General features: G+C 73.7%; 51 protein-coding genes and 2 pseudogenes (1 of these 53 running past the window's edge). 38 read left to right on the forward strand and 15 right to left on the reverse strand.

Annotated features, from left to right (window positions below; genetic code table 11):
• Positions 1–578: 578 nt before the first annotated feature.
• Positions 579–1,454 (forward strand): annotated as a pseudogene (locus ACEZDE_RS33785) (hypothetical protein); the annotation flags it as partial.
• Positions 1,455–1,637: 183 nt separating this feature from the next.
• Complete coding sequence (locus tag ACEZDE_RS29110) at positions 1,638–2,438, forward strand: hypothetical protein (protein WP_380542621.1); 801 nt, start codon at positions 1,638–1,640, stop codon at positions 2,436–2,438.
• 84 nt (positions 2,439–2,522) lie between these two features.
• Here ACEZDE_RS29110 and ACEZDE_RS29115 read toward each other — a convergent pair whose 3' ends face one another.
• Positions 2,523–3,782, reverse strand: coding sequence for a DUF1015 family protein (locus tag ACEZDE_RS29115; RefSeq protein ID WP_380542625.1), 1,260 nt, complete (start codon positions 3,780–3,782; stop codon positions 2,523–2,525).
• A gap of 175 nt (positions 3,783–3,957) precedes the next feature.
• Here ACEZDE_RS29115 and ACEZDE_RS29120 point away from each other — a divergent pair, with 175 nt between their 5' ends.
• Both ACEZDE_RS29120 and ACEZDE_RS29125 read left to right on the forward strand, forming a co-directional pair.
• A complete protein-coding gene (locus ACEZDE_RS29120) occupies positions 3,958–4,413 on the forward strand; it encodes a tetratricopeptide repeat protein (protein ID WP_380542366.1) in 456 nt (151 codons plus the stop codon).
• A gap of 26 nt (positions 4,414–4,439) precedes the next feature.
• Positions 4,440–5,444, forward strand: a complete 1,005-nt coding sequence (locus ACEZDE_RS29125; RefSeq protein WP_380542369.1) for an HAD-IIA family hydrolase — start codon at positions 4,440–4,442, stop codon at positions 5,442–5,444.
• Between the two features lie 19 nt (positions 5,445–5,463).
• Here ACEZDE_RS29125 and ACEZDE_RS29130 read toward each other — a convergent pair whose 3' ends face one another.
• Positions 5,464–5,811, reverse strand: a complete 348-nt coding sequence (locus tag ACEZDE_RS29130) for a sterol-binding protein (RefSeq protein WP_380542372.1) — start codon at positions 5,809–5,811, stop codon at positions 5,464–5,466.
• A 179-nt stretch (positions 5,812–5,990) separates the two neighbouring features.
• Between ACEZDE_RS29130 and ACEZDE_RS29135 the strand changes: the two genes are divergently transcribed.
• From ACEZDE_RS29135 to ACEZDE_RS29160, 6 genes are all read left to right on the forward strand, one after another.
• Positions 5,991–6,971 (forward strand): hypothetical protein, encoded by a 981-nt coding sequence (locus ACEZDE_RS29135; protein ID WP_380542375.1) that lies wholly within the window; start codon positions 5,991–5,993, stop codon positions 6,969–6,971.
• A gap of 91 nt (positions 6,972–7,062) precedes the next feature.
• Positions 7,063–7,314 (forward strand): hypothetical protein, encoded by a 252-nt coding sequence (locus tag ACEZDE_RS29140; RefSeq protein ID WP_380542378.1) that lies wholly within the window; start codon positions 7,063–7,065, stop codon positions 7,312–7,314.
• Between the two features lie 53 nt (positions 7,315–7,367).
• The gene (locus ACEZDE_RS29145) at positions 7,368–8,180 is read left to right on the forward strand and encodes a TlyA family RNA methyltransferase (protein WP_380542381.1); all 813 of its coding nucleotides are present in this window, start codon (positions 7,368–7,370) and stop codon (positions 8,178–8,180) included.
• 115 nt (positions 8,181–8,295) lie between these two features.
• Positions 8,296–9,186 carry an NAD kinase gene (locus ACEZDE_RS29150; protein WP_380542384.1) on the forward strand — a complete coding sequence of 297 codons (891 nt, stop codon included), beginning with the start codon at positions 8,296–8,298 and terminating at the stop codon, positions 9,184–9,186.
• A gap of 134 nt (positions 9,187–9,320) precedes the next feature.
• Positions 9,321–11,024 carry a DNA repair protein RecN gene (recN, locus tag ACEZDE_RS29155; RefSeq protein WP_380542628.1) on the forward strand — a complete coding sequence of 568 codons (1,704 nt, stop codon included), beginning with the start codon at positions 9,321–9,323 and terminating at the stop codon, positions 11,022–11,024.
• A 137-nt stretch (positions 11,025–11,161) separates the two neighbouring features.
• On the forward strand, positions 11,162–12,301 hold the full coding sequence (locus tag ACEZDE_RS29160; RefSeq protein WP_380542387.1) for a glycosyltransferase family 4 protein: 1,140 nt from the start codon (positions 11,162–11,164) through the stop codon (positions 12,299–12,301).
• An 81-nt stretch (positions 12,302–12,382) separates the two neighbouring features.
• Here the strand turns inward: ACEZDE_RS29160 and ACEZDE_RS29165 are convergent, their stop codons facing one another.
• On the reverse strand, positions 12,383–13,072 hold the full coding sequence (locus tag ACEZDE_RS29165) for an HAD-IA family hydrolase (protein WP_380542390.1): 690 nt from the start codon (positions 13,070–13,072) through the stop codon (positions 12,383–12,385).
• A 62-nt stretch (positions 13,073–13,134) separates the two neighbouring features.
• Entirely contained in the window at positions 13,135–15,060 is a 1,926-nt protein-coding gene (locus ACEZDE_RS29170; RefSeq protein WP_380542393.1) for a glycoside hydrolase family 15 protein, read from the reverse strand.
• 381 nt (positions 15,061–15,441) lie between these two features.
• Between ACEZDE_RS29170 and ACEZDE_RS29175 the strand changes: the two genes are divergently transcribed.
• The 11 genes from ACEZDE_RS29175 to ACEZDE_RS29225 all read left to right on the forward strand — a co-directional run bounded on the left by ACEZDE_RS29175 (position 15,442) and on the right by ACEZDE_RS29225 (position 29,606).
• The gene (locus ACEZDE_RS29175; RefSeq protein ID WP_380542396.1) at positions 15,442–17,109 is read left to right on the forward strand and encodes a CTP synthase; all 1,668 of its coding nucleotides are present in this window, start codon (positions 15,442–15,444) and stop codon (positions 17,107–17,109) included.
• Between the two features lie 115 nt (positions 17,110–17,224).
• Complete coding sequence (locus ACEZDE_RS29180) at positions 17,225–17,869, forward strand: NUDIX domain-containing protein (RefSeq protein ID WP_380542399.1); 645 nt, start codon at positions 17,225–17,227, stop codon at positions 17,867–17,869.
• A gap of 61 nt (positions 17,870–17,930) precedes the next feature.
• A complete protein-coding gene (locus ACEZDE_RS29185) occupies positions 17,931–20,729 on the forward strand; it encodes a hypothetical protein (protein ID WP_380542402.1) in 2,799 nt (932 codons plus the stop codon).
• A gap of 221 nt (positions 20,730–20,950) precedes the next feature.
• Positions 20,951–22,066: an alanine dehydrogenase gene (gene ald, locus ACEZDE_RS29190; RefSeq protein WP_380542405.1), complete on the forward strand. Its 1,116-nt coding sequence runs from the start codon at positions 20,951–20,953 to the stop codon at positions 22,064–22,066.
• 463 nt (positions 22,067–22,529) lie between these two features.
• Positions 22,530–23,666 carry a ParA family protein gene (locus ACEZDE_RS29195; RefSeq protein ID WP_380542408.1) on the forward strand — a complete coding sequence of 379 codons (1,137 nt, stop codon included), beginning with the start codon at positions 22,530–22,532 and terminating at the stop codon, positions 23,664–23,666.
• Positions 23,651–24,223 (forward strand): hypothetical protein, encoded by a 573-nt coding sequence (locus ACEZDE_RS29200; RefSeq protein ID WP_380542411.1) that lies wholly within the window; start codon positions 23,651–23,653, stop codon positions 24,221–24,223. The genes ACEZDE_RS29195 and ACEZDE_RS29200 overlap by 16 nt, the downstream gene beginning before the upstream one ends.
• A gap of 90 nt (positions 24,224–24,313) precedes the next feature.
• Positions 24,314–25,180, forward strand: coding sequence for a segregation and condensation protein A (locus ACEZDE_RS29205; protein ID WP_380542414.1), 867 nt, complete (start codon positions 24,314–24,316; stop codon positions 25,178–25,180).
• Between the two features lie 431 nt (positions 25,181–25,611).
• Complete coding sequence (gene scpB / locus ACEZDE_RS29210) at positions 25,612–26,223, forward strand: SMC-Scp complex subunit ScpB (protein ID WP_380542631.1); 612 nt, start codon at positions 25,612–25,614, stop codon at positions 26,221–26,223.
• Positions 26,224–26,285: 62 nt separating this feature from the next.
• Positions 26,286–27,422 carry a pseudouridine synthase gene (locus ACEZDE_RS29215; protein WP_380542417.1) on the forward strand — a complete coding sequence of 379 codons (1,137 nt, stop codon included), beginning with the start codon at positions 26,286–26,288 and terminating at the stop codon, positions 27,420–27,422.
• 16 nt (positions 27,423–27,438) lie between these two features.
• Complete coding sequence (locus ACEZDE_RS29220) at positions 27,439–28,026, forward strand: TetR/AcrR family transcriptional regulator (protein WP_380542420.1); 588 nt, start codon at positions 27,439–27,441, stop codon at positions 28,024–28,026.
• Between the two features lie 86 nt (positions 28,027–28,112).
• Positions 28,113–29,606 (forward strand): MFS transporter, encoded by a 1,494-nt coding sequence (locus tag ACEZDE_RS29225; protein ID WP_380542423.1) that lies wholly within the window; start codon positions 28,113–28,115, stop codon positions 29,604–29,606.
• Between the two features lie 78 nt (positions 29,607–29,684).
• Here the strand turns inward: ACEZDE_RS29225 and ACEZDE_RS29230 are convergent, their stop codons facing one another.
• On the reverse strand, positions 29,685–30,047 hold the full coding sequence (locus ACEZDE_RS29230; protein WP_380542426.1) for a DUF952 domain-containing protein: 363 nt from the start codon (positions 30,045–30,047) through the stop codon (positions 29,685–29,687).
• A 166-nt stretch (positions 30,048–30,213) separates the two neighbouring features.
• Here ACEZDE_RS29230 and ACEZDE_RS29235 point away from each other — a divergent pair, with 166 nt between their 5' ends.
• Complete coding sequence (locus ACEZDE_RS29235) at positions 30,214–30,729, forward strand: AAA family ATPase (protein ID WP_380542429.1); 516 nt, start codon at positions 30,214–30,216, stop codon at positions 30,727–30,729.
• A 75-nt stretch (positions 30,730–30,804) separates the two neighbouring features.
• Entirely contained in the window at positions 30,805–31,926 is a 1,122-nt protein-coding gene (locus tag ACEZDE_RS29240) for a M24 family metallopeptidase (protein WP_380542431.1), read from the forward strand.
• Here ACEZDE_RS29240 and ACEZDE_RS29245 read toward each other — a convergent pair.
• Entirely contained in the window at positions 31,892–33,346 is a 1,455-nt protein-coding gene (locus ACEZDE_RS29245) for an aminotransferase-like domain-containing protein (protein WP_380542434.1), read from the reverse strand. The genes ACEZDE_RS29240 and ACEZDE_RS29245 overlap by 35 nt on opposite strands.
• Here ACEZDE_RS29245 and ACEZDE_RS29250 point away from each other — a divergent pair.
• From ACEZDE_RS29250 to der, 4 genes are all read left to right on the forward strand, one after another.
• Positions 33,345–34,331: a DMT family transporter gene (locus tag ACEZDE_RS29250; protein ID WP_380542437.1), complete on the forward strand. Its 987-nt coding sequence runs from the start codon at positions 33,345–33,347 to the stop codon at positions 34,329–34,331. The genes ACEZDE_RS29245 and ACEZDE_RS29250 overlap by 2 nt on opposite strands.
• Before the next feature lie 305 nt (positions 34,332–34,636).
• Positions 34,637–35,728, forward strand: coding sequence for a prephenate dehydrogenase (locus ACEZDE_RS29255; RefSeq protein ID WP_380542440.1), 1,092 nt, complete (start codon positions 34,637–34,639; stop codon positions 35,726–35,728).
• Between the two features lie 124 nt (positions 35,729–35,852).
• Positions 35,853–36,521 carry a (d)CMP kinase gene (gene cmk, locus ACEZDE_RS29260; RefSeq protein ID WP_380542443.1) on the forward strand — a complete coding sequence of 223 codons (669 nt, stop codon included), beginning with the start codon at positions 35,853–35,855 and terminating at the stop codon, positions 36,519–36,521.
• 112 nt (positions 36,522–36,633) lie between these two features.
• Positions 36,634–38,094 carry a ribosome biogenesis GTPase Der gene (der, locus tag ACEZDE_RS29265; protein WP_380542446.1) on the forward strand — a complete coding sequence of 487 codons (1,461 nt, stop codon included), beginning with the start codon at positions 36,634–36,636 and terminating at the stop codon, positions 38,092–38,094.
• A 52-nt stretch (positions 38,095–38,146) separates the two neighbouring features.
• Here the strand turns inward: der and ACEZDE_RS29270 are convergent, their stop codons facing one another.
• From ACEZDE_RS29270 to ACEZDE_RS29280, 3 genes are all read right to left on the reverse strand, one after another.
• Complete coding sequence (locus ACEZDE_RS29270) at positions 38,147–39,130, reverse strand: acetylxylan esterase (protein WP_380542449.1); 984 nt, start codon at positions 39,128–39,130, stop codon at positions 38,147–38,149.
• A gap of 132 nt (positions 39,131–39,262) precedes the next feature.
• Entirely contained in the window at positions 39,263–39,574 is a 312-nt protein-coding gene (locus tag ACEZDE_RS29275; protein WP_380542452.1) for a hypothetical protein, read from the reverse strand.
• A 121-nt stretch (positions 39,575–39,695) separates the two neighbouring features.
• Positions 39,696–40,625, reverse strand: a complete 930-nt coding sequence (locus tag ACEZDE_RS29280) for a hypothetical protein (RefSeq protein WP_380542455.1) — start codon at positions 40,623–40,625, stop codon at positions 39,696–39,698.
• Between the two features lie 590 nt (positions 40,626–41,215).
• Here ACEZDE_RS29280 and ACEZDE_RS29285 point away from each other — a divergent pair.
• The gene (locus tag ACEZDE_RS29285; RefSeq protein ID WP_380542458.1) at positions 41,216–41,920 is read left to right on the forward strand and encodes a LysM peptidoglycan-binding domain-containing protein; all 705 of its coding nucleotides are present in this window, start codon (positions 41,216–41,218) and stop codon (positions 41,918–41,920) included.
• Positions 41,921–42,070: 150 nt separating this feature from the next.
• Positions 42,071–42,310 (forward strand): annotated as a pseudogene (locus ACEZDE_RS29290) (transglycosylase family protein); the annotation flags it as partial.
• 29 nt (positions 42,311–42,339) lie between these two features.
• Here ACEZDE_RS29290 and ACEZDE_RS29295 read toward each other — a convergent pair.
• From ACEZDE_RS29295 to ACEZDE_RS29320, 5 genes are all read right to left on the reverse strand, one after another.
• Complete coding sequence (locus tag ACEZDE_RS29295; RefSeq protein ID WP_380542651.1) at positions 42,340–42,699, reverse strand: hypothetical protein; 360 nt, start codon at positions 42,697–42,699, stop codon at positions 42,340–42,342.
• A 161-nt stretch (positions 42,700–42,860) separates the two neighbouring features.
• Positions 42,861–43,685 carry an ATP-binding cassette domain-containing protein gene (locus tag ACEZDE_RS29305; protein ID WP_380542461.1) on the reverse strand — a complete coding sequence of 275 codons (825 nt, stop codon included), beginning with the start codon at positions 43,683–43,685 and terminating at the stop codon, positions 42,861–42,863.
• Complete coding sequence (locus tag ACEZDE_RS29310; RefSeq protein ID WP_380542464.1) at positions 43,675–44,430, reverse strand: ATP-binding cassette domain-containing protein; 756 nt, start codon at positions 44,428–44,430, stop codon at positions 43,675–43,677. The genes ACEZDE_RS29305 and ACEZDE_RS29310 overlap by 11 nt, the downstream gene beginning before the upstream one ends.
• Positions 44,427–46,442, reverse strand: coding sequence for an ABC transporter permease subunit (locus tag ACEZDE_RS29315; protein WP_380542466.1), 2,016 nt, complete (start codon positions 46,440–46,442; stop codon positions 44,427–44,429). The genes ACEZDE_RS29310 and ACEZDE_RS29315 overlap by 4 nt, the downstream gene beginning before the upstream one ends.
• Entirely contained in the window at positions 46,439–46,993 is a 555-nt protein-coding gene (locus ACEZDE_RS29320) for a hypothetical protein (protein ID WP_380542469.1), read from the reverse strand. The genes ACEZDE_RS29315 and ACEZDE_RS29320 overlap by 4 nt, the downstream gene beginning before the upstream one ends.
• Positions 46,994–47,158: 165 nt before the next feature.
• Here ACEZDE_RS29320 and ACEZDE_RS29325 point away from each other — a divergent pair, with 165 nt between their 5' ends.
• The 8 genes from ACEZDE_RS29325 to ACEZDE_RS29360 all read left to right on the forward strand — a co-directional run bounded on the left by ACEZDE_RS29325 (position 47,159) and on the right by ACEZDE_RS29360 (position 55,049).
• A complete protein-coding gene (locus ACEZDE_RS29325; RefSeq protein ID WP_380542472.1) occupies positions 47,159–47,755 on the forward strand; it encodes a hypothetical protein in 597 nt (198 codons plus the stop codon).
• 29 nt (positions 47,756–47,784) lie between these two features.
• The gene (locus tag ACEZDE_RS29330) at positions 47,785–49,095 is read left to right on the forward strand and encodes an ABC transporter substrate-binding protein (RefSeq protein WP_380542637.1); all 1,311 of its coding nucleotides are present in this window, start codon (positions 47,785–47,787) and stop codon (positions 49,093–49,095) included.
• A gap of 45 nt (positions 49,096–49,140) precedes the next feature.
• Positions 49,141–49,764, forward strand: a complete 624-nt coding sequence (locus ACEZDE_RS29335) for an RraA family protein (protein ID WP_380542475.1) — start codon at positions 49,141–49,143, stop codon at positions 49,762–49,764.
• 129 nt (positions 49,765–49,893) lie between these two features.
• On the forward strand, positions 49,894–50,811 hold the full coding sequence (locus tag ACEZDE_RS29340; protein WP_380542477.1) for a N,N-dimethylformamidase beta subunit family domain-containing protein: 918 nt from the start codon (positions 49,894–49,896) through the stop codon (positions 50,809–50,811).
• 61 nt (positions 50,812–50,872) lie between these two features.
• Positions 50,873–51,754 (forward strand): acyl-CoA thioesterase, encoded by an 882-nt coding sequence (locus tag ACEZDE_RS29345; protein WP_380542480.1) that lies wholly within the window; start codon positions 50,873–50,875, stop codon positions 51,752–51,754.
• Between the two features lie 24 nt (positions 51,755–51,778).
• Positions 51,779–52,798: an MBL fold metallo-hydrolase gene (locus tag ACEZDE_RS29350; protein ID WP_380542483.1), complete on the forward strand. Its 1,020-nt coding sequence runs from the start codon at positions 51,779–51,781 to the stop codon at positions 52,796–52,798.
• Between the two features lie 285 nt (positions 52,799–53,083).
• A complete protein-coding gene (locus ACEZDE_RS29355) occupies positions 53,084–54,334 on the forward strand; it encodes an MFS transporter (protein WP_380542640.1) in 1,251 nt (416 codons plus the stop codon).
• A 229-nt stretch (positions 54,335–54,563) separates the two neighbouring features.
• Positions 54,564–55,049 (forward strand): hypothetical protein, encoded by a 486-nt coding sequence (locus tag ACEZDE_RS29360; protein WP_380542486.1) that lies wholly within the window; start codon positions 54,564–54,566, stop codon positions 55,047–55,049.
• On the opposite strand, the gene ACEZDE_RS29365 is transcribed toward ACEZDE_RS29360, so the two are convergent.
• Positions 55,035–55,643, reverse strand: a complete 609-nt coding sequence (locus ACEZDE_RS29365; RefSeq protein WP_380542489.1) for a phosphonate degradation HD-domain oxygenase — start codon at positions 55,641–55,643, stop codon at positions 55,035–55,037. The genes ACEZDE_RS29360 and ACEZDE_RS29365 overlap by 15 nt on opposite strands.
• A 227-nt stretch (positions 55,644–55,870) precedes the next feature.
• Here ACEZDE_RS29365 and ACEZDE_RS29370 point away from each other — a divergent pair, with 227 nt between their 5' ends.
• Positions 55,871–55,910: the 5' end (the start) of a hypothetical protein gene (locus ACEZDE_RS29370; protein ID WP_380542492.1), read on the forward strand. The gene runs 152 nt beyond the window's last position; only the first 40 of its 192 coding nucleotides appear in the window; it begins with the start codon at positions 55,871–55,873; its stop codon lies beyond the right edge, outside the window.

Consider the following 55,910-nt stretch of genomic DNA (forward strand, 5'->3'; position numbering starts at 1 on the left):
AGGACGCCGCCGAACAATCATTCAGAGCCGCGGCCCCAGCGATTTGCTGGTGCCGCGGCTTTTTGTGTTTTGCAGGACCGTACGGAGCCGGCTCGCAGCACGTGAGCGGGCACCCGCCGAGTGCGGGACAATGAGTGTGGTGATGTGGCCGAGAGCGCCGTCACCAAGATGTCGCAGGTACACCAGAAGGAGTCACGTCAATGTCTAACCCCCCTCAGGGACGCCCGGAGCGCCGCTCGGGCGACGGATCGCAGGGTGCGGGGGGCGGCGCGGGCCGGCGTGACTCCCGTGGTGGCGGCTACAACCGTGACGACCGCGCCCCGCGCCGCGACGACCGCCCCTCTGGCGGTGGGTACAACCGCGGTGGCAGCTACAACCGCGATGACCGTGGCGGCCCCCGCCGCGACGACCGCCCGTCGTCGGGCGGCGGCGGTAGTTACCGCCGTGACGAGCGTCCGTCGTCCGGCGGCGGGTACAACCGCGACGACCGGCCCCGTGGTGGCGGTGGTGGCTTCAACCGTGACGACCGTGGCCCGCGTCGGGACGACCGTCCGTCCTCGGGCGGTGGCGGCTTCCGTCGCGACGAGCGGCCCTCCTTTAACCGTGACCGGGACCGGGACGACCGTGGCCCGCGTCGCGATGACCGGCCCTCGTCCGGTGGTGGTGGTTTCCGTCGTGACGAGCGTCCGTCCTTCGACGGCGGGTACAACCGTGACGACCGCCCGCGTGGTGGCGGTGGCTTCAACCGTGACGACCGTGGTCCGCGTCGGGACGACCGGCCCTCCGGGGGCGGTAACTTCCGTCGTGATGAGCGGCCTTCGTTCAACCGTGACCGTGATGACCGTGGCCCCCGTCGTGATGACCGTCCGTCCTTCGGCGGCGGGTACAACCGCGACGACCGGCCCCGTGGTGGCGGTGGTGGCTTCAACCGCGACGACCGTGGTCCGCGCCGCGATGACCGGCCGTCGTCCGGGGGCGGTAACTTCCGTCGCGATGAGCGGCCCTCGTTCAACCGGGACCGCGATGACCGTGGACCCCGTCGTGACGACCGGCCCTCCGGCGGTGGCGGCTTCCGTCGGGACGAGCGGCCCTCGTTCAACCGGGACCGTGACCGCGATGACCGTGGCCCCCGTCGTGACGACCGTCCGTCCTTCGGCGGCGGGTACAACCGCGACGACCGCCCGCGTGGTGGCGGTGGCTTCAACCGTGACGACCGCGGCCCGCGTCGCGATGACCGGCCTTCGTTCAACCGGGATCGTGACGACCGTGGTCCGCGTCGGGACGACCGGCCCTCCGGCGGTGGCGGCTTCCGTCGGGACGAGCGGCCCTCGTTCAACCGGGACCGTGACCGCGATGACCGTGGCCCCCGTCGTGACGACCGTCCGTCCAGCGGTGGTGGGTTCCGCCGTGACGAGCGGCCGTCGTTCAACCGGGACCGGGACGACCGTGGCCCGCGCCGTGACGACCGGCCCCGCGGGGGCGGTGGGTTCGGCCGGGACCGTGACGACCGCGGTCCCCGTCGTGACGACCGGGCGTCGTCCGGTGGCGGGGGTTACCAGCGGGACGAGCAGCGTAGTGAGCCGGTGCGTCGGCTGCCGATCGACGAGGACATCACCGGGCAGGAGATCGACGGTGATGTGCGCCAGGAGCTGATGAGCCTGCCGAAGACGCTGGCCGAGGACGTCGCCAAGAACCTGGTGATGGTCGCGCGCCTGCTGGACGCCGAGCCGGAGGAGGCCTACGCCTACTCCCGGGTCGCGCTGCGGCTGGCCTCCCGGGTCGCGGCGGTGCGTGAGGCTGCCGGGTTCGCCTCCTATGTGACGGAGCGTTACTCGGAGGCGCTGACCGAGTTCCGCGCGTCGCGTCGGATGACCGGTTCGGCCGAGCTGTGGCCGGTGATGGCGGACTGCGAGCGCGGTCTCGGCCGTCCGGAGCGGGCGCTGGAGATGGCGGGCGCGCCCGAGGTGAAGCAGCTGGACAAGGCCGGGCAGATCGAGATGCGCCTGGTCGCGGCCGGTGCGCGCAGCGACATGGAGCAGTTCGAGGCCGCCGTGGTGACGCTGGAGTGCGCCGAGCTGGGCTCGAACGCGGTGCAGCCGTGGACCGCCCGGCTCCGCTACGCCTACGCGGACGCGCTGATCGGCGCGGGTCGCGCGGACGAGGCGCGCGAGTGGTTCGCGAAGGCGGCCGAGGCCGACCAGAACGGCTCGACCAACGCGGCGGAGCGGCTGGCCGAGATCGACGGCATCGAGTTCGTGGACGCGCTCGACCCGGACGTCGAGGTGGAGGACGGAGTCAAGGCCACGGCTGAGGTCGTGGACGAGGCCGGGGACGACGAGGACGACTCCGAGTTCGCCGAGGGTGAGGGCGAGGACTACTACGACGATGACGACGAAGAGGACGAGGAGGAGGGGTTCGCTAGCCCCGCCGCCGAGTAATCGTGACCGTCCGGACATCGCGCTGGACTGAGTAGAGCGGCTGTGGCCCGCACCGGGTGTTCCCCGGTGCGGGCCACAGCCGTGTCAGCGCAGCAGCAGGCTGCGCAGGACCAGGCCGGTGGCCGGCTTGGGGCCGAAGGACGTGGACTTGCGCGGCATGGTGACGCCCTGCTCGGCCAGGCGGCGGACCACGCCCTCCTCGACCGGGTGCAGCAGCACGGCGGTGCCGCCGTCCCTGGCGGCCTCGCGGACCGCCGCCGTGGTGTCGTGGAGGTAGCCGATGTGCTCGGGGGAGTCCGGCACCCGCCAGACCCGGTCCAGCAGGACCGAGTGCAGCACGGTGGCGTCCAGCCTGCGGTACTCCTCGGGGCGGTCGGCCGGGACGGCGGCGTCGAGGGTGGCCCGGTCGGGTCCCGTGAGCAGGCGGAAGGCGCCGTCCCCGGCCAGCACGAAGGCGTTGGCGCCGGTCGCCTTGGCGGCGGCGAGGGCGTCCAGGGCGTCGTCCTGCGACGGGCCGAGGTCCTTGACCTCCCAGGCGGCGCCGAGGGCGGCCAGCGCCCGGTCCGGCGGGAGCCGGTGCAGCACCCGGTGGATGGCCCGGACCCGGAGCGGGTAGCGGGCGGTGTCGACCAGCAGCACCATGCCCCGGTCCCAGGGGCTGTGCGCCAGGTGCCGGTGTTCCCGTTGCAGCCGCAGGTACATGGCCCAGCGGTGGTGCCCGTCCGCGATCAGGGCGCGGCAGGTGGCCAGGTCGGTGCCGACGGCGGCGAGGTCGGCCGGGTCGGTGACGGACCAGAGCCGGTGCCGGGTGCCGTCGGCGGTGGTGCTGGTGAGCAGCGGCTCCCCGGCGGCGGTGCGCTCGACCACCTCGGCTGCGCCACCGTCGCCGCGGTAGGTGAGCAGCAGCGGTTCCAGATTGGCCTTGGTGGTGCGCATCAGGCCGACCCGGTCGGCGACCGGTCGCGGCATCACGTCCTCGTGCGGGAGCACCACGCCCGCGCCCGGGTCGCTCACGGCGAGGGCGCCGATCAGGCCGCGTTGCAGGCCGCCGCCGTCCTCGGGCGGGGACTGCTGCTCGTAGACGTAGAGGGCGGCGTCGGCGTCGGCGGCGAGCACGCCGGTGCGCTGCCAGTCGGAGAGCAGCCGGGCGGCGTGCCGGTAGCCGCTCTCGGGGGTGGGCTGGGGGCGGGGCAGGATCAGCCGGACGATGTTGTGCGGGTCCCCGGTCTCCAGCCGCAGCCGTCCGTCGGGGTCGACCACGTCGTAGGGCGGGGAGGTGACGGCAGCCAGTGAGCTGACCCGGTCCGGGTTGTAGCGCAGGCCCCGGAACGGGGCCAGCGACAGCCCGGCCGCCGCCACCCGACCGGCATCGCCCCAGCCCGGGTCGGCGTCGGCGCCGGGACCGGCGTGCGGGTCGGCTCCGGCGGGGCGGAATTCTGCTTGATCGTCTGCACTGACTGCTCTCACTCTGGGCATGTTAATCGGGTATGCCCGGACGGGTGATCGGAGAGGAGCCGCGATGCGGGAGCGGGCGCGGAGTGACGAGGGCGTTCCGGCGGGTGAGGTGTACGACTGGTTCCGGCGCGGGAGCGAGCTGCTGGACACCGGGCACCCCGCGGCGGCCGAGCAGCTGCTGAGGCGGGCGGCGGAAGCCGAGCCGGGGTCGACGGCGATCAGGGAGACGCTGGCCCGAGCGCAGTTCGACGCCGGTGCGTACGCCGCGGCGCTGGAGAACTTCCGGGAGGTCGCGGAGGCGGATCCGGCGAACGACTACGCGCAGTTCGGCTGGGGTCTGGCGGCGGCGCGGACCGGGGACTTCGAGGTGTCGGCGGTGCACCTGGCACTGGCGGTCGCGATGCGTCCGGACATCGCCCACTACGGCGCGGCGCTGAAGCAGACCCGGGCGACCCTGAAGGCCCGTGCCGGGGGTTTCCGCGACGTCGGGCAGGATGGGCGGGACCAGCAGGACGAGTGAAGCCCGGACGACGAGGAAGACACCAGATGCCTGAGCAGCCGCTGCACCTGAGCTACGACACCGCCCTGCTCGACCTGGACGGCGTGGTGTACGCGGGTCCGCGAGCGATCGAGCACGCGGTGGAGTCCCTGGCCGAGGCGCGCGAGGCGGGGATGAAGCTCGCCTACGTCACCAACAACGCCTCCCGCACCCCGCAGGCCGTGGCCGCGCACCTGAGCGAGCTGGGCGTGGCCGCGGAGCCGGGCGACGTGATCACCTCGGCGCAGGCGGCGGCACGGGTGGTGGCCGGGAAGGTGCCCGAGGGCGCGGCGGTGCTGGTGATCGGCGGCGAGGGCCTGGTCGAGGCGGTACGGGAGCGCGGGCTGCGCCCGGTCCGTTCGCTGGACGAGGGACCGGCGGCGGTGGTGCAGGGCTACGACCCGACCGTGGGCTGGCAGGAGCTGGCCGAGGCCTCCTACGCGGTGGCGTCCGGGCTGCCCTGGGTGGCGTCCAACACCGACCTGACCATTCCGACCGCGCGCGGCACCGCGCCGGGCAACGGGACGCTGGTCGCGGCGGTCCGCACGGCCACCGGGGTGGACCCGGAGGTGGCCGGGAAGCCGCTGCCGCCGATGCACAGGGAGACGGTGATCCGGACCGGCGCGAAGCGGCCGTTGGTGGTCGGCGACCGGCTGGACACCGACATCGAGGGCGCGTTCAACGGCGGGGTGGACAGCCTGCTGGTGTTCACCGGGGTCAGCCGGCCCGAGGAGCTGCCGGAGGCCCCGGCGAAGTACCGGCCCACCTACCTGGCCGCCGACCTGCGCGGACTGCTGCGGGTGCAGCCGGAGCTGGTCGCCGGGGCGGACGGCTCGTACCGCTGCGGCGGGTGGACCGCGACGGTCGCCGACGGCGCGATCAGCCTGGGCGGGGAGCGCGGGGAGGACCCCTGCGACGGGCTGCGGGCGCTGTGCGCGGTGGCCTGGGCGGCGGCGGACGCGGGCGGCGGCACGCCGAAGTGGCGCGAGGCGCTGGCCGAGCTGGGCCTCTGAGCCGTCGGGCTCCCGGAGCCTAGAGCAGCTTGCGGAGCTGGAGCAGGTCGCGGATGCCGGCGTCGAGCTTGACCCGTCCGGTCGCCCAGGCCGAGGCGAAGTTGAGCTTGCCCGCGACCAGGTCCACCAGGTCGTCGCCGGACATCGACAACCCGATCTGCGCCTTCTCGGCGGGGCGGCCGGGGGCCTCGGTCAGGCCGGTGATGCTGCCGCCCTGGAGGCGTCCGGTGAAGGTGATGTCCAGGTCGGTGATCCAGCAGCTGAGCGAGCGGTCCAGGGAGGCCGCGGTGCGGACGTCGCCCTCGGCCTTGCCGAGGTTCCGGCTGAGCTGCTCCAGTGCCGCGCGGCATTCGGCGGGGTTGGCCATGGTGCGGTGTGCTCCTGATGTTCTGTCGGGTACCTGCCTGGCCGACGCTACCGCAGCGGCGCGCGGGGCGACGCGGACGGGCTGGTGAGGCGGTAGCGTCGGGGGCGGGCGGGAAGCCGGATGGTGAAAGTCCGATGTTCCGACGTGACGTCGGATGTGGCGGAGAGAGGGTGAGACGGATGCGCGACGTTGTGCGTGACTGCCTCAAGGTCGCGGCGGATGCCGCGACCGGGGTCGTCGTGGTGGTCGACGGAGCGCGGAGGCGCGCCGAGGACGAGCTGCGCGAGCGGGTTCCGGAGCCGGTGCAGGAGGTTGTGGCCGGGGTCGTCGGCGTGGTCCGCGGCGAGGCCGACCGGGTGTGGAGCCGGCTGGGGGACGGGGTCGTGCAGGTCGGCGTGGTGCTGGAGTTCCTGGAGCAGCAGGTTCGGCAGTTGCAGGGCGGCGGGGAGGCGGGTGCGACCGCGGCGGAGCAGCGGGGGCCTGCGGCGGCGCGGGCGGACACGGCGCGGGCGGAGCAGGCGTTCCCCGCGCCCCGGCAGCGGACCGGCACTGCGCCTCGGCCGGTGCGGGTGGTCGTGGACGAGGACCCGGAGGTGGCCGCGGCGGCGGAGCGGCGGAGGGCGGCCGTGCCGGGGATGAAGAAGGCGGCAGAGCGGAGGGCCGCGGGGGCGGCGAGGCCTGCGGAGGCTGGGGCGAAGTCGACCGCCGCACGGAAGACGCCTGCGGCGAAGCGGGCCCCGGCGGCGAAGAAGGCCACTGCGGCGAAGCAGGAGCCGCTGGCGGCGGAGGTGGCTGCGACGAAGCGGGAACCTGCGGCGAGGAAGGTTGCTGCGGCTAGGAAGGCTGCTGCGCAGAAGGCTCCGGCGAAGAAGGTTGTGGCAAGGAAGCCTGCTGCGGAGCCTCCTGCGGCGAAGGCCGTCCCCACGGCGTCCCCTCCAGGGAAGGCTGCCTCCACGGGGTCTCCCGCCGGGAAGGCGAGCCCGAGGAAGGTCGCTGCGCAGAAGGCTCCGGCCAAGAAGGTCGTGGCCGTGAAGCCCGCTGCGGAGCAGGCCGCGCCGCCTGCCAAGGGCACCGCCGGGGGTGTCGCGAAGACCGCTGCAGCGAAGCGGTCCGCCGCCAAGAAGGCGCAGCCGAAGCAGGCAGGCACCGCCGATGACTGAGTCCCACCCGGCACCCGGGGCCCAGCCGTCGCCCGGACCTCACCCGGCACCTGGGTCCCAGCCGTCGCCCGGACCCCGCCCGGGGCCGCCCGTGCGGGCGGTCCCCGCGCCCGCACCGGCCGCTCCTCGGCTGCTGCCGCCGCCTCCCGCCGCGTCCGAGCTGCCGCCGCAGGCGTCCCTCGGGCCGGTGGAGACCGGGCACGGGCCGGTCGATGCCGCGCTGGCTCGGCTCGGGGAGTTGGACGGGGTGCCGGTGGAGGCGCATGCCGAGGTGTACGAGGGCGTGCACCAGGTGCTGCGTGACACCCTGAAGGGACTGGACGAGCCCCGCCCCAACCAGTGACGGACCCCGATCCCATCCCAACCAACCCCAACCCCGCAGGAGCTGAACCGCACGTGGCAGTCGCACGACGCCGTCTGGACGCAGAGCTGGTCCGCCGGAAGCTCGCCCGCTCCCGGGAGCACGCCAGTGAGCTGATCGCCGCCGGGCGGGTCACCGTGGGCGGCACGACCGCGACCAAGCCGGCCACGCAGGTGGAGACCGCGGCGGCGGTCGTGGTCGCCAAGGACGACAACGACCCCGACTACGTCTCCCGCGGCGGCCACAAGCTGGCCGGCGCGCTGGCCGCGTTCGTGCCGGAGGGGCTGGCCCTCGCGGGCCGCCGCTGCCTGGACGCGGGCGCGTCCACCGGCGGGTTCACCGACGTGCTGCTGCGGGCCGGGGTGGACCGGGTGCTCGCGGTGGACGTCGGCTACGGGCAGCTGGCCTGGTCGTTGCAGAGCGACGACCGGGTGACCGTGCTGGACCGGACCAACGTCCGCGAGTTGACGGTCGATCAGATCGACGGGACGCCGGTGGACCTGGTGGTCAGTGACCTGTCGTTCATCCCGCTCGGCCTGGTGCTGCCCGCGCTGGCGCGCTGCACCGCGCCGGACGGCGACCTGGTGCTGATGGTGAAGCCGCAGTTCGAGGTTGGCAAGGAGCGGCTCGGCAGCGGCGGGGTGGTCCGCAGTGCCGCGCTGCGCCAGGAGATGATCGAGAAGGTGGCCGGTCAGGGCGCCGCACTGGGGCTCGGGGTGCGCGGGGTGGTCGCCAGCCCGCTGCCGGGGCCGTCCGGGAACGTGGAGTACTTCCTCTGGTTCCGGCGCGACGCCGGGCCGCTGGACGTGGCCGACGCACAGCGGGCGGTCGCCGAGGGACCGCAGTAGTCGGGGCTTCCAGCCGGTAAGGTCGAAGGACTGCACCAGTTCATGACCAGTCCCATCTCATGAGGGGGAGGCGCGGGCCGGGCCGAGGGCGTTCGGGCACGCGCTGGAGGAACAGATGAGCGACCGTACGGTCTTCCTGCTCGCGCACACCGGTCGCGCGGAGGCACTGCAGAGCGTCGAGAGCCTGGTGGAGGGGTTGCTCGAAGCTGGGATCCGGCTCCGGGTGCTGGCCGCGGAGGCACCCGACATGGGTTTTCCGGCCGGGGTGGAGTCGGTGCCGACCGGCCCCGGCGCGGTCGAGGGCTGTGAGCTGATCCTGGTGCTCGGCGGCGACGGCACGCTGCTGCGCGGGGCGGAGCTGTCCCGGGAGTCCGGGGTGCCGATGCTCGGCGTCAACCTGGGCCGGGTGGGCTTCCTGGCCGAGGCCGAGCGCGAGGACCTGGCCAAGGTCGTCGAGCGGGTGGTGGACCAGGACTACGAGGTCGAGCAGCGGATGACCCTCGACGTGCTGGTCCGAACGGACGGCCGGATCGTGCACCGCGACTGGGCGCTGAACGAGGCGTCGGTGGAAAAGGCATCACGCGAACGCATGATCGAGGTGGTGACCGAGGTCGACGGCCGTCCGGTGTCGACCTTCGGCTGCGACGGGGTGGTCTGCGCCACCCCGACCGGCTCCACCGCCTACGCCTTCTCGGCCGGGGGGCCGGTGGTCTGGCCGGAGGTGGAGGCGCTGCTGATGGTGCCGATCAGCGCGCACGCGCTGTTCGCCAAGCCGCTGGTGACCTCCCCGCACTCGGTGCTCGCGGTCGAGGTGCAGGCCAGGACGCCGCACGGGGTGCTCTGGTGCGACGGGCGGCGGACCGTGGACCTGCCGCCGGGGGCCCGGGTGGAGGTCCGCAGGGGCAGCATCCCGGTGCTGCTGGCCCGGCTGCACCGGGCGCCGTTCACCGACCGTCTCGTCGCCAAGTTCGAACTGCCGGTGACGGGTTGGCGCGGCGCCGAGTGAACGCCCGGGATCAGGTGCACGGTGCGGTCCGCGGGCCACTACGCTCGCACCGGAACGAGAGCACACACATGGGAGCCGAGGAAACGGTGCAGGTCGACGGCAGTAGCGGCAACGGGCGTCCCCGTCTGGAAGAGATGCGGATACGGTCACTCGGCGTGATCGAGGACGCCGTGGTCGAGCTCTCGCCCGGCTTCACCGTGGTCACCGGCGAGACCGGGGCCGGAAAGACGATGGTGGTCACCAGCCTCGGCCTGCTGCTGGGCGGCCGGGCCGATCCGGGCCTGGTCCGCAACGGCGCCGAACGGGCCGTGGTCGAGGGCCGGGTGGCCTTCGCCGACGGGACCCAGGCCGCGCAGCGCGCGGTGGACGCCGGGGCCGAGCTGGACGAGGACGCCCTGCTGATCAGCCGTACGGTCTCGGCCGAGGGTCGGTCCCGGGCGCATGTCGGGGGCCGCTCGGTGCCGGTGAGCCTGCTGGCCACCCTGGGCGAGGACCTGATCGCGGTGCACGGGCAGACCGACCAGCAGCGGCTGCTGCAGCCCGCGCGGCAGCGCGGCGCGCTGGACCGCTACGCGGGCGGGACCGTGGCCGGGCTGCTGACGGAGTACCAGCTGGCGTTCCGTCGGCTGCGCGAGGTCGGCGCCCGGCTGGACGAGCTGACCACCCGGGCCAGGGAGCGGGCCCAGGAGGCCGACCTGCTGCGGTTCGGCCTGGACGAGGTCGCTGCGGCCGAGCCGGTCGCGCACGAGGACCTGGAGCTGGCCGCCGAGTCCGAGCGGCTGGGGCACGCCGACGCGCTGTCCTCGGCCGCCAGCCTGGCGCACGGCGCGCTGGCCGGGGACCCGTCCGACCAGGACGCGGTGGACGCGGGGACGCTGCTGGCGCAGGCCCGGCGGGCGCTGGAGTCGGTGCGCGGGCACGACCAGCGGCTGGCGGCGCTGGCAGACCGGCTGGGCGAGGTCGGCTACCTGCTCTCCGACATCGGCGGGGACCTGGCCGGCTACGCCGACGACCTGGACGCCGACCCGGCCCGGCTGGCCGCGGTGGAGGAGCGCCGGGCGGTGCTGGCGCACCTGGTCCGCAAGTACGGCAGCCCGGACGGCGGCCTGGACCAGGTCCTGGCCTGGGCCGAGAGCGCCGCGCTCCGGCTGACCGAGCTGGACGGCGACGACGACACGATCAGTGCTCTCGAAACGGAGCAGCAGTCCCTGCACGGAGCGGTGTCCGCGCTCGCCGGGCAGCTCACCGAGGCCAGGAGGGCCGCCGCCGAGGACTTCGCCAAGGCGGTCACCGCCGAGCTGACCGAGCTGGCCATGCCGCACGCCAGGGTCAGCTTCGGCATCACCGCCGCCGCCGACTTCGGCCCGTACGGGGTGGACGAGGTCGAGGTGCTGCTCGCCCCGCACCCGGGCGCGCCGCCGCGTCCGATCGCCAAGGGCGCGTCCGGTGGTGAGCTGTCCCGGGTGATGCTGGCGGTCGAGGTGGTCTTCGCCGGGGCGGACCCGGTGCCGACCTATCTGTTCGACGAGGTGGACGCCGGGGTCGGCGGCAAGGCCGCGGTCGAGGTCGGCCGCCGGCTGGCGCGGCTCGCCCGGACCTCGCAGGTGATCGTGGTCACCCACTTGCCTCAGGTCGCCGCGTTCGCGGACCGGCACCTGGTGGTGGAGAAGACCGTGGACGGTTCGGTCACCCGCAGCGGCGTGACCACGCTCAGTGACGCCGAGCGGGTCAGGGAGCTGTCCCGGATGCTGGCCGGTCTGGAGGACTCGGAACTGGGCCGCGCCCACGCCGAGGAACTGCTCGCCGCCGCACGGACGGTAGCGCCGCCGAACGGGTGAGCGGACCCGGTCCGTGCGGTCCGCGGCACCGCCGCCGACTGTCCAAGACCGGGCCCGAGCTGGCATTGTTGTGCCGCGCCGGCCGCCTCGGCCGGGTCGGCCCACCCACCACCACTGCAGGGGAGACGAACCGGACCGTGGAGCACACCTCGGCAGCCCCCACCGGTGAACTGCACGCCGTCCTCGTCCTGGCCGGCAGTTCCGGCGGCATCGGCGCCCATGTCCGGTCGCTGGCCCAGGGGTTGAGCGCGCACGGGCTGGAGGTCACGGTCTGCGGTCCGGCCGAGACCGACGAGATGTTCGGCTTCTCCGCCTCCGGGGCCCGGTTCCACCCGGTCGAGATCACCCCCACTCCCGGCCCGCGCACCGACGCGGCGGCGGTCGGCGAGCTGCGCCGGGCCTTCGCCCGCGCCTCGCTGGTGCACGCGCACGGGCTGCGCGCGGCACTGCTGTCCGACCTGGCGCTGCGCACCGCGCGGGTGGGGACGCCGCTGGTGGTCACCTTCCACCACGCCAACCTGGCGACCGGGGTCGAGCGCAGGCTGCTGCGGCTGATGGAGCGTCGGGTGGCCAAGTCCGCCGACCTGATCCTCGGCGCCTCCTCCGACCTGGTCAGCCGGGCCCGCGACCTCGGCGCGGCCGACGCCAGGCTCGGCCCGGTGGCCGCGCCGCCGCAGGCGGTGCCCGCGGTCGAGCGCAGTCGGGAGGAGATCCGCAGGTCGCTGCTGGGCAGTCGGGAGCGGGCGGACCGGCCGCTGGTGCTGGCGGTGGGGCGGCTGGTGCCGCAGAAGAACTTCCATCTGCTGCTTGACGCGGCGTCAGGCTGGCGCGGCGGCGAGGAGCCGCTGCTGCTGATCGCCGGGGAGGGGCCGGAGCACGGCGTGCTGAAGGCCAGGATCAAGTCCGAGAAGCTGCGGGTGAAGCTGCTGGGGCAGCGCTCCGACGTGCGGGAACTGCTGGTCGCGGCCGACCTGGTGGCGATTCCCTCGCGCTGGGAGGCGCGTTCGCTGGTCGCCCAGGAGGCGCTGCGGGCGGGGGTGCCGGTGGTAGCCACGGCCGTCGGCGGGCTTCCCGAGCTGGTCGGGGACGCGGCGGTGCTGGTCCCGCCGGGGGACCCGACGGCGCTGGCCGCGGCGGTGTCCGGGCTGCTCGCCGACGCGGACCGGCGCAGTTGCCTGGCGGCGGCGGGGCCGTTGCAGGCGGCGACCTGGCCGGACGAGGCGGCGACGGTGGCCCAGGTGTTGAGCGTGTACGACGAGCTGACGGGGGAGCGGTGACCTGGGGAGCGGGGGCGGGGTCCTGGGTGCGGGTTCGTTTCGCGCAGTTCCCCGCGCCCCTGAGGGTGCTGCCGCTGAGGGCTAGGGGGTGACGGTGAGGGTGAGGGTGCCGGAAGCGGTGGCTGTGACGGTGACCTGGTCCAGGGTGTCCACTGACACCGTCGCGCCGTAGCCGGTGGTGGCGGCGCCCACGCCGATGACCCGCATGCCCGCCGCGAGGCCTGCGGCGACGCCCGCCTCGGAGTCCTCGAACACCAGGCAGTCGGCCGGGGCGACGCCCAGCAGCGACGCGCCGAGCAGGAAGCCCTCCGGGTCCGGCTTGCTCCGGGTGACGTGCTCGGCGGTGACCGCCACCGGCGGCAGGGCCAACCCGGCCGCGCCCATCCGGGCCCGCGCCAGCGCGTCGTCGGCCGAGGTGACCAGGGCGTGCGGCAGGCCGCCGAGGGACAGCGCGGCGAGGAAGTCGGCGGCGCCGCCGATGGCGGTCACCCCCTCGGTGTCCACCGTCTCCAGGACCAGCATCCGGGCGTTCTCCTCGATGTTCTGCTCCATCGGGCGGTCCGGCAGCAGGATCGCCATGCTGGCGAAGCCCTGGCGGCCGTGCACCACCTGGAGCACCTGGTCCCCGTCCAGGCCGTGTTCGAGGGCCCAGGCCCGCCAGACCCGTTCCACCGCCGGTCCGGAGTCGACCAGGGTCCCGTCCATGTCGAGCAGCAGTGCGCGTGCGGTCAGCGTGGTGGCGGCGGTCGTGGAAGCGGCCGTGACGGGCATGTGGCTCCTTGGTAGGACCGAGTTTGTATCTCAATGATACAAAGGTCGCGGTCCTCTCGGTGCTACATGTCCGGCAGCCCGCCGCAGGCGTTCAGCCGCAGCGCGGTGTCGATCAGCGGGACGTGGCTGAAGGCCTGCGGGAAGTTGCCGACCTGCCGCTGCAGCCGCGGGTCCCACTCCTCCGCGAGCAGCCCCACGTCGTTGCGGATCGACAGCAGCTTCTCGAACAGCTGCCGCGCCTCGGCCACCCGGCCGATCATCGCCAGGTCGTCGGCCAGCCAGAACGAGCAGGCCAGGAACGCGCCCTCGTCGCCGGAGAGCCCGTCCAGGCCCTCCTCGCCGCCGCTGGTCGGGTAGCGCAGGACGAAGCCGTCGCTGGTGAGCAGCTCGCGCTGGATCGCCTCGATGGTGCCGATCACCCGCTTGTCGTCCGGCGGCAGAAAGCCCACCTGCGGGATCAGCAGCAGCGAGGCGTCCAGCTCCTGGGAGCCGTAGGACTGGGTGAAGGTGTTGCGGTCCTTGTCGAAGCCGTTCTCGCAGACGTCCTCGTGGATGTCGTCGCGCAGCTGCCGCCAGCGCTCCAGCGGCCCCTCCTGCGGGGTCTCCTCGATCATGCGGATGGTGCGGTCCACCGCGACCCAGGCCATCACCTTGGAGTGGACGAAGTGCCGGCGCGGGCCGCGGACCTCCCAGATGCCCTCGTCCGGCTCGCGCCAGTGCTGCTCCAGGTAGCCGATCAGGCGCAGTTGCAGCAGGTGGGCGTGGTCGTTGCGGGCCAGGCCGGTCATGTGGGCCAGGTGCAGCGCCTCGACCACCTCGCCGTAGACGTCCAGCTGGAGCTGGTCGGCGGCGCCGTTGCCGATCCGGACCGGGGCGGAGCCCTCGTAGCCGGGCAGCCAGTCGAGAGTGGCCTCCTGCAGTTCGCGCTCGCCCGCGATCCCGTACATGATCTGCAGGTTCTCCGGGTCGCCGGCCACCGCGCGGAGCAGCCACTCGCGCCAGGCGCGGGCCTCGTCCCGGTAGCCGGTGCGCAGCAGCGAGGACAGCGTGATGGTGGCGTCGCGGAGCCAGGTGTAGCGGTAGTCCCAGTTGCGCTCGCCGCCGATGTCCTCGGGCAGCGAGGTGGTCGGCGCGGCGACGATGCCGCCGGTGGGGGCGTAGGTGAGGGCCTTGAGGGTGATCAGCGAGCGGACCACGGCCTCCCGGTAGGGGCCGCGGTAGGTGCACTGGGAGGCCCAGTCGAGCCAGAACTCCTCGGTGGTGGCCAGCGCCTCCTCGGCGTCCGGCTGGTCCGGCGGGCCGAGGTGGGAGGGCTGCCAGGTCAGCGCGAAGGCGATCCGCTGCCCTGCCTCGACGCTGAAGTCGGCGTAGGTGGTGAGGTTGCGGCCGTAGGTCTCGGCCTCGCCGTCCAGCCAGACCGAGTCCGGCCCGGCGACGGCGACGGTGCGGGCGTTGGCGTCGTCGGCCGGGTCCTCCAGCTTGTGCACCCAGGGGACGATCCGGCCGTAGGAGAAGCGCATCCGCAGCGCGGAGCGCATCCGCACCCGGCCGCTGACGCCCTCGACGATGCGGATCATCTGCGGCACCGCGCCGCGCTCCGGCAGCCCGCGCGGCGGCATGAAGTCGATCACCCGGACCGTCCCGCCGGGCAGGTCCCACTCCTGCTCCAGGATCAGCGAGTCGCCGCGGTAGCGGCGCCGGGTGGCCGGCGGGGCCGGGGCGGCGGCGGTCGGCGGCAGCGCCCGGAACTCGCCGGAGGCGTCGAAGTCCACCGGTCCCGGCGCCGGCGGCGCGGGCGGCGCGTCCGGGACCGGCTCGGCCGGGCCGATCCGCCAGAAGCCGTGCTCGTCGGTGCCGAGCAGCCCCGCGAAGACCGCGGGGGAGTCGAACCGCGGCAGGCAGAGCCAGTCGACCGAACCGTCCCTGCTGACCAGGGCGGCGGTCTGCATGTCACCGATGAGGGCGTAGTCCTCGATGCGGGTGGCCATGTGGTCTCCAGTTCACGCGATGAAATACACGGCGTCGCCGGTGCGGGGCAGTGTGGGGGAGGAACCTCGCGAAGGAGTCGTGTCCTCGGGGGTCTTCCGTCGATCCGTCAGGTGAAGTGGTGCGCCGGGGATCTGTGGGGTTCCTGATGTGAGGGAACGCGTCCGTGCAGGATACGACGCCGGAAGGGGTGCTCGGGAACACCCGGTTCACGGCGCGCCGCCGCCGGACCGGGCGAGGGCGATCACGCCGCGTCACTGATAGGCTGGTACCCCGTGGACTGGTGCGAGGCACCGCCGCCAACCCGCCCTCCGGCATCCCCCGCGGAGGTACCCGGGGTCCGGCCGCCACCGACGTGAAGACGCAACCACGGGAGCCCCCCTTTGGCACAGCCCCATTCCGGCAGTTCGAGCCGGAGCAACACGACGACCAAGCACCTCTTCGTCACCGGGGGCGTCGCCTCCTCGCTCGGCAAGGGGCTCACCGCCTCCAGCCTCGGGGCCCTGCTGAAGGCGCGCGGACTGCGGGTCACCATGCAGAAGCTGGACCCGTACCTCAACGTCGACCCCGGCACCATGAACCCGTTCCAGCACGGCGAGGTCTTCGTGACCGACGACGGCGCCGAGACGGACCTCGACATCGGCCACTACGAGCGCTTCCTCGACACCAACCTGCACGGCTCGGCCAACGTCACCACCGGGCAGGTGTACTCCACCGTCATCGCCAAGGAGCGGCGCGGCGAGTACCTGGGCGACACCGTGCAGGTCATCCCGCACATCACCAACGAGATCAAGTCCCGGATCCGCCGGATGGCGACCGACGACGTGGACGTGGTGATCACCGAGGTCGGCGGCACCGTCGGCGACATCGAGTCGCTGCCCTTCCTGGAGGCGGTGCGCCAGGTCCGGCACGAGGTCGGCCGGGACAACGTCTTCTTCGTGCACGTCTCGCTGCTGCCCTACATCGGCCCCTCGGGCGAGCTGAAGACCAAGCCCACCCAGCACTCGGTGGCCGCGCTGCGCAGCATCGGCATCCAGCCGGACGCGGTGGTGCTGCGCGCCGACCGCGAGGTCCCGCAGGCCATCAAGCGCAAGATCTCGCTGATGTGCGACGTGGACGAGGAGGCCGTGGTCGCCGCGATCGACGCGCCGTCGATCTACGACATCCCCAAGGTGCTGCATACCGAGGGCCTGGACGCGTACGTGGTCCGCCGGCTCGGGCTGGCCTTCCGCGACGTGGACTGGACCGTCTGGGACGACCTGCTGCGCCGGGTGCACGAGCCCGAGCACACGGTCAAGGTCGCGCTGGTCGGCAAGTACATCGACCTGCCGGACGCCTACCTCTCGGTGACCGAGGCGCTGCGGGCCGGCGGCTTCGCCAACCGGGCCAAGGTCGAGATCAAGTGGGTCGCCTCGGACGACTGCCGGACCCCGGAGGGCGCGGAGCAGCAGCTCGGCGACGTGGACGCGATCTGCATCCCCGGCGGCTTCGGCGACCGGGGCGTGGACGGCAAGGTCGCCGCGATCACCTACGGCCGGGAGAAGCAGATCCCGCTGCTGGGGCTGTGCCTGGGCCTGCAGTGCGTGGTCATCGAGGCGGCGCGGAACCTGGCCGGGCTGCCGGAGGCCAACTCCACCGAGTTCGACCCGGCGGCGCAGCACCCGGTCATCTCGACCATGGCGGAGCAGTTGGAGATCGTCGACGGCAAGGGCGACCTGGGCGGCACGATGCGGCTCGGGCTCTACCCGGCGAAGCTCGCCGAGGGCTCGATCGTCCGCGAGGTCTACGGCGGCGAGCAGTACGTCGAGGAGCGGCACCGGCACCGCTACGAGGTCAACAACTCGTACCGGGGCGAGCTGGAGAAGACCGGCCTGGTGTTCTCCGGGCTGTCGCCCAAGGGCGACCTGGTCGAGTACGTGGAGTACCCGCGGGACGTGCACCCGTACCTGGTCGCCACGCAGGCCCACCCGGAGCTGAAGTCGCGTCCGACCCGGCCGCACCCGCTGTTCGCGGGGCTGGTCGCGGCGGCGGTGGCGCGGCAGGCGGAGTAGTCGTAGGGGGCGGGCCGCCCGGTCGGCGGTGCGGGCAGCTGCCCGGCCGATCGGGCGGTTCCCCGCGCCCCGAGGTGGTTGCATGGTTCCTGTTGGCCCAGACGTTGGAGGTTCGGTGCGCGAGGCGATTGCGGACAGTCCGGAGGAGTGGCCGGTCACGGCCGCGCGGACGTCGTTCCGGGGGAAGGTCTGGGACATCCTCACCGAGGACGTGGTGATGCCGGACGGGGTGGCCGCGGCGCGGGACTTCCAGCGGCACCCGGGTGCGGTCGGCGTCCTCGCGCTGGACCAGCAGCGCCGGGTGCTGCTGGTGCGTCAGTACCGGCACCCGGTGCGGCAGCGGCTGTGGGAGCTCCCGGCCGGGCTGCTGGACGTCCCCGGTGAGAACCCGCTGCACGCGGCGCAGCGCGAGCTGTACGAGGAGGCGCACGCCAAGGCCGGGGACTGGAGGGTGCTGATCGACTTCTACAGCTCGCCCGGCGGCTCCTCGGAGGCGCTGCGGGTGTTCCTGGCCCAGGACCTGGCCGAGGCCGACGGCGAGCGCTTCCAGGCCGAGCACGAGGAGCTCGACCTCCAGGTCGACCGGGTCGACCTGGACGAGCTGGTCCGGCTGGTGTTCGCCGGGGAACTGCACAACGGAGCGCTGGTGTCCTCGGTGATGGCGGCGAAGGTCGCCCTGGACGGGGGAGTGTTCGGCGGGGCCGGGCTCGGCGGCCTGCGGCCGTCCGACGCACCGTGGCCCGCGCGTCCGTTCGAGTGAGCGCGGAAGGGACCGGGCACAGCTGCTGAGCCGTGCCCGGTCGGTGAACTACGCTGCGAGCGTGGCTGCAGCACAGACGGCACGTCAGACCCGCCCGCTCGACACCGCCGGGAGTTCCCGGGCCGAACTGCCCCTGGATTCCCCTTACTTCGCCGGTCGGCGGGTGGAGCTCGCCCAACTCCTCGACGAGGTGGGACGGCCCGCGCTGGGGAGCCTCGCAGGGGCGGGGCCGGACGGGGCGGACGGCGTTGTGCCGTCGCCGTCCGTGCCGTCGTCACCGCCTCCGCCGCTTCCGTCGCTTCCGCTGCCGTACAGCAGGGTGCTGGTGGTGGCCGGGCGTCCGGGGTCGGGGCGGACGGCGCTGGCCGTGCGCTTCGCCAGGACTGTCGCTGAGGACTACCCGGACGGGTGCTTCTTCGTCCGGATGAGCGACCCGGAGGGCGATCCGGTTCCGGCCGGGGACGCGGCGCGGCTGCTGCTCGGCGCACTGGGCGAGCCACGGGGCGGGCTGAGCCCGGACGCCGGCGCGGGGCGCTCCGCTGGGGTGGCAGGGGACGCGGCGGCGGGCGGCGGGGACGGTTCCGGCGGTGCGGTGGGGGACGCTGCAACCGGTGGTGCCGGGGACGGTGCGAGTGGTTCCGTCGGCGGGGCGGCGGACGTTGCTGACTGTGCGGCGTTGCGGGAGGTGCTGGCGCAGCGTCAGGTGCTGTTGGTGCTGGACGACGTGCAGCAGGCGGAGCAGGTGCGGGCGCTGCTGCCGCGCGGGCCCGGCTGCCTGGTGGTGGCGGTCACCGCGGGGCCGCTGACCGGGCTCGCCGACGCCCGGCCGTGCGTGATCGGCGGCCTGGACGTCGCCGCGGCGACCTCGCTGCTGGTCGGCCTGGCCGGGGACACCAGGATCGTCTGCGACCCGGTCGCGGCACGGTTCCTGGTCGAGGCGCTGGCCTGCCACCCGATGGCGTTGAGCCTGGCCGGCGGGTGGCTCAGGAGCAGGCCGATGGCATCGGTCTCGGACGTCCTCCGGATGCTGGCGGCACCCGCCGCGACCGTCCCCACACCCGTCGTACCCGCCGCTGCGGTGCCCGCCTCCGCCGCGCCTGTTTCCGCTGCGCCCGGTTCCGCGTCGCCTGCTTCCGCCGCGACTGCCCCCACGTCGCCTGCCTCTGCCGCGACCGTCCCCGGCTCCCGCCCGCCGACGGCCCCGCCGGGTTCACCCGGTTCACCCCCGGTGTCGGCCGCGCCCGGCGAAGTGCCGTCTGCGGCCTCTGCGCTGTCGCGCTCTGCACGGTCTGCACCGTCTACAGGATCTACGGCGTCCGCGCCTTCCACGCGGTCCTCGGCCTCCGCGCAGGCCTCGCCGTCCGCGACGCCTGCCCAGCCCGCCTCCCCGCCTTCGCCGCAGGCACCCCCTCCGGAGGCGCCCGCACCCGCGCCGCAGGCACCTGCTTCGCGGGCCGGTTCGCGCGGGGTGGAGTTTCTGCCCGGACCGCAGCTGCTGCCCGCGCCGCCGAAGGGCGGGGGCGGGGCCGGGTCAGAGACGCCGCCCCGGCCCCGGGTGGAGTTGGCGAAGCGTCCGGGCGCGGCCGAGCCCGGGGTGGAGCCGTTGCGGCGGGCCTTCGAGCTGGTGCACGGCGGGCTGCCGGCTCCGGCGGCCCGCCTGCTGCGGCTGCTGACCCTCGCCCCGGACGGGGTGACCGACCCGCGGACCGCCTCCGCGCTGCTCGGCTGCCCGGTCGACGCCGCCACCGTGCACCTGGTCACCCTCGCCGAGCAGCAACTCCTGCTCCCCGCGCCCGGCGCGGACCCGCACCGCTACCGGCTGCCCGGCTGCCTCCGCCCGGCCCTGCGGACGCTGCTCGCGGCGGACCGGGCGTCCGAGACAGAACTCGCGCTGGCCCGGCTGCTGGAGCGGTTGAACCGGCTGCTCACCGCCTGCTGCCGACTGCTCGCCCCCGACGCAGGACCGGCCTCCGGTCCCGGCCCCGCGCCGGAACCCCTCCCCGGGCCGCTGCGCTTCAGCGGCGCGGCCGAGGCCTGGGGCTGGCTGGACTCGGAGCTGACGGTGCTGCGCGCCGCCGTCCGCACCGCGCAGGCGGACGGCGCGCTGGACGGACTGGCCATGCGGCTGGCCACCTCGCTGGTGCGCGCGCTGCCGCTGTGGGCCGGCGCGCCCGAGCCGGTCGCGGCGGAGCTCTACGCCCTGCACAGCACCGTGCTGCAGCTGGCCGAGCGCGGCGGCCTGGCCCGTCGGCAGGCCGCCGCGCTGGTCAACCTGGGCGACCTGCACGCCGCTGCCGGGCAGCACGTCCGGGCGCTGGAGCGGTACCGGGCCGCGCTCGGCCCGGCCAGGTCCGCCGACGACCAGACCGCGGTGGGCCGGATCCTGGAGGCCGCGGCCGGCGCCTACCGGGCGGCCGGGGACCCGGTCCGGGCCGGGGACTGGTACGGCAGGGCGCTGGCGCTGCGCCGGGCCCGCGGTGAGCAGGCGGACGAGCTGCGGCTGCTGGGACGGCTCGCGGCGACCCACACCGCCCAGGGCAAGCTGCCCGACGCCCTGCGCGAGTACCGCGCCGCCGCGGCTCTGCACCGCAAGCTGGGCGACGAGGCGGCGGCGGTCGGCGCGACGCTGGGCGCGGCCCGGGTGCAGGAGCTGTCCGGGAGCGCCGAACAGGCGCTGCGCACCCGGCGCGAGGCGCTGGAGGCGGCCCGCCGGATCGCCGATCCGGCGACGGCCCGGCGGCTGCAGGCGCAGGTGCTGCTGCGGACGGCCGAGGCGCTGGAGCGGGCCGGGGACGCGGGTGGCGCGCGGGTGCAGCGGGAGCAGGCGGCGGCCCTGGGGGATGTGTCGGGTATGTCCTGATCTCGAACGGGTAGGTGTTCTGTGTCATAGCAACCGAATACCTCCAGCGATAGCCGCGCAAGCCTACGAAACTGCCAACCGATCGCTTTCATTTGGTCACATTGGAAGGCTGGCGGAACGCTCCGGCTTCATTACACTCGGAGAAGCCGCAACCAGTGCGCGGCCACCCCTCGGCGTTCCCGCCGTCGGGGACCCCCCATGTGCAAGGGACGTGTTTAGCCGTGAAGGTCGGCATCCCCCGCGAGGTCAAGAACCACGAGTACCGCGTGGCGATCACGCCCGCAGGCGTTCACGAGCTGGTCCGCAACGGCCACCAGGTCGTCGTGGAGCAGAACGCCGGCGTCGGTTCGTCCATCCCCGACGCCGAGTACGTCGCCGCGGGCGCCGAGATCCTCGGCACCGCCGACGAGGTCTGGGCCGCCGCCGACCTGCTGCTGAAGGTCAAGGAGCCGATCGCGGAGGAGTACCACCGCCTCCGCAAGGGTCAGACCCTGTTCACCTACCTGCACCTCGCGGCGTCCCGCGCCTGCACCGACGCGCTGCTGTCGTCCGGCACCACCGCCATCGCCCTGGAGACCGTGCAGCTCGCCAACGGCGCGCTGCCGCTGCTCGCCCCGATGTCCGAGGTCGCGGGCCGACTGGCCCCGCAGGTCGGCTCGTACCACCTGATGCGCCCGACCGGCGGCCGGGGCACCCTGCCCGGCGGCGTCCCCGGCACCCACGCGGCCAAGTGCGTGGTCATCGGCGGCGGCGTCTCCGGCTGGCACGCGGCGACCATCGCCATCGGCATGGGCTACGACGTGACCCTGCTGGACCGCGACATCAACAAGCTGCGCGAGGCCGACAAGATCTTCGGCAACCGGATCAAGGCGATCTCCTCCAACACCTTCGAGCTGGAGAAGGCCGTGCTGGAGGCCGACCTGGTGATCGGCGCGGTGCTGATCCCCGGCGCCAAGGCCCCCAAGCTGGTCACCAACGAGCTGGTCGCGCGGATGAAGCCGGGCTCGGTGCTGGTCGACATCGCCATCGACCAGGGCGGCTGCTTCGAGGACTCCAAGCCCACCACGCACGCCGAGCCGACCTTCCCGGTGCACGACTCGGTCTTCTACTGCGTGGCCAACATGCCGGGCGCGGTCCCCAACACCTCCACCTACGCGCTGACCAACGCGACCCTGCCGTACGTGGTCGCGCTGGCCAACCACGGCTGGAAGGACGCCTGCGCCCGGGACGAGGCGCTGGCCAAGGGCCTCAACGCGCACGAGGGCCAGCTGACCTACGGCCCGGTCGCCGAGGCGCACGGCCTGCACGCCGCGGACCTGGCGAGCGTCCTGGCCTGACTGGCCTGATTCGGACCCTGTCCCGCGCAGCGGCGCGGGCACCCCTGGAGGGGGCGTGATTATCGCGGACGACCGCGATAGCGCGCCCCCTCCAGTATGTTGTTGAGCGCTAATGTCGACACATCGTCAACTTGCTGCTCGTCCGCGTCACTCTTGCGCGACTGCCCCGCAGGGCCCCGTAAGGGCTGTTCTGCCGCCTGTTCCCGGGGTTTGTGAGGGCGGGCACGAGCGTTCTTCGGCCAATTGGCAGCGATCTAGTCATATCGACATGTTGGTTCGTGCATCGCTGGTGTGGTGGTTGACGCTACTGTGTCGTTGCTAGGCTGCGGCACGGCACATGCCGCCCAGTGGAGGGGGCACAGCCCCAGAGCCCCAGTTTCCGGTGTCAACGGCGGTCGCCAAGGAGGTAAGACGACTTGTGAATGAGTCGACATTTGCTCCCGGGGGTGGTCAGCCAGGACTGGTGCAGGACGGCACCGGTCTCTCCGGGCAGGACTCGGCGGACGTGCGCACCTTTGACGCCCGTCGGCCGGGAACCGAGTACGACACCCACACCTACCCGGGCGCCACCGCCTCCTACGAGACGGGCGCCCGCAACGCCGAGGCGGTCTACGACACCTCGGCCTTCGAGGCGGTCGAACCCGGCCTGGTCTACGCCGAACTGCCGGACGGTCAGTTCTACGACCCCGACGCCGAGTACGAGCCCGACCCCGAGTACGCCGCCACGCTGGCGCCCGACGCGGCCCGCCAGCGGCGCGAGCGGGTCGGTCCCACCGGCCGTCCGCTGCCCTACTTCCCGATCCCCTCGCCGCTGACCGAGCACGGCCCGGCGAAGATCGTGGCGATGTGCAACCAGAAGGGCGGGGTCGGCAAGACCACCTCGACCATCAACCTGGGCGCCGCGCTGGCCGAGTACGGCCGCCGGGTGCTGCTGGTCGACTTCGACCCGCAGGGCGCCCTCTCGGTCGGCCTCGGCGTCAACCCGATGGAGCTGGACCTCACCGTCTACAACCTGCTGATGGAGCGGGGCCTGACGGCCGATGAGGTGCTGCTGAAGACCGCCGTGCCCGGCATGGACCTGCTGCCCTCCAACATCGACCTGTCGGCCGCCGAGGTGCAGCTGGTCAGCGAGGTGGCCCGGGAGTCCGCGCTGGCGCGGGCGCTGAAGCCGCTGCTGCCGGACTACGACTACGTCATCATCGACTGCCAGCCGTCGCTCGGCCTGCTCACGGTGAACGCGCTGACCGCCGCCGACAGCGTCATCGTCCCGCTGGAGTGCGAGTTCTTCGCGCTGCGCGGGGTGGCGCTGCTCACCGAGACCATCGAGAAGGTCTGCGAGCGGCTCAACCCCGAACTGCGCCTGGACGGCATCCTGGCCACCATGTACGACTCACGCACGGTGCACAGCCGCGAGGTGCTGGCCCGGGTCACCGAGGCGTTCGGCGAGCACGTCTTCCACACCGTCATCGGCCGCACCGTGCGCTTCCCGGAGACCACGGTGGCCGGCGAGCCGATCACCACCTACGCCTCCAACTCGGTCGGCGCCGCCGCGTACCGCCAGCTCGCCAGGGAGGTGCTCGCCCGGTGCCCCGTCGAGTGAGCCTCCCGGGAGCGGACGAACTGTTCCGGACCACCGGGGGGATGTCGCTCACCCCCGCGCCCCGCTCGCCGGAGTCCGGCCAGCCGCGGGACGGTCGCGAGCCGCGCGAGGCCAGAGGACGCGAAGGAGCGGAGGGACGCGAGGCCAGGGAAGGGCACCAGGGCCAGCCCTCCGACACGTCGGGGGAGCACGGCGCGGCCCAGGCCGAGCCGACCGCCCCGGCGCAGCGGCAGCCGGTCGGCCAGCCGTCCGCCCAGCCCTCCCCGCAGCACAACGGGGTGCCCGCGCCCGCGGGGGACGCCGCGGCCCGGCGCAAGCCGCGCGGCGGCAGCCGCTCCCGCCCCACCGGGCGCGAGCGGCACGAGGAGAAGATCACGGTCTATGTCTCCGCCGAGGAGCTGATCGACCTGGAGCACGCCCGGCTGGTGCTGCGCGGCGAGCACGCGCTCGCGGTGGACCGGGGCCGGATAGTGCGGGAGGCCGTCGCCGTGGTGCTGGCGGACCTGGAACAGCGGGGCGAGGCCAGCATCCTGGTCCGGCGGCTGCGCGGGCGCTGAGCGCCGCGGAGGCCGTGGCCGCGGGCGCCGCCGCCGGCGGGCCCGAGGGCGTCCCACGACGCGGGCCGTGCACGCCCTAAGGTGGTCCGGGTGAGCGCCCCCGCAGCAGTCGTCGACACCGGCGAGGAACCCGGGCCGGAGTCCGGGACGGAGTCCCCCGGCGGCTTCCGGGTGCACCTGGACAACTTCGAGGGCCCCTTCGACCTGCTGCTCGGTCTGATCGCCAAGCACAAGCTGGACGTCACCGAGGTCTCGCTGTCCAAGGTCACCGACGAGTTCATCGCCCACATCAGGGCCATGGGCGCGGACTGGGACCTGGACCTGGCCAGCGAGTTCCTGGTGGTCGCGGCGACCCTGCTGGACCTCAAGGCGGCCCGGCTGCTTCCGGTCGCCGAGCTGGAGGACGAGGAGGACCTCGCCCTCCTGGAGGCCCGCGACCTGCTGTTCGCCCGGCTGCTGCAGTACCGGGCCTACAAGCAGATCGCCACCCTGTTCGCGGAGCGTTGGGCCGCGGAGCAGCTGCGCCGCCCGCGCACGGCGGGCCTGGAGCCGCAGCACGCCGAGCTGCTGCCCGAGGTGGTGATCAGCATCAGCCCGGAGGGCTTCGCCCGGCTGGCCGCCAAGGCGTTCGAGCCCAGGCCGGCGCCGGTGGTCTACGTGGAGCACATCCACTCCTCCCCGGTCAGCGTCCGCGAGCAGGCGGCACTGGTGCTGGAGCGGCTGCGGGAGCTGGGCGAGGCCTCGTTCCGGACGCTGACCGCGGACGCGCCGGACGTGCTGACCGTGGTGGCCCGGTTCCTGGCGCTGCTGGAGCTGTACCGGGAGCGGGTGCTGCTGTTCGACCAGCCGGAGGCGCTGGGCGAGCTGCTGGTGCAGTGGATCGGCGAGGACGGGGCAGGGATCGTGGTGGGCGAGGAGTTCGACACACCACCGGCACCGGAGGGTGAGGACGGATGAGCAGCGACGACACGACGCAGGCGGGTGGCCGCCGCAGGCTGGGGATGCCCGGACGTCCCCGTCCGGGCGAGTACCTGGAGAACGAGTACCTGGAGCAGGGCCGGGTGGAGCAGAACGTCTGGCTGGAACCGGGCCTGGGGCCGGATCCGGGTCCGGACCTTGCGCCGGGCCTGGAGGCGCCGGACCCGGTGCAGCCGGATCCGGTGCCCGCGCCGACCCCCGAGCCGTCGCCGCGGCCCGCGCCCGAGCCGTTCCCGCGGCCCGCGCCGGAGCCGGACCCGATCCCCGCGCCGGTCCCGCAGCCGCCGCCGGAGCCCGCGCCGGGCCCGAGCCCGGAGCCCGACCCGGTGCCGTCGCCGCCGGTCCCGCCGCTGCACCCGCATCCGCCGCTGCCGGACCCGGCACCGCTGCCGCTGCCCGACCCGGGGCCGCTGCCGGAGCCCGGCCCGCTGACGGCGCTGGCCGTGGTGGAGCTGAAGCCCGCGCTGGAGGCGATCCTGATGGTCGTCACCGAGCCCACCACCAGCACCCACCTGGCCCAGGTGCTGGAGCGGCCCAAGCGCGCGGTGGACCGGGCGTTGCGCGAGCTGGCCGCCGAGTACACCGAGCAGGGCCGGGGCTTCGAGCTGCGCTTTGTCGCCGGGGGCTGGCGCTACTACAGTCGGGTCTCCTGCGCCCCGGCGGTGGAGCGGTTCGTCCTGGACGGCCAGCACGCGCGGCTGACCCAGGCCGCGCTGGAGACGCTGGCGGTCATCGCCTACCGGCAGCCGGTGTCCCGTTCCCGGGTTTCCGCTGTCCGTGGTGTGAACTGTGACGGCGTCATGCGTACCCTGGTACAGCGGGGTCTGGTCGAGGAGACCGGGTCCGAACCGGAGACGGGAGCCATCCTGTACCGGACGACGAACACATTTTTGGAACGGATGGGGCTGCGCGGCCTGGACGAGCTGCCGGAGCTGGCCCCCTTCCTGCCCGAGGCCGACGACGTGGAAGCGGACTCGCAGGAGGGCTCCGCGATCGCCGAGGCGGTCGCAATGAGCAGGTGAACAGGCAGTGGCACCCGCCCTGGGACGCGGCCCCGACGACGGATTCGACAACGGACTTCTTGATGCCTAGCAGTAGCGGTAACGGTAGGAACAGCAGCGGCGGCGGCAGCGCGGGCGGTCGCGGCGGCGCCGGCGGTCGCGGTGGCGCTCCCCGCGGCAGCATCGGGGGCGGCGGTCGCGGCGGCCAGCGCGGCGGCTCCACCAACAGCAACCGGCGGCGCAGCGGCAGCGGTTGGGAGCGGGAGACGCCGCGTCCCGAGCAGCGCTCGTACGACCGTCCCGAGTACGGGGCGAAGGAGCCGGGCCAGGGGCGCTCGATCGGCCAGATCCGTCCCGGCGGCCTCGGCGGCGGCGCGGGCGCCAGGCGCGGCCCGGCCAAGCCGGTGCGCTCGCGCGAGCTGCAGGCCAAGGTGGAGGACGCGGTCCGGGCCCGCCACGACAAGCCGCAGACCAAGCTGCCGAAGACGCACGGCGAGCCCGAGGGCGAGCGGCTGCAGAAGGTGCTGGCGCGGGCCGGCATGGGCAGCCGCCGCGCCTGCGAGGAGCTGATCGAGCAGGGCCGGGTCGAGGTCAACGGCGAGCGGGTGCGCGAGCAGGGGAAGCGGGTCGACCCGCAGCACGACGAGATCAAGGTGGACGGCCTGACCGTGGCCACCCAGTCGTACCTGTTCTTCGCGCTGAACAAGCCGGTCGGCGTGGTCGCCACGATGGAGGACCCGGACGGGCGGCAGTGCCTCGGCGACTACGTGAACAACCGGGAGACCCGGCTGTTCCACGTCGGCCGCCTGGACACCGAGACCGAGGGCATCATCCTGCTCACCAACCACGGCGAGCTGGCGCACCGGCTGACCCACCCCAAGTACGGCATCCAGAAGACCTACCTGGCCGCGATCCAGGGCCCGATCCCGCGCGACCTGGGCAAGCAGCTGGCCAAGGGCGTCGAGCTGGAGGACGGCTGGGCCCGCGCGGACAGCTTCAAGGTGGTCCAGAACGTCGGCAAGAACTACCTGGTCGAGATCAGCCTGCACGAGGGCCGCAAGCACATCGTGCGGCGGCTGCTGGCGGAGGTGGGCTTCCCGGTGGAGAAGCTGGTCCGGGTGCAGTTCGGGCCGATCCCGCTGGGCGACCAGAAGTCCGGCTGGCTGCGCCGCCTCACCAACCCCGAGGTCGGCCAGCTGATGAAGTCCGTCGGCCTGTAGGGCGCGGGAGCGTGAGATGACCGCGACGGTGCGCCGTACCCGCCTCAGCGACGAGCGGGAGGCCGAGCTGTACCAGGCCGTGATCGACCTGGTCCGCGAGGTCGGCTACGAGGCGATGACCATGGACGCCGTCGCGGCTCGCAGCAGGTCCAGCAAGGCGACCCTGTACCGGCAGTGGGAGGGGAAGCCCAAGCTGGTCGCCGCCGCGATGCGGCACAGCAGGCCGCCGGTGGCCGACGACATCGACACCGGCAGCCTGCGCGGCGACCTGCACGAGCTGGCCCGGACCATCGGCGAGGGCGCCGAGCAGGACACGGTGTTCATGAGCGCGGTGGGCCATGCCGCGCACAGCAACGCCGACCTGGCGGCGGCGCTGCGGGAGATGCTGATCGACCCGGAACTGGCCCGGCTCGCCGTGCTGCTGGGGCGCGCGGTGGAGCGCGGCGAGGTGCGCGAGGACGCGCCGGCGATCGAGTTCTTCGCGCACACCATGGTCGGGGCGCTGATGGCGCGGAAGGTCCTGGAGGACAGCTTCGCCGACGCCGACTACCTGACCCGCTACATCGACGCGGTGGTGCTGCCCGCGTTCGGCGTCAGGGTCTGACCCGCGGATCTATCGAAACGGTTGCGTTTCGATAGATCGCGACATAAGCTGCCTCCGTACGAAACCGTTTCGTTCGGAGAGAAGCCATGACCCAGACCTCCGTCGACGCCCACGTCGACACCCCGCCCGGCGTGGAGCCAGCTCCCGCACACCGCTGGTGGGTGCTGGCCGTCATCGGCCTCGCCCAGCTGATGGTGGTCCTCGACGCGACCGTGGTGAACATCGCCCTGCCCTCGGCGCAGCACGCGCTGGGCTTCTCGGACGCCGACCGGCAGTGGGTGGTGACCGCGTACTCACTCGCCTTCGGCAGCCTGCTGCTGATCGGCGGACGGCTGGCCGACCTGATCGGCCGCAAGATCGTCTTCCTGGTCGGCGTGGGCGGCTTCGCCGCCGCCTCCGCGCTGGCCGGCGCCGCCGGGAACTTCGAGGTGCTGGTCACCGGGCGCGCGCTGCAGGGCCTCTTCGGCGCGATGCTCGCCCCGGCCGCGCTGTCGCTGCTCAACACCACCTTCACCGACGCCAAGGAGCGGGCCAAGGCCTTCGGCATCTTCGGCGCCATCGCGGGCGCGGGCGGCGGCATCGGCCTGCTGCTCGGCGGTGTGCTCACCGAGCACCTCAGCTGGCGCTGGACCCTCTACGTGAACCTCTTCTTCGCGGTGTTCGCGCTGGCCGGCGGCGTGATGTTCCTGCGGCGCGGCGCCCCCGCCAACCGTCCCAAGCTGGACCTGCCCGGCACCCTGCTGGTCTCGGCCGGACTGTTCGGCCTGGTCTACGGCTTCTCCAACGCCGAGTCGCACCACTGGTCCTCGCCGCAGACCTGGGGCTTCCTGGCCGCGGGCGGCGTGCTGCTGGCGCTGTTCGCCTGGTGGCAGACCCGCACCGCGCACCCGCTGCTGCCGCTGCGGGTCCTGCTCGACCGCAACCGCGGCGCGTCCTTCCTGGTGGTGGCGATCTCCGGGGCCGGGATGTTCGGGGTCTTCCTGTTCCTGACCTACTACCTCCAGGTGTCGCTGCACTACACCCCGGTCAACACCGGCCTCGCCTTCCTGCCGATGATCGGCGCGCTGGTGGTCACCGCGCAGCTCTCCACCATCTCGCTGATCCCGCGGTTCGGGCCCAAGCCGGTGGTCCCGCTCGGGATGGCGATGGCGGCCGGCGGCATGGCCATGCTCACCGGCCTCGGCCTGCACAGCACCTACGCGGCCAATGTGCTGCCCGCGCTGCTGCTCACCGGCCTCGGCCTCGGCCTGGTGCTGCCTCCGGCGATGAGCCTGGCCACGGACCGGATCGGCGCGGAGGACGCCGGGGTCGCCTCGGCGGCGGTCAACACCATGCAGCAGATCGGCGGCTCGATCGGCACCGCGCTGCTGAACACCCTGGCAGCCAGCGCCGCCACCGCCTACGCGGCCTCCCGTCCGCACACCCCGGAGGTGCTGGCCCAGGCGCAGCTGCACAGCTACGCCACCGCGTACTGGTGGTCCGCCGGGCTGTTCGCGGCGGGGATGCTGGTCGCCGCGGTGCTCTACCGCCGCGGCAAGGTCACCGTGGACCCGGACGCCCCGGCGGCCGTGCACATGTGACGCGGCGTCGGTCCGGGGGCGGGGCGGGGGCCGGGGTCAGGGCCGGCCCCCGCCCGCTGTCCTCGGCTTGACGGGTGGTCAGCTCCAGGCGGCGAGGGTGGCCCAGCGGCCCGCGGCGTCCCGTCCGACCTCCAGCATCCCGGCGACGGCGGTCCGGTTGACCGGGCCGTAGATGTGCGGGAACAGGACGGTGGGCGCGGTGCCCGGCGGCGGGGTGGGCGCGGCGGCCTCCCAGCGGACCGGGGAGTCGAGCAGCTCCTCGTCGATCAGCAGGACCATCAGCGGCCCCGGGGTATGCCCGAACCGCTCGTTGGCGACGGCCAGTACCTCGGCCTCGCCGGGGGAGCAGTGGATGAAGCCCTCCAGCGCCAGCGAGGCCGTGGCGTAGGGGCGGTCGGGGTGCGCCAGCCAGCCGTCCAGCGTCGTGAGGTGGAGAAGCATCTCCCAGTTGTACCGTTCCCTCCCGGCGCTCACAAGTGATCTCGAAGGCGGACGACGGGGCGGGGCACGCTCTGCTGGACGACCCGCTGGGGCTGTGTTGTGCGGCGGCCGAATTCGGTGGCGTGGGGGATTCGGGGGCGCATAGCGTGGGCCGGTGCGCGTAGTGATGGTGGGCGGGGTTCCCGGTGTCGGCAAGTCCACGGCGGCTCGGCAGGTGATGCGGTTGGCCGAGCGGGGGCCGGGCCTGGTCCAGTGGGTCGATGTGGACGACCTGTGGTTCCACCGGCCGTGGCGGGTCGACGCGCGCACGAGGGCCCTGGTGGAGGCGAATCTGCGGGCCGTGGCCGACAACGCGGCGCGAGCCGGGGTCGACGTCCTGCTGATCACCTGGGTGTTCCAGTCCGCCGAGATGCATCGCCTGGTCGCCGGGCTGCTGCCGCCGGCCGTGACGACCGTGTCGGTCCAGCTGCGCGCCTCGCCGGAAGCGTGGCGCCGGCGTTTCGAGGCCGATCCGGAGCGGGGCCAGGTCACTGACTTCTACCGGGGTCAATACGCTTCGGCTCAGCAGACACCGGCCGACCATGTCATCGAAACGGACGGGCTGACCCCGGCCGAGGTCGCCCGCCGAGTGGCCGAGATCCTTTCGCCCGGCGGGATCGGCGCGCTCGGCGGACGGCAGTAGCGCTGGTCGGCGGCGAAGGGCGAGCCGGGCAGGGCGTCGATCGCGTCGCCGCGCCGGGCGTGATGGACTGCTGCCATGGCCCATGACGCTGAGTTGTACCCCGCCGACCGGATCGAGCGTGCGCAGCAGGCTGCGGCCGAGGCCGGGCTCGATGCCCTGCTGGTGTCGCCAGGACCGGACCTGCGGTATCTGACCGGGTACCAGGCGCTGCCGCTGGAGCGGCTGACCTGCCTGGTCGCGCCCGCGAGCGGTGACCCGTTCCTGGTGGTCCCGCTGCTGGAGCAGCCCGCGGCGGAGGCGTCGCCGGTGGGCGGGCTCGGGATCGAGATCGTCGGTTGGCAGGAGACCGACGACCCCTACGCGCTGGTGGCCTCGCGGCTGCCGTCCGGCGGGGCGCTGCGGCGGGTCGGGCTCGACAACCACATGTGGGCGGAGAAGGTGCTCGCGTTCCGGGCCGCGCTGCCGGGCGCGGAGCAGGCGCTGGCCGGGGAGGTGCTGGCGGAGCTGCGGATGCGCAAGTCGGCCGCCGAGGTCGAGGCGCTGCGGGAGGCCGGGGCCGCGATCGACGCGGTGCATGACGCGGTCGGCGACTGGCTGCGGGCCGGGCGGACCGAGCGCGAGGTGGCCGCCGACATCGCCGACGCGATCGTCGCGGCCGGGCACGCCACCGTCGACTTCGTCATCGTCGGCTCGGGCCCCAACGGGGCCAGCCCGCACCACGAGGTGTCGGACCGGGTGATCGAGGCGGGCGACCCGGTGGTGGTCGACATCGGCGGGACGATGCCGTCCGGCTACTGCTCGGACTCCACCCGGAACTACTGCGTGGGCCAGGCCCCGGCGGACTACCTGCGGGCCTTCGAGGTGCTGTTGGCGGCGCAGACCGCGCAGTGCGCGTCGGTGCGTCCCGGCATCACCGCCGAGCAGCTGGACGCGGTCGGCCGCGACCTGATCACCGAGGCCGGCTACGGCGACCGGTTCATCCACCGCACCGGCCACGGGATCGGCCTGGAGACGCACGAGGAGCCCTACATCGTCTCCGGCTCGGCCCGTCCGCTGGAGCCGGGGATGGCGTTCTCGATCGAGCCCGGCATCTACCTGCCGGGGCGGTACGGCGCCCGGATCGAGGACATCGCGGTCTGCACCGGATCCGGTGGACGCCGCCTCAATCTGACCCCGCGCGAGCTGCGGGTGCTCTGAGCACCTGGCTCAGCAGCCGTCCGCCGTCCACGAGTTGCTGCGGTCCGGCGGCGCAGGCGTAGCTGACCCGGAGGTGCGGGGACGGCGGCTCGGCCGGGAAGTAGGCCTGCCCCGGGGTGACCGCGACCCCGGCCCGCAGCGCGGCGGCGGTGAGCGCGGTCTCGTCGGCGCCGTCCGGGAGGCGCAGCCAGAGGTGGTAGCCCCCGTACGGGAGCGGGCGGGGGAGGAGCTGTTCGCCGAGCCCGGCCGCCAGGCTCTGCCGGCGCTCCCGCAGGGCGTCGGCGACCTGGCGCAGATGGGTGCGCCAGGCGGGGGCGGCGACCAGCTCCAGCGCGGTCTCCTGGAGCGGGCGGGGGACGAAGAAGCTGTCCACCGCCTGGAGCGTGCGAAGCCGCTCCAGCGCCGGGCCGCGCGCGCTGACCGCGGCGATCCGCAGACTGGGCGAGGACACCTTGGTCAGCGAGCGGACGTGCACCACCACGCCGTCCGGGTCGGCGGCGGCCAGCGGCAGCGGTAGCGGCGGCGCGTCCGAGTGGACCAGTTGGCGGGCGAAGTCGTCCTCGACCACGAAGGCCCCGGCGGCGCGGGCGATCCGCAGCACCTCGATCCGCCGCTGCGGCGCCAGTACCGCCCCGGTCGGGTTCTGGAACAGCGGCTGGCAGACGAACAGCCGGGCGCCGGTCGCGGCGAAGGCGTCGGCGAGCAGGTCGGTCCGCACCCCGTCGGCGTCCACCGGGACCGGCACCGGGCGCAGCCCGGCGGCGCGGGCGATGGCGAGCAGCCCCGGGTAGGTCGGCGACTCGACCAGCACCGGCGCTCCGGGCGGCGCGAGGGCGCGCAGGGCGGTGCTGAGCGCGCTCTGCCCGCCCGCGGTGACCAGCACGTCGGCCGGGCCGAGGGTGTGGGCCGGGCCCGAGATGTCGGCCGCGAACCAGGCCCGCAGCTCGGGCAGGCCCTCGACCGGGGGACGGCTCCAGGTCCCCGGACGGCGGCCGGCTCGGGCCAGGGCGGCGCCGAGGGCGCGTTCCGGTTGCAGCGAGGGGTGCAGATAGCCGCCGGCCAGGTCGATCACGTCCGCGGGCGGCACGGTCAGGGTGGCCAGCACGCCGGAGGCGTCCAGCGCCCGCGGGCCCGGTGCCGCACCGGTGGCCGCGCTCAGCGCTACCTGCTGCCAGGAGAGGTCACCGGCTTCACCGGTAGCGCTGCCGTGCGGGCGGACCCGGAAGACGCCCGCGCCGGGGCGGGAGACCACCAGCCCCTCGGCGGCGAGGACGGCGATGGCACGGGAGACCGTACCCGGGCTCACCCGGTGCTGGCCCATTAGCGCCCGGCTGGACGGGAGCATCCGGCCGTCCGGGTAGTGCCGCAGCTCGCGGCGCAGGGATTCCGCGAGCTGGGCCACACTGCTACGCTCGTTCATGAGAGAACATGATAGCGCTACTGCCGTTCTTCGTAACAGTGGTAGCAGTGGGACGGTCTTCGCGGGGCTGGGCGTCCTCGCCTTCTCCTTCACCTTCCCGGCCACCGACTGGGCCCTGGACGGCGGCCACGGCCTCGGCCCGTGGACGGTGACCGGTGTCCGCGGCGTGCTCGCCGCCCTGATCGCGCTGGCCTGCCTGCGGGCCGGACGGGTGCCGGTGCCCGCCCGACGGCACTGGCGCGGACTGTTCGCGGTGGCGCTGGGCTGCGTCGTCAGCTTCCCGCTGCTCAGCACGCTCGCCCTGCAGACCTCCAGCTCCGCGCACTCGGCCGTGGTGATCGGCCTGCTGCCGCTGGCCACCGCCGCCGCGTCGGCCGGGCTGAACCGGACCCGGCTGTCGCCCTGGTTCTGGGCCGCGGCGCTGGCCGGGGCGCTGGTCGTGGTGGTGTTCGCGCTGGGCCAGAACCACGGGCGGCCGACCACGGCGGACCTGTTCCTGCTCGGCGCGCTGCTGGTGTGCTCGCTCGGCTACGCCGAGGGCGGCCGACTGGCCCGGGAGATGCCCGGCTGGCAGGTCATCGGCTGGGCCGCGGTCGCCGCGCTGCCGGTGACCGCGGTGACGGCGGGAGCCGGTCTCGCGGCCGAGCCGGTGCGGCTGACGGCGCACGCGGTGACCGGGCTCGCCTACCTCTCCGCGGTGTCGCAGTTCGGCGGGTTCGTGGTCTGGTACCGGGGGATGGCGGCGATCGGCGTCCCGCGCGCCAGTCAGCTCCAGTTGGCGCAGCCGTCGCTGACCCTGCTCTGGTCGGTGCTGCTGCTCGGCGAGCACCTCCCGGTGTCGGCGCCGGTCGCGGCGGCGCTGGTGCTGGCCTGCATCGCCACGACCCAGCGGGTGGGCCGGGGCGGCACGGCCGGCCGCGTCGGCGGCGGTGATCGCGTCTCGACCGGTGGACCGGCGATGTCGCACCGCGGTCGGCCGGATTAGTGTGACCGGCCAGGACCTGCGGGTGGGGCGCTTCGAGGGGGAGCGCTCCGCCTGCTTCCTCCCCCCGCTGCTCCGGCCGCTCGGGTCGGCCTGCGCCCCGACCCGATCCGCCGGAGGCCGCCGATGTTCCCGGCCGCCGGCCGCCCGCGTGTCCGCCGACCGGGGTGACGGAACGGGGAAACGGTGTCGCAGATGCGGGTGGGGATGCGGAATCATGGGACGAGCCGTCTCCACGGGCTTCCCTCAGCCCCGCACCCGCGCCCCCCGGCACCCACCCCCCGCCGCACCGAAGGACGTAGCCAGCCATGCGTACCGCCGTAGTGATCGGCACCGGACTGATCGGGACCTCCGCCGCCCTCGCGCTGACCGCGCGGGGGATAACGGTGCACCTGCGGGACACCGACCCGGACGCCGCGCGGACCGCCGCCTCGCTCGGCGCCGGGACGGTGGACGAGCCGGAGGGGGCGGTCGACCTCGCCGTCATCGCCGTGCCGCCGCCGCTGATCGCCGGGGTGCTGGCCGCCGCCCAGCGGGAGGGGCTGGCCCGCAGCTACACCGACGTCGCCAGCGTGAAGGCCGGGCCGCGGCAGGACATCGCCGCGCTCGGCTGCGACACCGTGCACTACATCGGCAGCCACCCGATGGCCGGGGCCGAGCGCTCGGGCCCGCTCGCGGCCCGTGCGGACCTGTTCGAGGGCCGGACCTGGGTGCTCACTCCGACCGCCGACACCGACACCGACACCCTCAACGCCGCGCTTGAGCTGGTCGCGCTGTGCGGGGCGGTCCCGGTGGTGATGGACGCCGCCGCGCACGACCGCGCCGTGGCCCTGGTCTCGCACACCCCGCAGGTGCTGGCCAGCCTGGTCGCCGCCCGGCTGGAGCACGCCGAGGAGAACGCGGTGCGGCTGGCCGGGCCCGGGATCAGGGACACCACCAGGATCGCCGGGTCGAACGCCCGGATGTGGGTGGAGATCCTCAGCGCCAACGCCGGGGTGGTCGCCGACATCCTGGAGGAGCTGGCCGCCGACCTGGGCGGCGCGGTCGCCGGGCTGCGCGCGATCGAGGCCGCGGACGAGGCCAAGCGGGAGGAGGGCGCCCGAGCGGTCGAGGACGTGCTGCGCCGCGGCAACGCGGGCCGGTCCCGGATCCCCGGCAAGCACGGCGCCCCGCCGACCCGGTACGAGACCGTCGCCGTGTTCATCGGCGACCAGCCGGGCGAGCTGGCCCGCCTCTTCGCCGAGGCCGGACGGGCCGGGGTCAACATCGAGGACGTGCTGATCGAGCACTCCACCGGGCTGCAGGCGGGCCTGGTCCAGCTGATGGTCGCGCCCTCGGCTGTGGTGGGGCTCACGTCCGCGCTGCAGGAGCGGGGCTGGCGAGTGCGCTCGGACCGGTAACCTTGACGGAGAGACCCCGCCGAGCCCAGCCGTACCCCGGCCGCGCCCGGCCGTAGCCGAGAGAAGGACCTTCGCCGTGGCCCAGGACACCGCACCGAGTGGCGCCGACCGTTCGGATGCTCCGATGATCGTCGTCCTCGACGGTCCGGCCGGCACCGGCAAGTCCACTGTCTCCCGCGAGATCGCCGCCCGGCTCGGCCTCAGCTTCCTCGACACCGGCGCGATGTACCGGGCGATGACGCACTGGCTGCTGCAGAACGGCGTGGACGTCGACGACGCCGACGCCGTCGCGCTGGCCTCGGCCAAGCCGGTGATCCTGTCCGGCACCGACGCGAGCGGCCCGACCATCACCGTCGACGGGGTGGACGTCTCCGGGCCGATCCGCGGGGCCGCGGTCACCGCCGCGGTCTCCGCGGTCTCCGCCGTCCCCGAGGTCCGGGTCCGGATGGTGGATCTGCAGCGCCACTCGGCCGAGGAGGCCCCGGTCGGGATCGTCGCCGAGGGCCGCGACCTCGGTACCGTGGTGTTCCCCGACGCCGATCTGAAGGTCTTCCTGACCGCCTCCGCGGGCATCAGGGCGGTCCGCCGGGCCGCGCAGCTCGGGGTGACCGGTCCCGAGCAGATCGCGGCGATCCTGGCCGACATCGAGCGCCGCGACGCGGCCGACTCGGGCCGCGCCACCTCGCCGCTGGCCAAGGCCGACGACGCGATCGAGGTCGACACCAGCGCGATGGAGCCGGAAGAGGTCATCACGCACATCCTGGGACTGGTGCGCCAGCGCGTGCACGCCTAGCCCCGGCACCGTCCAACGGCAGGCGTCGGCACGGCCGTCCCGGCTCCCCGCACCGTCCATGAGCTTTGCGCGCCCCTCCCGGGCGAACACGAACGAGAGTTGGCACCGCACCATGAGCAACGAGACCGTCGGCGGCAACGCCGGCCACGGCGAGATGGACCCGGCGGACTACGCCGAGTTCATGGCGATCGCCGCCGAGGAGGGCTTCGACCCGGAGGACATCGGCAACCTGGACCCGGATTCGGGACCGCTGCCGGTCCTGGCCATCGTCGGCCGCCCCAACGTCGGCAAGTCGAGCCTGGTCAACCGGATCATCGGCCGCCGCGAGGCGGTCGTCGAGGACAAGCCGGGCGTCACCCGCGACCGGGTCCGCTACGAGGCCACCTGGAACGGCCGCCGCTTCCAGATCGTCGACACCGGCGGCTGGGAGCTGGACGTCTTCGGTCTGGACGCCATGGTCGCGGCGCAGGCCGAGGTCGGCATCGAGAGCTCCGACGCGGTGCTGTTCGTGGTGGACGCCACGGTCGGCGCCACCGACGCCGACGAGGCGCTGGTCAAGCTGGTCCGCAAGTCCGGCAAGCCGGTGGTGCTCTGCGCCAACAAGGTGGACGGGCTCTCCGGCGAGGCCGACGCGGCGATGCTCTGGTCGCTGGGCCTGGGCGAGCCGTACTGCGTCTCCGCCCTGCACGGCCGCGGCTCCGGCGACCTGCTGGACGCCATCCTGGCCAAGCTGCCGCCCGCGCCGGAGCAGCGCTTCGGCGGCGAGGCGATCGGCGGCCCGCGCCGGGTCGCGCTGATCGGGCGTCCCAACGTCGGCAAGTCCAGCCTGCTGAACAAGGTGGCCAAGGAGGACCGGGTCGTCGTCAACGAGGTCGCCGGGACCACCCGCGACCCGGTCGACGAGCTGATCGAGCTCGGCGGCAAGACCTGGAAGTTCATCGACACGGCCGGTATCCGCCGCCGGGTGCACCAGACCGCGGGCGCGGACTTCTACGCCTCGCTGCGCACCGCCGCCGCGCTGGAGAAGGCCGAGGTCGCGGTCGTCCTGATCGACGCCAGCGAGACCCTGGCCGAGCAGGACACCCGGATCATCTCGATGGCGGTCGAGTCCGGCCGCGCCGTCGTGGTGGCCTACAACAAGTGGGACCAGATCGACGAGGAGCGCCGCTACTACCTGGAGCGCGAGATCGAGCAGGACCTGGTCCAGGTCCAGTGGGCGCCCCGGGTCAACGTCTCCGCGCTGACCGGCCGTCACATGGAGAAGCTGGTCCCGGCGATCGAGACCGCGCTGGAGGGCTGGGAGACCCGGATCCCCACCGCGCGCCTCAACGCCTTCCTCGGCGAGCTGGTCGCGGCGCACCCGCACCCGGTCCGCGGCGGCAAGCAGCCCCGCATCCTGTTCGGCACCCAGGCGGGCGCCAAGCCGCCCCGGTTCGTGCTGTTCGCCTCCGGCTTCATCGAGGCGGGCTACCGCCGCTTCGTCGAGCGGCGGCTGCGCGAGGAGTTCGGCTTCGTCGGCACGCCGATCTCGATCAGCGTCCGGGTGCGGGAGAAGCGCGGCCGTAAGAAGTAGTCCGCAGACCGAGCGGAAGGGGCCCCACCGCGGTGGGGCCCCGTCCGGCCGTTCAGGGCTGGGCGGGGCTGAGGCCGTGGTCACGGAGCCACTGGAGCTGGACCGGCACCGCGTCGCCGTAGCCGCCGCCGTGGTCGGCGAAGCGCCAGACGGTGATCTCCCGGTCCTCGCCCGCGTAGCGGTTGTACGCGGCGAACACCGTTGACGGTGGGCAGATGGGGTCCATCAGGCCCACGCTGAACAGTGCGGGCGCGGTCGCCCTGCGGGCGAAGTGCACCCCGTCGAAGTAGCCGAGGGTGGCGAAGGTCCGCTCGACCTCGTTGCGGCTGTGCCGGCACAGGTACTCGGCGACCTCGACGTACGGGCCCATCCCGGCGATCTCCGCGCCGCGCCGGTAGTCGCACAGGAACGGCACGTCCGGCAGGGTCGCCGCGACCAGCTCGGGGGCGAGTCCGGCGACGGCCAGGGACAGACCGCCGCCCTGGCTGGCCCCGGCCACCACGATCCGGTCCGGATCGACCCGCGGCAGCTGCCGGGCCGCGTCCACCGCGCGGACGCAGTCGGTGATCAGCCGCCGGTAGTAGTGGTGCCGGGGGTCCTCGATGCCGCGGGTCATGAACCCCTCGACCCACTGGGTGCCGCCGCCCACGCCGTGGTCCGGGGTGGCGTGGCCCTGGCCGCGGGTGTCCACCACCAGGTGCGCGTACCCGGCGCTGGGCGGCACCAGGTGGTCGGTGGGCAGGCCGCGTCCGCCGCTGTAGCCGATGTACTTCACGATCGTCGGCAGCGAGCCCTCGGCCCCCCGGGGCAGCAGCAGCCAGGCCGCGACCGGCTCCCCGTTCCAGCCGGGGAAGCGGACGTCGAAGACCTCGACGGTGCTGAGCAGCGAGTCGGCCACCGGGACCGCCACCGGCGGCGCGGTGTGGCCGCGGGCCTCGGCCAGGGTCTGCCGCCAGAACTCGTCGAAGTCGGCCGGGGCGGTGAACTCGGGCCGGTACAGCATGAGTTCGTCGTAACTGAGGTCGGTCAGCGGCACAGGTGCGTCCTCTGCGGAATGGTTCGGTCTTCGGGCGCGGGGACTGATCGGCCCCCGCTACTCCCGCCATTCCAACATCCCGACCCGGTGTCGCGACAGGGCATCCCGGCCGCGGTGCGGCAGGCCGCCGACTCAGCCGCGGCCGGGCGGCAGGGCCAGGTAGCCGCGGTGCCGACCCATGCCGCCGGACGCGGCGGCGTACCCGCCGGCGGTCTGGACGGTCGGGGCGGCCGGAGTCACCGGGGCCATGGGCGCCGCCGAGGCCGGGGCGGTCGGGTAGCGCCGGCCGAAGCCGGTGAAGTACAGATCCTCCTCGCCGCTGCGGTCCCCGGGGAGGGCACGGAACAGCCGCCGGAACTCCGCGTACAGCGCGTCGTAGACGGGAGTCGCCGAGGGCGGCTCCGGCTCGTACGAGCGGGGTGAGGGCAGCGGGACGCTCTGCATCGGGGGGAGGCGGTCGTCGGCCCAGCGGGGCGGGGGGAAGGAGTTATAGGTCTGCACGCCATGGCCAACGACCGGACGCCCGGCGGGATGCGGGCTGCGGGTGAGAGCGCGATGAGTTCTCTCAGGTCCCCGCGAGCGGCATCACCGCGCCGACCAGCAGACCGTTCCTGGCCGCACCGTCCATCGCGCTGCGCAGCAGGTCCTCGCGCGGCTGGCGGCCGACGCTGCCGGCGGGCGCCGCGTACATCACCACCTCGCCCTGTCGGGCGGCGGCGGAGCGCCAGGCCTCGGTGACCTGCAGCGGCTGGTGCGCCTGCCACCAGGCGGTGGTGCCGCCGCCCTGGGCCGGCTGCAGGATCGCGTGCAGCTGGCCCATCGCCATCAGTACCGACCAGCCCGGGAGTTGGACCGGCGACTGCTCGACGTCGAGGACCTGGCCGAAACCGTTCTCCAGCAGCATGGCAGCGAAGCTGTCCGTCCCGGCCGGGTCGCCGGGACGGCCGACCGGACCGGTCGGCTCCACCACCAGCGCGGCGCGCGGGACGCCCGCGAAGGGTCCGCTCTGGCTGAGCACCAGCCCGCAGGTCACGCCGAGGACGGCGGCGTCCTGCGGGCTCGGGGAGGCCGGGCGCGGGGCCTGCGGCGGGGCCTGCTCCTGCTGCGCCTGGTGAGTCTGGTGCGCCTGCTGGTACTGCTGGTCCTGCGGCGGGGCCTGGTAGGCGGCCTGGTGCGGGGCCTGGTGTGCGTCCTGCGGCGGGACCGGGGTCCCGGCCGGGGCCTGGCTGATGCTCCGTACGGCGCCCAGCAGTTGTTCCTCGGCGACCGGGACCACCTGGGACGGAATGCAGCGCGCGTGCGCGAAGGCGAGCACCGCTGTCTCCTCGCCGACGAAGAGCACGGTGGCGGTCGACTCCTGGTTGACGTCGCCGGGCGCGCGGCAGTGGGTGCAGTCGTACCGGTCGGGGGCGGTCACTCCGGTCAGCAGACGGTCTGCCTCGTCGTCGCCGATCTCGGCACGGACCTCGTCGCTGACGTCGATCAAGCGCGGCACGGACACTCCTTGGGTCATCAGGGTCTGGCATGTGTGTTCCAGCCGTGATGACAAACGGATCGGGTGTGCTCCGGGTCACGGTCGGGGGCGGTCGGGTCGGCGCCCGAGGCCCGGCAGACTGACAATGCGCTGGTCAGTCGTGACGGTCCGTTGACAATGTGGTCCAGTTCACTCGGATGGAGTTGTGGTTCAGAACACGTAAATCCATGTCGATCTTGACCAAATCGGTTGAATTCGGTCACAGGATGCCCGATTGACAGATCATTACCAGCGGTAACGTGGCTTTGAGCTGCGGCGATTCACATCTGTTTGGACCCGCGGCGGGAGTTGCCTACGTTCGGACACCGGTGCAACGAGCACCACCCGGAACTCACCCTCCTCCGCAGGTTCCCCGGTTCGCGCCGAGGGGCTGTGCCCGCCGCCGCAGGACAGGTCGGCGGCGAGTGGGGGTGCCGGGGCGGACTCCGGTGGGCACGCCTGTGCCGCCGTCCGCCCCGGCGGACCGTGCCGACGACAGGGTGGGCCGCGCGTCTTTGCTGCGCGCTGCCCACGTGTCGTCCGTCGCGGCCGGGGCTGTCGAGAGGTAGTTCATGATCTTCCGCCGCGAGAACGACGCCGTCCGCACCGCCGCCACCGAGGGCGGCCAGAAGAAGACGCGTCTGCGCGCCGTGGCCCTGGCCGGCGTCGTGGTCGCCGCCCCCGTCGCCGGTCTGCTGGGCGCCACCGCGGCGTCCGCCGCGCCCGTCTCCACCTGGGACGCGGTCGCGCAGTGCGAGAGCACCGGCAACTGGAGCATCAACACCGGCAACGGCTACTACGGCGGCCTGCAGTTCGACGCCTCCACCTGGGCGGCCTACGGCGGCACGCAGTACGCGTCCAGCGCCGACCAGGCGACCCAGGGCCAGCAGATCGCGGTGGCCGAGAAGGTCCTCGCCGCGCAGGGCCCCAGCGCGTGGCCGGTGTGCGGGCCCCAGGCCGGCCTGAGCCAGGGCGGCGCGGCGGCCAGCGTGGACACGTCCTCGTCGTCTTCGTCGTCCTCGTCCTCGTCGTCCTCCTCCTCTTCTTCGAGCTCCTCTTCGGACTCGTCGGGCAGCGGGTCCAGCTACAGCAGCGACTCCGCCGCGCCGTCGTCCGGTGGCAGCGGCAGCAGCTACACGGTGCAGTCCGGTGACACTCTGGGCAGCATCGCCGCGGCGAACGGCGAGTCCTGGCAGAGCCTGTACGCGGCGAACACCAGCACGGTCGGCTCCGACCCGGACCTGATCTTCCCGGGCCAGGTTCTCTCGATCGGCTGACGCACGAACGAATGCATTCGGTGGCGGCACGGCACTCCGGTGGGACCGGGGTGCCGTGCCGCCGTCCGTGTGACATGACGGCGTGTCACAAAGTCGGTTGATCTGTTTATGTGATTAACGGATCTAGCGTCCTGTGCCGTGGCTATACGGATGAGGTTGCTCGTCGTCGTGATCACGGTCGCCCTGGCAGGCGCGGTGCCGCCATGGGACGCGGAGGGACGGACGTCCGTCGACACCTGGGACCGGCTCGCCCTGTGCGAGAGCAGCGGGAACTGGAAGATCAACACCGGGAACGGCTACTACGGCGGTGTCCAGATCTCGCTCGCGACCTGGAACGGAGCGGGGGGCCGGTCCTATGCGACCCGGCCGGACCTGGCCACCAAAAGTCAGCAGATCGCGGTGGCGGAACGAATCCTGGTTCAGCAGGGGTGGGAGGCGTGGCCCGCCTGCGCGAGGCAGCTCGGCCTCCTCACGCCCCCGAAGCCCGCGCCCAAGCCGAAGCCGAAGCCAGTACCGGCGCCGATTCCCAAGCCGACGCCGAAGCCTGTGCCGAAACCTTCGCCGACGTCTGCGCCCAAGCCCACGCCGAAGCCTGTGCCGACATCTGCGCCCAAGCCGACGCCGAAGCCTTCGCCGACGTCTACCAAGCCTGAGCCGGTGCCGACGCCGAAGCCTGTCCCCAAGCCCGCGCCGACATCGGTGCCGAAGCCTGCGCCCAAGCCGACGCCGAAGCCGACGCCGAAGCCGACGCCGAAGCCGACGCCGACGCCCGTGCCCAAGCCCGTGCCGACGCCTGTGCCCCGGCCCGTGCCCGCTCCCGCCCCCGCGCCTGTCCCGGCCCCCGCGCCGCCCGCGCGTTACACCGTCCGGGTCGGGGACACGTTGTCCGCCCTCGCTCTGCGGTTTCACATCAAGGGCGGCTGGCCCGCCCTCTACCAGCTCAACCGGGCTGCCGTCGGGGCCGACCCCGACGTCCTGCTGCCGGGGACGGTCCTCCGTCTGCGGTGACCCCGTCCGCCGTCCCGCGACCCGTCCCGGCCGCCGCCGCCCACGCGGCGACCCTCGGCTCGCCGGGTTCGCCGACGAGGGCGACCTCGCCCCGGTGCAGCACATAGACCAGGTCCGGCGACGGCACCCCGGCCGTCGGCTGACGGAGCGTCTGCTCCGCCAGGACCACCGTCCGTCCCGCCGCCACCGCTGCGACCAGCGCCTCGTGCAGCCGGGTCAGCACCGCTTCGGCGAGCCCCCGGCCCGGCTCGTCCAGCAGCAGCAACCGGGAGGGTCCGGCGAGGGCCACCGCCAGCGCGACCATCTGCTGTTCGCCGCCGGAGAGCGTGCCGGCCCGGCGCTCGCGCAGCCGCCGCAGCTCGGGGAAGAGGTCGAGCGCGGTCGCCCTCCCGGTCACGGTCAGCCGGGAGAGGTGCTCGGCGACGGTGAGGTTGGGGAAGACCGCGTGTTCCGCCGGGACCAGGGTCATCCCGAGCCGTGCGCGCTGGTAGGCGTCGTAGCGGGTGATGTCGCGGTCGGCCGCGCCGCGCCTGCCGGTTCCCTCGACGACTGGACCGCTGTTGTCGCTCCAGAGCACGCGTCCGCCGGACAGCGGGACGGTGCCCGCCAGGGCATGCAGCGCGGTGCTGCGGCCTGCGCCGTTCCGCCCGAGCAGGACCGTGCGGCGGGCAGCGGGAATGCGCAGGTCGATGCCGTGCAGGGCTTCCAGCGGGCCGTAGCGGACCCGCGCTCCGGACAGCGCGATCTCAACGCCCATCCGCGGCACGCTCCTCCGCGGTGGCACGCTCCTCGTCTGCGGGACGCTCTGCTGCGGTGGCCTCGACCGCGGCGTCGATCCGTCCGGCGGACATGGTGTGGACCCGGTGGGCGATCCGGTCGATCAGCTCGCGGTCGTGCTCGACCAGCAGCACGGCGCGGCCGTCCTCGGCCAGCGCGCTGAGCAGCGCGGCCAGCAGTTCGGTCTCCTCGGCGTCCAGCCCTGCCGCGGGCTCGTCCAGGAGCAGGACCGTCGGGTCGGCGGCGAGCGCGCGGCCGAGTTCGAGCAGTCGCAGGGTCCCGGTGGGGAGCAGGGCGGCGGGGCGGTCGGCGAGTGCTTCGAGGCCGAGTTGGCGCAGGGTGCGGGCGACGCTGAAGTCCGCTGCGCGGGGGCCGAGGCGTCCGGCCTGCTCCGCGCCGACGCGGAGGTTGTCGGCGACGGTGAGGCCGGGGAACACGGCGAGCTGCTGGAAGGTGCGGGCGAGTCCGAGCCGGGCGCGGGTGTACTCGGGCAGCCGGGTGATGTCGCGCCCGTCGAGCAGGACCTGCCCGGCGTCAGGGCGTTCGGCGCCGCTGAGGCACCGGAACAGGGTGCTCTTGCCCGCGCCGTTGGGACCGGTCAGAGCAGTGATGCGGCCGGGCGGAACGTCGATGGAGACCCCGCCCAACGCGGTCACCCCACCGTAACGCCGGACCAGGGCTTGCCCGCTGAGACCCGTGGCGGGGGGCGCGTCGCCGGGGCTCATCCGTGGCCTCCGCCGAACTGCCGTGCCAGCCGCAGGCCGAGGGCGTTCAACCGCAGCACCGGGCCTCCGGCGGGGCCCTCGGCGGAGACGGCCGCCCCGCCTCTCGCCGGAACGCCCGCCGTGGCCGTCGCGCCCGTTGCCGCCGCATCCGCGGCCGTTACCGCCCGTGCGAGGCTGACTCGGCCCCGCAGCAGGGCGAGTACGCCGATCGCCGCGGCCGAGACGCCCGTTGAGGTGGCTGCGTCCAGCGCGGTCAGTGCCATCGCGGCGAAGACCGCGCCTGCCGCGCTGCCGGTGCCGAAGACGACCACCGCGGCGAACCAGAGCAGGCCGAGGACGGGGTCGAAGGAATCGGGATCGAAGGCCTGGGCGCCGAGTCCCAGCAGGCCGCCGCCGAGGGCTGCCAGCGCCGCACCCGCGGTGAAGGCCAGCAGCTTCAGCCGGGGCACCTCCACGCCGGAGGCGTAGGCGGCTGGTTCGTGGTCGCGCATCGCACCCAGCGCGCGTCCGGTCCGGCCCCGGTGCAGTGCTCGCACCAGCAGCAACGCGACGGCCAGCAGCGCGAGTTCGATGGCGTAGTAGACCCGGTCGTCGGCCCAGGGGCCGCTGCGGTCGAGCCGGATGCCGACAGTGAGATAAGGCTGTTGAAAGACAAGTCGACTCATTGCTGTGCCGACCGCGAAGGTGGTCAGCGCCAGGGCGAGCCCGCGCCGCCGGATCGCGGGCCAGCCGACCAGCAGTCCGAACGGTGCGGCCACGGCGACGGCGACCAGCAGCGCGGGCAGCGCGGGCAGCGCGGGCAGCGCGGGCAGGCCGTGGCCGACCAGGGTGCCGGTGAGCAGCGCGCCCAGCCCCGCGTATCCGGCCTGGCCCAACGAGATCTGGCCGCCGTAGCCGGTGACCACGACCAGCGAGAGCAGCACCAGTGCCAGCGCGGGTCCCGGCAGCAGCGCACGGAGGTCGTTGCCGCGCAGCACCAGCGGGGCGAGCAACAGCACCGCGCAGCCGCCGCGGCGCAGCGTCCGTACGGCGTCGGGGCCGACATGGGCGCCGGCGCCGGGAGCGGACCCGCTCGGCGGCGGCGGGGGCGGTGCAGCGGTGCCGCTCGCGCGGGCGAGTCTGCCGGGCAGGAACACCACTGCCAACAGCGCCAGCACAAACAGGTCGGCGCTCACCGACTGCAGCAACGGGCCGCCCCAGCCTGCCGGATGAACAGCCGTCAGTTCACTCTGCCCCACCCCGAGCAGCAGCGCCGTGCCCACCGCGAGCGGCAGGCTGCGCAGCCCCGCCGCGACCGCGACGGCGAGGGTCTCCATCACCAGCAGCGGCAGCCCGTACGGGTCCAGCCGGAGGCCGGGGGCCAGCAGCACGCCGGTCAGCCCGGCGGTGAACGCGCCGAAGGCCCAGCCGACCGAGGAGACCCGGTCCGCGTCCAGGCCGGAGAGTTCGGCCAGTCGGCGGTTGTCGACGACCGCGCGCAAGGTCGTCCCGAACGGCGTCCAGCGGCTCACCGCGCCGACACCGGCGGCGATCAGCAGCACGATGCCGAGGTCGACCGCGGTGCTGAGCGGGATCCGCGGGCCGCCGGACAGCCCCGGCAGGTGCAGCGGGTCGGCCGGGACCAGCGCGGGCGCGTCGGTGAGCGGGGTCAGCCCCCAGAGCAGCGCCGCCGACCCGATCAGCAGCACGAACACGCCGAGCCCGGCGACCAGGGTCTCGGTGGTCCCCGCCTCCCTGCGCTGGAGGCGGCGGAACACCAGGACGTCCATCAGCACGCCCAACCCCGGTGCGAACACCAGCAGGCAGACCGCGGCGGCGAGGGCGCGCGGCCAGTGCCAGACCACCACGGTCTGCCGCAGCGCGTAGGCGGTGACCATGGCCACCGCGCCCTGGGCCAGATTGAGCACGCCGGTCGCACGGTGGCAGACCACCAGGCCGATGCCGGACAGCGCGGCGGCGCTGCCCACCGCGAGACCGGCCACGGCGAGGTCGACCGGGAGCGGAACGGTCATGCCCCCTCCGGCGGTTCGCAGAGCGGGCAGGGCCGGAGGCCGCGGACGGCGGCGTCCCCGTTCAGCAGCCGCACCGGGTCCTGGCGGCCCAGCACCAGCAGGCAGTCGGAACGGTGGTAGGTCCGCCCACCGGGGACGGCGAGCAGCCAGGGCAGGTTGTCGGTGGCGTCGGGCCCGCCGTTGTCGCCCGCCTGCTCGGCCCGTTCGGCCCGTTCCGCCTCTGCGGCCTCGGTCAGCAAGTGGGTGAGCAGCGCTAGTTGACGCTGCATCTGGTCGACCTCCGGGGACGGCCTCGCGTTGCGGCGGCGGGCCGCGAGCAGCAGCGTGCCGCCGACGATCAGGGCGGTCCCGGGGGCGGTCGCCGAGGCGAGGTAGGGGATCTGCCGGGCGGCGTAGCGCTCGCCGGACACCCCGTACCAGCCGAGCGCGCAGAGCAGGACCCCGGTGGCGCAGCAGATCCAGCCCAGCCGCTCGCGCAGCACCGCTGCCGCTGCCGTCGCTGCTGCCGCTGCCCGAGCAGTGTTCGTCGTCGGTCTGGGTGATGCCGGCACCGGGACCCCCTGTCGGGCTGTCGGACCGCCGTTGCGGACGGTCACGTTCCTCAAACGTTTTCGCCGATGCGTGCAGCGACGGAACCATCATCCGCCGAAACGGGTAGCTTGGAAGCAGCTGACGGTGCGTCAGATAGATTACTTGTTCGGACGGTGAGGGTTCCCATGGGATACGGTTCCGCAGGCGTTCAGAGGCACCTCCCGCGCGCCGCCGTCGGTGCGGTCGTCCTGCTGCTGGCCACGGCCTGTGGCAGCAGCGGCGGTTCGTCGTCCGGGGCGTCCTCCGCGCCCGCCGCCACCACCCCGCCGCCCGCGACCACGGCCGCGGCGCCCACCAGCGCTGCCGCCGCACCGGCCGCCTGCGGCACCGGCGCGGCGCCGACGGTCAGCGGCACCGGCCCCAGCGACACCGCGGGTGCGGCCACCCAGATCGCCGCCGCCTACCAGAAGTTCTTCGACCCGGCGACGCCCTCCGCGTCCAAGATCGGACTGCTGGAGAACGGCGCCACCTTCGTCCCCGTGCTCCAGGCGTTCGCCAAGAACCCGCTGGCCGCGAAGGCCACCGCGACCGTGCTGACGGTCAGCTTCACCAGTGCGACCGCTGCCGACGTCACCTACAACCTCTGCGTCGGCGGGGCGCCGGCGCTGCCCGGTTCGGCCGGCAAGTCGGTTCTGGCGGGCGGGTCCTGGCAGGTCGCGGACGCGACCCTGTGCGGCCTGATCAAGCTCAACGGCGGCACCATCCCCGCGCAGTGCTCCTGATCCACCGTCAGCGCCCGCGTGCGGCAGCGATGATGGTGCTGCTGCTCGCCACCGCGGCCGTGCTGCTGAACGCCGCCTGCGGCAGCCGGCTGCCCGAGCGCGACTTTACGGCGCCGCCCGCCGCTGCCGCCTCCGGCAGTGCCTCGGGCGGCGGCCCGCTGCCGCCGATCACCGTCGGCATCGTCACCTCGGTCTCCAGCGTCCTCGGGACCGAGGCGTTCAGCGGGCCGCTCTACGGCGCACAGGCGTTCTTCCGCGCGCTGAACGCGAAAGGCGGCATCGGCGGACGCCAGGTCAAGGTCGTGACCTGCGACGACAGCGGAAGCGGCAGTGGAAACCAGGCCTGTGTGCACACGTTGATCGACCGCGACCACGTGGTCGCCCTGGTCGCCACCAGCGCCCTCGACTACGCGGGCGCCCCGTACGTCAGCGCCCAGGGCGTGCCGGACATCGGCGGGGAGCCGATCGACAGCGCCTACGACCGCTATCCGCACCTCTACCAGATCGGCGGCAGCAGCGAGCCGAGGGACGGGAAGTCGCTCGGCTGGAACGGCGTCCAGTACGCCACCACCGAGGTCTACCGCTACTTCACCCAGAAGCTCGGGCTGCGCTCCGCCGCCGTGGTCGCCTACAACCAGGCCGACTCGGCCCGCTACGCCGCCCAGTTGGTCCAGGGTCTCAAGGCCGAGGGCTACCAGGTGCTGAGCCAGACGGTCGACTTCGCGCTGCCGAACTTCGGCGCCGTCGCCGCCCAGATGAAGGCGCACGGAACGCAGTTGCTGCTGGACGCGATGGACACCCGGGGCAATGTCGCGCTGTGCCAGGCGATGGCCGCGGCGGGGGTGACCGTGGCGGCGAAGGTGACGAACGTCCAGAACTGGAACGCGCAGGCCGGGGCCGACTACCAGTCCGTGCCCGGCTGCCTGGACGCGCTCTGGGTGACCTCGGGCAGCCGCTCCTACGAGGACGTGAGGTACCCGGCGGTGGCGGCGTTCCGGGCTGCGATGAAGCGTTACTTCCCTTCCAGGGAAGGCAAGTTGTCCCAGTGGGAGCTGGAGGGATGGGCAGCCGCGCAGTGGTTCGCCGACGCGGCCGGATCCTGCGGCGCGCAGGTGGACCGGGCCTGCCTGGACCGCTACATGCAGCGCCCGCAGCCCTATGACGCACACGGGCTGCTGATCCCCACCGGCTTCACCCCGAAGCCCGCGCCGACCGGCCCGCAGAAGGCCTGCCTGGACGTGGCCCGCTGGCAGGGCGGCGCGAACGGCGGCTGGGTCACCCAGGTGCAGGACATGGACACCGACTGCTTCGAGGTCCCGGCCCTGCCGTACCGCTCCTGAGCCCTCCCCGGGGGAGCCCCGGGCCTGCTGGTAGCGTCGGCTGACATGGACGACTCCACCGGATTCAGCGGCATCTCGCCGACCACCCTCGCCGACCTGCTGGGGCGGGAGCAGGTCATGGACATCGGCATCCGCCCGCTGTGGGCCTCGGCCGGACGGGTCGCCGGTCCGGCGTTCACCGTGCGCTGCGCTCCGGGGGACAACCTGATGCTGCACGCGGCCATCCACCGGGCCGAGCCCGGCTCGGTGATCGTGGTCGAGGCGGGCGACCTGGACTACGCGGTCGCCGGGGGGAACGTCTGCGCGGTGGCCCGTCGTCGTGGGATCGCCGCGTTCGTGGTCGACGGGGTGATCCGCGACCTCGCCGAGGTCCGCGCGATGGGCTTCCCGGTCTTCGCCAGGGGCGTCATCCCCGTTCCCGGCGTCAAGGCGGTGGTCGAGCCGCTCAACGGCCCGGTGCGCTGCGGCGGAGTGACGGTGAACGCCGGCGACGTCGTGGTGGCCGACGAGGAGGGCGTCGTGGTCGTCCCGGCCGCCCGCCAGGCGCAACTGCTCGCCGACGCCCGCGCCAAGCAGGCCAAGGAGGAGGCGGAGTCCCTGGACGCTTGGGAGGAAGCCCACCGCGCCAAGATCGACGGCATCCTGGCCGAGAACGGCTTCACCGGCTGAACCAGGTGACCGGCTGCCTGGTCCAGCTCGGTCCGACTGCCATCTCTGACGGCCTCCTTACTTCGTGTGGGTATCATGTGCGGCTCGTACGAACATCATGTGATCGCGCAGCAGGGGACGCTCGTCGTCGTGGGTGCCGCACCCCTCTACTACGGCTACAAGACCCGGGGCGTCTGGGGCGCCAACCTGAAGCGTGCGTACCAGGTGTCCTTCGACCGCCCCTACATGGGCAGCGGCCTGCCGACCTGGTTCGAGCTGGAGTTGGCGTACATCCGCTGGGCGGAGCAGCAGGGCTACGACGTCGGCTACGCCAGCAGCCTGGACCTGCACGAGGGCCGGGTCGACCCGGCGCTGCACCGGGTCCTGTCCTTCTCCGGCCACGACGAGTACTGGTCGCCGCCGATGCGCGCCGCCGCCGAGCAGGCGGTGGCCGGAGGCACCCACCTCGCCTATCTGGCGGCCAACAACATCTACTTCCAGATACGCCTGGAACCCTCCGCCGCCGGCACCGCCAACCGCACGGTCGTCTGCTACAAGGAGGCCGTGGATCCCGCCCCGGACGCCAACGGCCCGACCATACGCTGGCGGCAGCTGGACAAGGACCACAGCCGGGCCGAGCAGGCGCTGCTGGGCGTGCAGTACAACGGCATGCTGGCCAAGCCGGTGCCGCTGGTCGTGAGCAGCGCGGACCACTGGCTGTGGGCCGGCGCCGGGGTGAAGGACGGGGAGCAGCTGCCCGACCTGGTCGCGATCGAGGCCGATGGCCGGGACCACACCATGCCGTTGCCGCCGAGTGCGTCCCAGGTGCTGCTGTCAGCCTCGCCCTACCCCGACAAGATGGGGCGCGGGATGCGGACCCAGAACACCAGCCTCTACCGGACCGAGCACGGGACCATGGTCTTCGCCGCCGGGACGTTCTACTGGCCGCTGGCGCTGAGTGAGCCGGGTCGGGTCGACCAGCGGGTGCAGATCGCGACCCGCAACCTCTACGACCACCTGCTGCGGAACCCGGGGAGGACCGCGAGTCCCGCGAACCCCGCGAGCTGACCAGCGGGAAAGCCGTCCGGTGGGGGAGGATGGGCGCGGGGACGACGATGAGGAGCGCGGCATGGGCAACCCGGTGGACCAGTTGGTCGACCTGCTGGATCTGGAGCAGATCGAGGTCAACATCTTCCGCGGGCGCAGCCCGGAGGAGTCGCTGCAACGGGTCTTCGGCGGGCAGGTCGCCGGGCAGGCGCTGATCGCGGCCGGGCGCACGGTCGCGTCCGACCGGCCGGTCCACTCGCTGCACGCCTACTTCCTGCGGCCCGGGATGCCCGGGGTGCCGATCGTCTACCAGGTCGACCGGATCAGGGACGGCCGCTCGTTCACCACCCGCCGGGTGCTGGGCGTCCAGCAGGGGCGGACGATCTTCGCGCTCACCGCCGACTTCCACCTGCCGGAGGAGTCGCCGTTCACCCACCAGCTGCCGGCGCCGCCGGTCCCGCAGCCGGAGACGCTGCCGACGGCGCTGGACGAGGTCGGCTCGGTGCTCGGCGAGATCCCGCCGTTCATCAGCCGCCGCCAGCCCTTCGACGTCCGCTACGTCGACCGGCTGCGATGGAGCGCGGAGGAGCTGGCCGGGGTCGAGCCGCGCAGCGCGGTGTGGCTGCGCACCAACGGCGCGCTGGGCGACAACCCGCTGGTGCACGCCTGCGCGGTGACCTACGCGAGCGACATGACGCTGCTGGACGCGGTCCGGCTGCCGGTCGAGCCGCTGTGGGGGAGGCGGCACTTCGACATGGCCTCGCTGGACCACGCGATGTGGTTCCACCGCCCGTTCCGGGCCGACGACTGGCTGCTCTACCAGCAGGAGTCGCCGGTGGCGGCCGGTGCCCGCGGCCTGGCCAGGGGTCAGCTGTTCAACCGTCAGGGGGAGCTGGTGGTGTCGGTGATGCAGGAGGGGTTGTTCCGCCGCATCGCCGAGCCGGGGTCGGGTCCGGTGGGCTGATCGGTCCTCGGCATAATCTGCCGCATGACGATCAGTCCGGTTCACATACGCACGCTTGCCGACGACCTGTACGCCTGGCTGCCCGAGGAACGCGGGTGGGGGCTGGCCAACTGCGGCCTGCTGGTGAGCGATCGCACCGCGCTGTGGATCGACGCCCCGTACGACCGGGCGCTGGCCGGGCGCTGGCTCGCCGAGTCGCAGGCCAGGATGCCGGACGGGGTGGCGGTGGACCGGGTGGTGGTCACCCACGCCAACGGCGACCACCTGTGGGGAGCCGTGGTGCTGCCGGAGGCCGAGGTGGTCACGACCCGGCACGCGATCGACAACGCCCACTTCGAGCCCACCCCCGAGCAGCTCCAGCAGCTGGTCCAGGGCCTGGACGGGGACACCCCGACCGGCTGGTACCTCAAGCAGAACTTCGGCCGCTACGACTGGACCGCCACTCCGGTGGTCGAACCGGCCATGCTGGTCCAGGGCGAGCTGGAGTTCCGGGTCGGCGCGTACCCGGTGCACCTGATCGGCCTCGAACCGGCCCACACCACCGGCGACCTGATCGTCCACCTGCCCGCGCAGGACACCGTGTTCAGCGGCGACGTGGTCTTCGCGTCCACCCCGGAGCAGCCGGGCGACCACGCGGTGCACTGGGCCGGGCCGCTGAGCGGGGTGCTGGCGGGGTGCGAGCGGGTGCTCGCCACCGGGGCCGGGACCATCGTCCCGGGGCACGGTCCGGTGCTGGACCGGGCCGGGGTGCGCGCGCACATGGACTACCTCGCGCACGTCCAGGAGCGGGCGCACGAGCGGCACCGGGCCGGGGTGCCCGCGGTGCAGGCCGCCCGGGAGATCATCGCCGAGGGCCGGTACCCGGAGCTGGGGCTGCCGGAGCGGCTGGTGGTGACCGTGGGCACGGAGTACCGGCACCTGGACGGCAGCCCGGAACGCTCGGCGCTGGAGGTGATGGGCGAGCTGGCCCAGGTCGCGGCGGAACTGCGGATCCCGGCACAGCGGGGCGGCGGCTCCGGAGTCGGGGCCGGGCTGGCGATCTGACCCGGTCTGTCCTGGTCAGGGGTGGATTCGGAGCGGAGATTCCGGACCCGCCGGGGGACGGAGCCGGGCGGCGGGTGATGATGTCATGTGCCCAAAGAACCACTGACGCCGCCCGACACCGCCCCTGCCGGGCCTCTGGCCGAACCTGACGGCCGCGCCGACGCCTCCGCCGCTGCCGTCTCCGCCGCCACCGCTGCCCCCGTTCCGACCGCCTCCGTCCCGGCCGCCCGTGCCGTCCCGACCGACGAGACCGTCCCGGGGGCGGAGCCGTCCGCGTCGGGCCGTCTGGGGCGGCTCGCCCGGGGCGCGCTCGCCGACGTCACCCCGCTGCGCACCAGTGCGCACTTCCGGCGGCTCTGGTTCGGACAGAGCGTGTCCTCGATCGGGCAGCAGATGACCGCGCTGGCCATCTCGGTGCAGGTGTACGCGCTCACCGGATCGCCGTTCGCCACCGGCCTGGTCGGGCTGTGCTCGCTGGTCCCGCTGGTCGCCTTCGGCCTCTACGGCGGGGCCATCGCCGACACCATGGACCGCCGCAAGCTGGGGCTGTTCGGTGCGTCTGGGCTGGCCGTGCTCTCCGCCGGGCTCGCGGCGCAGGCCTTCTTCGGGGTGCGCCAGGTCGGCGTGCTCTACGCGATCGTGGCGCTGCAGGCGGTCTGCTTCGCGCTGAACGCCCCGGCCCGCGCGTCGATGGTGCCCCGGCTGGTGCCCGCGGCGCAGCTTCCGGCCGCCAATGCCTTGTCCACGGTCAGCATGAATCTGGGCCTCACCGTCGGACCGATGCTCGGCGGGCTGCTGATCGGGGTCTGGAGCTACCAGGCCGCCTATCTGTTCGACGCGATCGCGTTCAGCGCCTCCCTCTACGCGATGTGGCGGCTGCCGTCGATGCGCCCGGAGACGACACCCGGCGCGATCGCCAAACCACGTGCCTCGGTGCTGGACGGACTGCGCTTCCTGCGCGATCGGCCCAATCTGCGGATGAGCTTCCTGGCGGACCTCGCGGCCATGGTCTTCGGCATGCCCCGGGCGCTCTTCCCGGCCCTCGCCGTGGTCCTCTACCACGGCGACGCCGGCACGGTCGGGCTGCTCGCCGCAGCCCCCGCGGTCGGCGCGCTGCTCGGCGCGCTGTTCTCCGGCTGGGTCAGCCGGGTGCGGCGGCACGGCCTCGCGGTGATCTTCGCGGTGCTGGCCTGGGGCCTGTCGATCGCCGGATTCGGCCTTGCCAGGCAGCTGTGGCTGGGCCTGGTCCTGCTGGCGCTGGCGGGCGCGGCGGACACCGTCAGCATGATCTTCCGCAACACGATCATGCAGGCCGCGGCCCCGGACGACATGCGCGGACGGCTCCAGGGGGTGTTCATCGTGGTGGTGGCCGGAGGGCCGCGGCTGGGCGACTTCGAGTCCGGCTCGGTCGCCCAGCTGACCTCACCGACCTTCTCCGCCGTCAGCGGCGGCCTCGCCTGCGTCGCCAGCATGCTGCTGCTCGCGCTGCGGTATCCGGCGTTCGCCCGCTACGACGCCAGGAATCCCACCGCCTGAGCCCGCCGTCCGCGCGGCGGGATCGCGGCGAGAACGGGTCGGGAAGGGGACCGGAAGGGGTCCGGAACGGGGGCGGCGCGCGGGGAGTCAAGGCCGCGTATGGATCCGCACGGCGGCCGTATGGGAGCCGTCAAGGCCGGTCGCGGAGCGGGGGTGATGGGGATTCCATGGATCCAGGCACCCGGTCCGGCTCCCCGCTCCGGGGCCGTCCGGCGCGTTGGAGGTCCCCATGTCCGGCACTCAGCTGCTGTTCCGCACAGTGGGGCGCCGCGGCCGTGTGCTCCCGGCCTCCGCCCCGGTCACGCCCGCCGCCCCGGCCGCCCGCGCCGGGCTGGTGGCGCCGATGGCGCTGGTGGCGGCCTTCGCGGTGGCCGCGCCGGTCTCGGTCCTGCTCGCGGCGACGGGGGAGCGGCCGCATCCGACGGTGGTGCTGGTGGTGCTCACGATGGCGGCCTTCGGGGTCGGCCTGGCCGCCGCCGACCTGCTCGGCGGCGTCGCGATCGGGCTGGTCTGCTGGCTGTTCCTGGACGGGTTCGACGCGGACCGCTGGGGCGTCCTCGGCTGGGACGGGCACGCCGACGCGGTCCGGCTCGGGGTGCTGGTCGCGGCCGGGATGCTCGGCGCGCTGGCCCGCTGCCTCCGGGTGCGCTACCTCAGCTCCCGTCAGCTCGGCTCCCGCCCGCTCCGCTCCGCAGACCCGCTACGCCGAGGCTGACCGCCCGAGTGCCGAAGGCCCGTCGAGCAGCCCGGCCAGCAGCGTCCGGTAGTGGTCGAACGGCGGTACCGGCAGCTCCGGGTTCTTGGCCCGCTCGTCCCAACGGCGCAGCCGGACGGCGTCGTGCGCGTACGGGTCGGCCTCGAACTCCGCCGCCTGGGCCGGGGTCATCGGGCCGCCCTGGACCCGCAGCGTGTGCACCGAGGCCGCGGAGAGCCGACCGAAGTAGCCCGCCTCGACCGCGCACAGGTAGCGCTTCGCGGCCACGTGCAGCCGTACCGGCTCGGTGACGCCGGGGCCGAACCACTGGGCCAGCCAGTCCGCACCGGTGTGGCTGTGCCGGTTGTCCGTCCCGGCCATCAGCACGTCCCCGTCGCGACCGCCCTGGGCCGCGGTGAGCGCGCCGAAGTGGCCCACGTCGTGCAGCAGCGAGGCCGCGACCAGGGCCGGTTCCGCCCCGGCGGCCTCGGCCAGGGCCGCGGTCTGCAGCATGTGCTCGGCCTGGGTGACCTCCTCGCCGAAGTACTCGGCGGCGCCCTCGCCCGCGAAGAGGCCGGCCAGCAGATCGAGCGCGGTGCGGTCCACGGTGGTCATGAGGAGAACCTGGCACCGCCCGGCATCGGCTCCGTGACGGCCGAGCGGCGGCCCGGTGAACGTTCACGGTTGTGGGGAAGGGGGTTGGCGTTCCGGCCGTGGTCACTCTCGGTAACTCTTCGAGATGCGGCGTGACTTGTCCCCTGCGAACGTGGAGGAGGCGCCCGCCGGATGCGGGTTCCACGTCATAGTCGACGAGTTGTACTGACCATGCAGGAGACACACTCATGTCGAAGGTCAAGAACCGCGACCGCAAGCAGAAGTCCA

Origin of the sequence: Streptacidiphilus cavernicola (assembly GCF_042510955.1) — a bacterium.
GTDB classification, from domain to species: Bacteria; Actinomycetota; Actinomycetes; order Streptomycetales; family Streptomycetaceae; genus Streptacidiphilus; species Streptacidiphilus cavernicola.

Bases quoted from the DNA above. Each gene is read 5' to 3' on its own strand.
- ACEZDE_RS29240 (WP_380542431.1), top strand. From the start codon at position 30,805: ATGGCCCATGACGCTGAGTTGTACCCCGCCGACCGGATCGAGCGTGCG.
- ACEZDE_RS29360 (WP_380542486.1), top strand. From the start codon at position 54,564: ATGTCCGGCACTCAGCTGCTGTTCCGCACAGTGGGGCGCCGCGGCCGT.
- ACEZDE_RS29245 (WP_380542434.1), bottom strand. From the start codon at position 33,346: ATGAACGAGCGTAGCAGTGTGGCCCAGCTCGCGGAATCCCTGCGCCGC.
- ACEZDE_RS29215 (WP_380542417.1), top strand. From the start codon at position 26,286: ATGCCTAGCAGTAGCGGTAACGGTAGGAACAGCAGCGGCGGCGGCAGC.
- ACEZDE_RS29135 (WP_380542375.1), top strand. From the start codon at position 5,991: ATGCGCGACGTTGTGCGTGACTGCCTCAAGGTCGCGGCGGATGCCGCG.
- ACEZDE_RS29220 (WP_380542420.1), top strand. From the start codon at position 27,439: ATGACCGCGACGGTGCGCCGTACCCGCCTCAGCGACGAGCGGGAGGCC.
- ACEZDE_RS29365 (WP_380542489.1), bottom strand. From the start codon at position 55,643: ATGACCACCGTGGACCGCACCGCGCTCGATCTGCTGGCCGGCCTCTTC.
- ACEZDE_RS29130 (WP_380542372.1), bottom strand. From the start codon at position 5,811: ATGGCCAACCCCGCCGAATGCCGCGCGGCACTGGAGCAGCTCAGCCGG.
- ACEZDE_RS29285 (WP_380542458.1), top strand. From the start codon at position 41,216: ATGATCTTCCGCCGCGAGAACGACGCCGTCCGCACCGCCGCCACCGAG.
- cmk (WP_380542443.1), top strand. From the start codon at position 35,853: ATGATCGTCGTCCTCGACGGTCCGGCCGGCACCGGCAAGTCCACTGTC.
- der (WP_380542446.1), top strand. From the start codon at position 36,634: ATGAGCAACGAGACCGTCGGCGGCAACGCCGGCCACGGCGAGATGGAC.
- ACEZDE_RS29255 (WP_380542440.1), top strand. From the start codon at position 34,637: ATGCGTACCGCCGTAGTGATCGGCACCGGACTGATCGGGACCTCCGCC.
- ACEZDE_RS29120 (WP_380542366.1), top strand. From the start codon at position 3,958: ATGCGGGAGCGGGCGCGGAGTGACGAGGGCGTTCCGGCGGGTGAGGTG.
- ACEZDE_RS29235 (WP_380542429.1), top strand. From the start codon at position 30,214: ATGGTGGGCGGGGTTCCCGGTGTCGGCAAGTCCACGGCGGCTCGGCAG.
- ACEZDE_RS29170 (WP_380542393.1), bottom strand. From the start codon at position 15,060: ATGGCCACCCGCATCGAGGACTACGCCCTCATCGGTGACATGCAGACC.
- ACEZDE_RS29350 (WP_380542483.1), top strand. From the start codon at position 51,779: ATGACGATCAGTCCGGTTCACATACGCACGCTTGCCGACGACCTGTAC.
- ACEZDE_RS29315 (WP_380542466.1), bottom strand. From the start codon at position 46,442: ATGACCGTTCCGCTCCCGGTCGACCTCGCCGTGGCCGGTCTCGCGGTG.
- ACEZDE_RS29305 (WP_380542461.1), bottom strand. From the start codon at position 43,685: ATGGGCGTTGAGATCGCGCTGTCCGGAGCGCGGGTCCGCTACGGCCCG.
- ACEZDE_RS29150 (WP_380542384.1), top strand. From the start codon at position 8,296: ATGAGCGACCGTACGGTCTTCCTGCTCGCGCACACCGGTCGCGCGGAG.
- ACEZDE_RS29250 (WP_380542437.1), top strand. From the start codon at position 33,345: ATGAGAGAACATGATAGCGCTACTGCCGTTCTTCGTAACAGTGGTAGC.
- ACEZDE_RS29335 (WP_380542475.1), top strand. From the start codon at position 49,141: ATGGACGACTCCACCGGATTCAGCGGCATCTCGCCGACCACCCTCGCC.
- ACEZDE_RS29275 (WP_380542452.1), bottom strand. From the start codon at position 39,574: ATGCAGAGCGTCCCGCTGCCCTCACCCCGCTCGTACGAGCCGGAGCCG.
- recN (WP_380542628.1), top strand. From the start codon at position 9,321: ATGCGGATACGGTCACTCGGCGTGATCGAGGACGCCGTGGTCGAGCTC.
- ACEZDE_RS29330 (WP_380542637.1), top strand. From the start codon at position 47,785: ATGATGGTGCTGCTGCTCGCCACCGCGGCCGTGCTGCTGAACGCCGCC.
- ACEZDE_RS29345 (WP_380542480.1), top strand. From the start codon at position 50,873: ATGGGCAACCCGGTGGACCAGTTGGTCGACCTGCTGGATCTGGAGCAG.
- ACEZDE_RS29310 (WP_380542464.1), bottom strand. From the start codon at position 44,430: ATGAGCCCCGGCGACGCGCCCCCCGCCACGGGTCTCAGCGGGCAAGCC.
- ACEZDE_RS29325 (WP_380542472.1), top strand. From the start codon at position 47,159: ATGGGATACGGTTCCGCAGGCGTTCAGAGGCACCTCCCGCGCGCCGCC.
- ACEZDE_RS29125 (WP_380542369.1), top strand. From the start codon at position 4,440: ATGCCTGAGCAGCCGCTGCACCTGAGCTACGACACCGCCCTGCTCGAC.
- ACEZDE_RS29225 (WP_380542423.1), top strand. From the start codon at position 28,113: ATGACCCAGACCTCCGTCGACGCCCACGTCGACACCCCGCCCGGCGTG.
- ACEZDE_RS29230 (WP_380542426.1), bottom strand. From the start codon at position 30,047: ATGCTTCTCCACCTCACGACGCTGGACGGCTGGCTGGCGCACCCCGAC.
- ACEZDE_RS29165 (WP_380542390.1), bottom strand. From the start codon at position 13,072: ATGCCCGTCACGGCCGCTTCCACGACCGCCGCCACCACGCTGACCGCA.